This is a genomic window from Synechocystis sp. PCC 7509, from assembly GCF_000332075.2.
GTDB lineage: Bacteria > Cyanobacteriota > Cyanobacteriia > Cyanobacteriales > Chroococcidiopsidaceae > Aliterella.
Map to the genome: position 1 here is coordinate 144,608 of NZ_KI966369.1, position 57,671 is coordinate 202,278.

A 57,671-nucleotide genomic window follows, 5' to 3' on the forward strand; every position below is an offset into this window, starting at 1 on the left:
GCTTGCCCAACTCCACCATCCGACGAGTTAAACCAGCAGCCAGATGAGTCTTCCCTACTCCAGAGGGACCAAAAATTAGACAATTTCCAGCCCGCTCCAACCAAGCAGGATCTTCAGCCAACTGCATTAGCGGTGCAGGATTGAACTGAGGGCAATGCCTAAAATCAAAGTTGGAAAAACTTTTTGCGGTGGGAAGTTGAGCTTCGGCGAGGGTCCGTTGCAACCGGAGCGCGTTGCGGCGATGTGTTTCTTGTTCGCATAATGCTAGTAAGAATTTGGCATAAGACCATTGCTCCTGTATAGCCTGGTGTTCCAATGATTCCCAGTGAGCGAGCATATGAGTCAGTTTGAGTTGCTTGAGGTAAAGAATTAGCTGCTGGTGAGGACTGGGGGCTATTATTGGGGAAATCGGACTGGGGATTATGCCCGTGGGGTTTGGACTCAATGAGTTGGTCATAGCTAGAGAGATCGTGTTGTGTAACGGTCAATTGTGGAAAACTTTCAAGACAATGCTGCCGAAATTGCTGTTGGAGTCTTTTTAGAGTTAGGGTTTGAGCTTTTAATTCTCGTTCTAAATAGTCAGCGACAGCCGCTTCTTGGTTTTGGATGGCGGCAATATACAGGGCTTCGACCATCAACACGGCTGCCGTATCTAAATCAAATTGAGCAGTCAATTCTAACCATCGTTCTCGAAATGCTGGAGTGGGTAGTAAGTCTTGTTGCCAGGTGCAGTAAATAAAGGCTCTGGGCTTGCGGCGCAAACCTTCAATTATATGTCTGTAGTTAATGCACCGCCCCCGTCGTTTATCGGGATCAGTCACCCGCAGTCGTGGTAGCTCGACTACTAATTGCGTACCCAAATAGCCTAAAATTCGGTCGTGATAAAGGTGTAATTCTAATTGTCGTCCAATCAATCGGGATGGCACTGTATAAAGAATGCACCGAACTTCAACCGTGCTTCTGGTGCTGACGCAAGCGGTTAAAATTTCATAGTCAGGAATGCGATATTTTGGTAATGATTGGAGATGGGGTTTTTCCTGCTCATACTTCTGTTGACACCGCTGATTGAGTTTGGCAACCGCGCCTTCAATCAGTAATCGATATTTCTCCAGGCTTTGGAAATCATTACTACCACGCAAGTAAATTGCTTGTTTAATCCGATTTTTGAGATGCCCGTGGGGAGATTCAATTGCCCCATTTTCATGGGCAACGCTTGTATTGTTGCGGGTTGGCTGCATTCGGTAATGGTCGCACAGATCATCGTACAGACGGGTTAAGGATTTGTTTCCTCCTAGATTTCGATATGCTGCGCTTAGACTATCTGTCCGATGTTGTTTGGGTACTCCACCACATGCTGTGAGTGCATTTTGCAATCCTTCAGCGAGGGCGATGAAGCTTTCTCCGCCTTGAATAATTTGGGCATATTGCCAGCCGCTATAAGCCAGTCGATAGTGATAGAGCAAATGCTCAAACGGCTTGCCAGCAATGGTTATCTCCATCCCTTTGAGTTGGGTAAAGTCGGATAGTCCCATCATGCCTGGTTCATGGCGCAACTCAAACATTACTTCTGGACTTGGCCCATGTAGAGCTTTCCAAGTTTGAACTCGTCGTTGAATCGTTCGCAGGACTTGGGTATATTTGCCTGGATAAGTGTCTTGTAGATATTCAAACAGGGTCATCGGTTTGAGCCGAGGTTCCTTTTTGAGCATTGGCTCTAGTTCTTTGTCCCATACCTCCCCTAATGGATCTTGGGTGCTGCTATGACTTTTGACTTTACCACGATTGGGTTGATGTTGCCCGGCTTCAATGCGTTGACCCGTTCGCTCGGATATTTCAGCGATGCACGCTGCGTTGGCTTGTGTTAAGCCAATTTCTCTTGCGTTCATATACGCTCTTTTTTGGTATAAATGGATAGTTTTTCTTGACACTAGACTTTTTCTCTTTGCGGGGAGATTTTCTAGTGTCTTTCTTTTTGGTTGACTTTGATTCTACTTTTGGTTCATTCAGCGTCCATCTTACAAAATCGCTTCTTTGTCTCACCTACCCGCCAATACCCTGTCATAACCCGCCATTAACAGTGTCGTCTAATACCCGTTGCCCTACCAGAGCGAGATAAGATTATTGCTACAGTGTTCGGCGTGGTTCTGTTTACTCTGCTATTTCAGGGATTAACTATCAAACCTTTAGTACAAAAGCTAAGATTAACGGGCGATCAGCCCTTACGCCAGCAGTATATGGAATTTGTAGCGCGTCAAGTTGCCCTTGAGCGCGTTTTACAACATCTGAAAACAAACCATCGTCCAGGTGTAGAGCCAGAATTTTACCGTTATCAAGAAGCATTGCTTAAAGACGGTATCGAAGATATCCAATTAGAAATTAACCAGTTACAACAGGAATACCCTAATCTCCAAAGCTTTATAACAGACCAATTGCGGGAAGAACTACTGGCAATTGAAGCAAATACCTACGCTGAATTTGTCAAAGCAGGACGGTTGAGTAAAGAGCTATCTCCTTTGCTATCAGAATTACTACACACTGGCAATGAGAAAGTCAGTTAAGTAACTACAAACTACTCCATGAAATCAAGCAATCGTTCTAACGTCATTTTCTCATTACATTTATAGTAGTCGCCAGTTCAATCAAGATGTAAAATAGGGGGTAATTAAACAGTAGTGCGATCTCGCGCGAACCAAACCTTCTTGAGGAAGCAATTGTTTTGGTTCGCTGGCTCGATCTCGTTTCCTCATCTAAATAAATATCCTGCGAAAAAACTTTAAATATTTACGGTTCTAATTTCCGCTCGGATAGCGTCTGAATCTCATAACGTAAAGCTTTAATATCAGCGTGCAGTAGTTCTAGAGATTTAGCCCCGGCTATTTCCGCTTCTTCGTCATCCGCATCGCGACCGACAAAAAATGTAGTGATCGCTGCTGTTAAGTAACCAAATACGGCAAAAGCATACAACGATAGGCAAAAGCAAAGCACTTGCCCTTCTGGCAGCAATTCTCATTATGGAAAATCAACTGGAGTTGGGAGGGACTGCCAACTCTAGTCCTTCAATCATGAAGGTGAGCAAATGATCCCAATTCTCGAACAATAAATAGCGCGTCAAGGCACGCAGATCGTCAAAGAACGTCTTGCGGGTGGGCAAATGTTGACGCAACAAGCGGTACTTGTGATCGAGTAATTCCAGCAGCGTATGAAATAGGAGCGACAGGAGGTTGAAGGTTGCCAGCAGCGAAGCGAGGTGCTGTTTGCCATGTCCGAAATTGTGTTCCAGGTTGTAGCCCTTGGTTTTCAGCGTGTTGTTGTTTTCGTTTTCCACCTTCCACCGGGTGCGCCCCGATTGCACAATCGCTGCCACGGTTTGGTCGGTGATCCAGTGGTCTGTAGCAAAGGCATTTTTATAGAGTTGCTTGCCATCGGCACGGGTGACGGTGATTTCACACCAATTAACCAGCAGTGCATCGTCATCGTCGCGCAAGGCCACTTGATTGAGGTAGCGGTAAGTATAAATTTCCTCAGTTTTGCCCGTCCACCGTTTGCAGACGACTGTGGGTAAGACGATGCCGTCCAAATGCTCATACAGGGTTTGGTGCGAGTTAGGACGGCAGACCAAAATGAAGTGGAACGATTCGCGCCGCAAGGCTTCACAGAACGGCTCGTGACAATAGAGGTCATCGCCTAAGACCGTGATTCGCTGCGCCCGATACTTCTGGGCGTGAGTCGTCAACCAGCGTTTTGCCGCTGCGATCTCACAATCCTGCTTGTCGTGTCCATCTTGCGGCACGATGAACTCCGGCGCTAAGGGCAACACCGTCGAGCGTCCTGGACTAACGATGACCGGAGTAACGGCAGCATGAAAGTATCGCACTGTCCCATCTTTGGCAGTCTGCGTTGAACAATGGGGACACGCAATCGTGTGGGAACTGAAGTACTCCACCCCATCCATTGCCACTAGCAGCGTGTCATCAAACGCCCGCATCTCGCTCAAGCGTCCTGCTTCGTCCAACAAGAGCAAAATTTCCTCAAACACCGGAAACACGCACTGCGGTTCGACCCCATCAAGCAGATCCCGAATTTGGTTGTCGCACGGGATTTGATGCACCCCAAACAAGCTCTGGGCGTTGCTTCTTCCTTTCGTGTCTGTCATCGTCCGTTGATACGATAAGAACGAGGGACTTTGCGTAAAAAACACACCCAAAGCGCTCAATGCCGCATCTTCCATGCCATAGCGCCTGTTTTTCCCCGTGCGCTTGTCTGGTAACGTTTGCAGCACCTCGTGAAAGAACCTGATGATACCGTCGAACTTGCTCTTGGGGGTCAACGTCTTCGACTCGGTGAGCTTTTGACTCTCTTACCTTACCCCGTTCTCACCGCCCTGAATAGTCAAAAGTCATAATGAGAATTGCTGCCCTTCTGGAGTCCTAGGCCAGTATTCCGAACCCATTGTCGTCATCAGCATCGCCGTCCACCACAGTGCCGTGCCGTAGTTATTTAGACCACGCCCATCAGGAATATTGCTCTCAAACGCATACATCCCGGCGGCTCCAACTAGGGTAATGACTAAGGTTGTGGTTACAACGTAGCCGAAGCCGCGACGACCTAAACTAGCACTAATTGCCCGCATCCCCCGATTTGTGCGTGTAATTACTCGTAGTAACCTGATACCACGAACTGCCCGTGCCGTATTTAGCACCCGCAAAACGCGCCCAAACCTAAACAGGCGCAGCGCTGGTAGTGGTAAGGAAATAACTGTTAGCCAATTGCGTTGAAGATAAGTAAGCTTATGTGGAGCTAAGGTAAATTCGAGGATAAAGTCAAGAATAAAAATTATCCAAATAACCGTGCCACTTGCTTGGAGTAAAGGATTCAAGCCCCAGATTAACTCAACAACAAATAGCGCCAACCACACGAAACCTAGCACGAGCATTGGGGTTTCCAGCCAGTCTTCCAACTGTTGCAGGATTTCCTGCCGTTCTCGATTAAGTATCTGTTTTTCTGCGGTTTTCATTTAGTAATGGTTTTTTAGCAATCGTAGCTTCTGCGAGGTTATTTCTTCAAACGGCGTTACCCAATTGGTAATAGGTAATGGAAGAAAAATTCATCACACTTTCAGCAAAGTCCTTCAAACAAGTTCGATGGCACTACGATTAACGATCACTCATTTTGGAATATTATCGTCGTGAAGATGCATCGCGGGTTCGTATTCCAAATAAACCAATGCAGACCTCCAATCTAGGATAGCTGTAACAGTTCTAGAGAAGCTGATACCATACCTACCGCCGACAATATGAAGGATAGACGATAAATCTGAAGAATTTGGAAAGTGTGCCATCTCAATCTAACCATTCAAGTAAACCAAGCGAAGTAGTACCCCCTACCAAATGAGCGCCAATTAAATTTACATTTGCCAGCACTACAAAAATATCTAACGAACGAATCACATTTTCTGGTCTATAAACTGCTACCCCTTGAGGTATTGCTAATGAGCGTGCTAGTAATGCGATCACCGTTGTTTCAGATGCTAAAAACGCTAATAATAGCCCTACGGCGCTAATGATTAACCCAATTTGCAATACTCGAACTATGTCTTCTCTTTTCGGGTGGGTTTCTACATCTGGTGTTTGCAAGCGCCGGGCTAAACGTCTATAACGAAAAGCCAAATAAATTCTCACAGCAAGCAATAAAATTCCTACAATTCCTAAAAAGATGCCCAATCCAATCGCAGGATTAGTTGCTTGTGTGGCAGAGTTACGACTAAAAATAGCTAACAACAAAACTATTCCCGAAAAACCACCTAGCGCTAACTGCATCCAAAAACTAAATCGGCTGACTACACGAAAAATAGCAGCAAATTTTTGTTTAGTTGGAGCAGGTAAATAGGAATTTAATTTATTTGATGTATTCATAGCTGTTAAATGAGTGATGAGATGATTCTTACTACTTCAATTAGAGGTAGTAAAAGGTAATTGTTCTGGTCTAATTGTGAGAGTTTAAGTTGAACCGTCCCTCTGTACTTGGATAGGGATTGTATTACCTAAAGGTGTTACTTCTACTTGGTCTTGTACTTGCTCGGCATTTTGAATTATTACTCCTTTAATCTGAGTAATAATGTCACCTGGACGTAAGCCAGCCTTTGCTGCTGGAGAGTTACGCGCTACATCCACAATCAAAATTCCTTCATTTCAGTTAACTTTAAAACCAAGGTTACTTTGATTGATTTACTATCGTAAATCAGCAGTCAATTCAATCAGTCGAACCCCTAAATAAGGATGTTCAACACTCCGGTAATGGAGTTTGAGAACCGCTCTGCCGTTTATTAAGCTTTACAGCGCGCGAAGTCTGTCGGGATGATGAAATCATCCGACGAGCTTCGCATGAAAGTAGGCAAAGCTGATTTCTCTGACTACTTAATTGGTGCAATTGCTCATCAAGCTGGGTGTTCTACTACCTATTCTTTTGACCATAAGCTGATTGGTGAGAAAGGCTTCCAGTATCAACGCATTTCCGACAATACAATAGATAGCGACCGGGTAAAAAGTTGATTCCTTTATGACCAAGCTTCCCCCACGCAAACCTCCTAACGCATCTCGCCGCGAACGCGAATTCCTCTACCTTCATGAAGTCGATGCTCTGATTGCTGCCACAAGACAAACCCGCGCCCCCATCCGCAACCAAGCTCTAGTTATGCTCCTGTTATGTATTACACAATATACACAACGGTCGCACAGCCTAGCTTTTTATGTCGTATTTATTTTCTATAACGATTTCATTTCCTCTTGTGCATTTTTCCATGTCATTGTAGTATAAGGCGCACCAAAGGTATCAGGTCGGTCAATTTTTACCATTGGTTGATGATAGGAGTCTAGGCTTAAGTAGTTGGCAGGAATATCTAGAACAAAGCCGAATTCAACCGCTTGGGCATACCAGTGTTCAAAACCTTCTGGATAACGAGATTTTTCTTGTTGCTGAAGGCTCTGGCTGGTCGTCCATTCTTGTTCAATAGCACGGGCTAACCAACCACCAGGGTTTTTAATATCTGCTCGTTGCAGTTGGTCAATCAATGCTGCTATCGCGGCTAAAACTGTTTCCTCGTCGCGTTGCTTAATTTTCTTACTCAAAGTGGCATTAACAGAAATACCTAACTTATCTAATTGGGCCTGCTTGACTGACAAAACTAAGAAGCTGGAATGCGGCTGAGAACAACGAATTCACGCATAAACTCGTTCTCCTGTTGACGCTTAGAAGCAAAGGCAGGTTCGGGGTCAGGCAGACTGGAGAGGCATGGATAAATCTGAATTTCCCACTGACGAGTCAGGGCAAGACGAATCCAGTTCCAACCCAGCCTGAGATAACTCATGCCACGATTCCAGTGAGTATCGACGAATCGACGCTTTCCAGAGGTCACAACTTGCGTCCCTTGTAAAACTAAAAATAGCGTGGTCAGAGCAATGACCCCACACAGTTGCGTGAGGGCAAACTTGTCTCGCAACCGAGAGGCTTCGAGATTAAAGCCGTTCGATTTCAAATCCAAAAATGATTCTTCCACTTGAAACCTCAAGCGATATTGGGCAAAGGTCTGAAGAGTCGTCGGTTCATCGCTGACAATCACCCAATCTTCGCCACTTTGGCGGTCATGGGCAAAGGCTAAATAGACATCCCCGTAAGGTCTGGTCTTACCAATGGCAATAGCTGGCGTGAAATAGGCTTGACCGGGTGGAAGAGAAACGGATGCAACCTTGCGCCATTGACCGTCCAGTTGAAACTGAAAGGAACGTTTAATCCGAATCCGAAAGTGCCACTGCAAGGTTTCTCGGAGGTATTTCATGAACTTGCCATCGGCAAACCCTCTGTCTGCCAAGACAACGACCTCTACTTCTGCCGGAACGATCCGTGCAGCTTGTCGCAACACCCGTTGAATTGCCCACAATTTGACAGTGCTGCTGGCTTGCGGCACAATCCGCCAAGCGACGACGACCGTGCGTCCTCGATAGACCACCCCCACCCAGATCAAGCAGAAACAGTTCCACACCATTGTCGTATCCAAGCTTAAATACAGTCGTTTTTTGCCCCATGTGGATAAGGCTTGTGCCATCAGAACTTGGTGAGTGGCAGAAATATCGATGCGACGATTAGAGAGGCAGCGCCGAAATCGTCGCTGGTGAGATTGAGCGTATTGGGCGCGACTATTAATATAGACTCCAAAGCCGTTGAGATGAACGTTTTGGCTTTCAATCATGCCGACCATCATCCAGCAGAGCGTTTTTAAGTGCCGAATATCGCGCCACTGAATGTCACATTGACTCAGGAAGGCATTCATTGCATCATAAAGGCGGGAAGTGGGAGTCATAGTGTTCGCCGATTAGTGTGGTAACTGTTCAGCTTAAACTAGCTTCGACTTCCCGCCTAGTCTTTGTCCTAGCCTCTAATACTTTTGTCAGTCAAGCAGCTAATTGGGCTTTAATTTGGTCAGTAACAACAGAATTCCTGTTGCTAGAAATGGGTGTTACAAGTGCAAGATTTTTCTCAGAGCAGGCATCAATCAGTTTTTTCTGCAAGTCAACAATAGTCTGTTGCTGTCGTTCCACTTGTGCCTGTAAATGGTGAACTCGGTAAACCTGTCCTGCTAAGGCTTCATTCTTGCGTCGAAGTTCCTGATTCACCTTTTCCAATTGGTGAATACGGTCTTTGAGACGACTAATTACTTTGGACTGAGAAGAAGTGGGTTTGGCCACTGGACTTAGAGACATAGAAGACTGCTGGCTACGAAGCAGGGCGACTTGCTGCTTTAGTTCTGGATATTTGTAAAGATAGGAGACACTCAAATTAGCTTCTTTGGCAACAGTATGAAAGTTAATCTTTGCCCCTATTTTCTGTAAGCGTTCAATTGCTTTGTAGACCCTTTCTAGAGAATCCTGTTTCCGAAACTGTTGTGTTTTTTTTAGAGTTTCAATGCGAGTTTCCTTAGTATCTTCTTTCTTCATGCTGCCTCCTGCAAACCAGCAATAATTTTGTCTAATTGGTCGGCTTGCCGCCCAAATTGTTCAACTAATACCTCTTGTCCACAATCTAAAGCATTGGACTGTTTTGCTCTCAATTCGTCGCGGGTGAGAATGTATTGAGGTAATTTTTCGGGAACGGCAACGAAAGAACTACAGGTATAACAAGCCCTAAACTTATGGCAATCTTGCTCTAGTGGCAGTCCGCAAAAGCCATAGATAGGAGTGTTAATATGCGTTCCTGATAATTCCAATTTGTGAGGAGTTGGAGTTTTCCAAAAAGACTTGGGTAAAGACTCATAAGGTAGATGATGTCCATCGCTATTTACCAGTGCTTTCTGAATATGCCCTGCTTCTCGCTCTATCAGTTCGCAACTAACGAAAGTGTAGTAGGTACTGGTGGTGGCAAAATGTTTGTGACCCGCCCAAGCACTAACTACTGATAAGTCGTGTCCTTGCTCAAATAATTGCGTTAAGCGAGTTGGTCTAAGGATTTTGGCAGTAAACTCAGCCCTTTTACCGTTTTCATCACGAAGATCGAGAGTTTGAATTAAACAACGAATACCTGCTATGAGTGGGTGCTTTGATGCTGTAGGAATTATCCTTTTAACTGGCTCTAGTTTTAGCTGCGATAAGTCTGCCATAAATAAGCCATGATAATGACAAAAAAGATAATCCCAATTTTCTTCCCAAAGATTTTGAATATACTCTTGTTGTTCTTGAACTACTTTGGCAATGGTTCTACTAATTGGGACTTCGTGATAGTCATTGGTCTTTTTTCGATGCCAAACTAGTTTCCATTGCTGCCCTTCTTGTACCAAACAATCACGGCGAAGTAGAGCTAATTCTGAGACGCGCATTGCAGTGAAGTAGCAAATAATCCACATCCGCGCAAGTGGATCGGGGAGTTTAGACAGGTTTTGCTCAATTTGTTTGCGTACCGTATCTGATAAAGGGTCAGGATTCTTAATATGTTGTTTGGGATAATCTTCAGCGCGGATAATATCTGGATCAATATTAAACCAACCTCTGACTGTACCTGCTGTAAAAAAGCTGCGTAAAGTTCCTAATCTAGATTTAATTGCTGTTTTTTCTTGGATTAAATAATCAAGTATAAGACTACGATTAATTTGTTGAAAGCCACTTATTTTCTTTTGATTCAAATAAACAGAAAAACTTCGTAAACTAATTAGATACTGTGCAACTGTACCAAAGGCATTACCAGTCTTGCTTACGTGTTGAATGTATTTTTTAACTTCTTGCTTAAACCAATCTGGCTGAATTGCAGTAAAGTTAATGGTTGAATATTTTAGATCTAATGGATTAAACTCAGGATTAATTGACCTTAAATCCCACTGGTCTTCTGACCAATTAAAAGTTTTTACTGGCGTGTGCCTACCACTCCAGCGACGAATATTGTTAAGAGTTAAGTCAATTGAATCTTTGATTATAGATTTACAAGTTCTACACTGAAATAATTTTTTACCATTTTTTTCATAGTCCAATGTAACGAAATAAATATTTTCTGCTTGACATTTAGAACAAACAAAGTTTTTGATTTTATGGCTAGTGTGCCAAATAACTCCTTGGTTGATTGGGTCAGCTATAGCTCGGATATCTATGTGACAGGATACCGGATATGTCTTAGGACAAGCCTGACAATAAAACTTCCATTGGTTCTTCTTATGCTTTGTTTTTTTCTCAAGACTAACTCCTAAGCTTTTGCAACTGGGACAAATAAATTTTCCTTGATTATAATTTTTTTCCCAATCTATTGTTTCGTGTCTTGGCTTAGAAGCAAAATTTAAAAACTTAGAGCGTTGATTTAAAGTAATAGATACGATGGTTCCCTGCCGACATTTTATACAGCTAAACTGCTTTATACCATTCCTAAATCCAGCGTGCTTCATTTTGCTATGATTACAGCGAGGACAATTAAAGTCATCTTGATAATCTTTCTTCCAGTTAACTTCTATCATTGATTTTCTCCAAACCTTGAATCCGAATGGCTAAACTTTGCTGGTCGCTGGTTAATCCTTGTTGTTGCCTTAGCATCTCTAGTTTGGTTATTATTTCTAACTCTGCTTCTATGCGTTGAAGGTCATCAGTAAGAGCATTTAAATCGTCGGTAGATGTCTGCCAGTGTTCGCACCGCCAACAAGCATTAACTGTTTGACAGAGAGACTTTAATACTGGTCGATGGCATTCACCATACTGAGTTGTAATTTGATACATTTTGCGCCGTAGCAACTCAGTAATAGGATTTTTAGGTGTATGACTAGAAACTAATTTACCAGTGCTATCAACATACTTGATTTCTTTCATCAACTCTCGATATTCATCTCCCAAAACTTGTTTGAGTAAATGTTTGTAGTAGTTCTGCATATCTGGAGAACGATGTCTAAGATATTTTTGAATAATTAAATCTCTTACTCCCGCGTTGGTCATAACAGTAGCGAGAGTTTTCCTAAATTGATGGGACTTGAAATGCCAAAGTTGACTATCCCTAGTGCAAATATTGTATTTCTTTCCTAACCTATTCAGCCACGCGTTAAATGTGCTTGCGTGCGTCACTCTAGGAACTGGTTGATAGTAATTTCCTCCCCTATTACTCCCGAATAATTTATCGTAGGTATCTCCAAAATGGTGTCTAATATAATCCTGCTGTTCCTGTATCAATGCTACTAATTCAGGACAGATGGGTAGTTCATCTTCCGTTTGATACTTCTGTGTTAGAAGTCGCAACCGCCACTGTTTACCTCTCTGCCGCAGGCAATCCAGAGGTAGATTAAGTAATTCTCCAATTCGCAAACCAGTCCCTCTAATTACCAGTACCATTCGTTGAATCGGTTCGGGAAGATGGTGGAGATGTGTGTCTAATTGCTGCCATACTTCTTCGGGAATGTACTCAATCTCGTCATTTTTGGGACTAGCTCTTTTGCATTTACCCTTGAACCAATAAGTGTTAACTTCTAACCATCCTTCTTGACGGCATATGTTAAAGAAGTTAATTAGGGTCATGTAATGAAGTGATATTGAAGTCTGTGATAGCTTCAATGACCGTAAATAATAACCAAATTCTTCAAACAAATGATTGTTAATTTGTTCTGCACTTGAGATAGATTTGTTTTTAATCAATTGCGAAAATCTTTTTAGGTAGCGAACTTCACTGTATAAATAATCAGCAACTAAGTTGCGCTGGCTTCTAATTAAAATATACAATTTAGCCAGTAGCTTTAACCAATCCTGCTCTATTGACTCAAATCTGATAATTAGAACTTTATCATGCTCATTGACTTTGAGTTTTAAGTCTTCAATTGTCCGCCAAATATCTTTCTGTAAAAGCGGATTCTTAAGTAATTGCTTTGTCTCTATATTTTGAGCAGTCAGCCAATCATCTTCTTCTAAATTTAAGTTGAATAAATTACTCATACTCATTCTTCTTTCTCTTGTTCAATTACCGCCATCAAATCGGTTGTTGTAATGACGTGGGAATAAATATCTAGGGTGGTCTGGATACTGGTATGTCCGAGTAGATATTTCACTCGCTCTGGCGGATAATCCGCTTTCAAAAGACGAGTTGCGTAGGTGTGGCGAAACAGATGCGGATAAACCTCTATGCCTATCTTTTTGGCAAGCCGAGAAAACATAGTATTGAGAACTTTCGGCTTGATTGGCATACCAACATCACCTTTCCAGATGTTGATAAATACATAGTCTGATTCAACTGCTGGATACTCATAAATCAGGTAATCGTTATACATCTGGAGTAGTTCTGGCGTTACTGGTATAACTCGCTCTTGCCCCTTTGCTCTTGCGCCGTTGGGATTGAGTCGCTGCACTACCCTAATGCTATTATCATCAAAGTCACCTATGTCATCATGGCATAGTCCTAATAGCTCTCCCTTCCTCATTCCCGTACCGTTGAGCATGAGAATAATTAGTTTATCTCTGAGCTTCGGACAAGCATTAACCAGAGTTTCTATTTGCTCGTTGGTTAGGCAACCAACGAACTTCTTCGGCTCTTTGAGCTTGACTAGCTTCTGCCTAGTTGGTTTGCTTTTAGCAATGCCCGTTAGTAAGCCTTTCTTGGCTAACCCATAAGGCATATAGAACCTATCAAACTGCTTAAAATCAATTGTCTGGTTAGCAATGTGGTATTCGTAAAATCCAGTAATAGCGGTGATTGCTCGATTGATACTCCGCTCTGACTTTTTTGCTTCTACAGGTTGTATGGATACTACTCTAGAAGTATCTCCAACCCTCAGCCAATAGGCGAAGTCTTCTAAATCTAACACTTGCACGGTGCGCCAATCTAAGTGCCTGTGGTCAAGAAATTGCCACCAGGCTTTGAGGTCATAACCGTAACTTTCTACTGTATTCGGCGACTTAGAGCCACATAGATAAGTTAGATATCGTTGAATCGGCTCTACTATTTGGTATTCCTCATCTAGCACTAGCCAGATTGTCTCTTGCGAAAGCGGGTCAATACCTTTTTGCAGTGTCAGTCTCATGTATTAAACAATATATAATTTTAGATCGTTGTGAAAAGTAAATTTTGTAGCTACCTATCTTTACACTACGCAACTAAATATGTTTGTTGTTGTTGTTGTTTAGTATAAATGTTTAGTAGAGCATAACTGCTCTTTTGCCAAGCGCTACAACCATCAGAAATCTGCTGGCTGCGCTGGTGTGACCTTAATAAAGCTGCCAATAATTTGCTGGTTGTCCGCAATCGCTCCAAATCTCTCCGCATTCAACCGCAAATCGTAGTCAACCAACAGCCTTTGTGTCCTGCGGAAGTCGAGATTTTGCAGGAATTAGCCGAGCATTGCAAAACTGATTGGATTCTAGAAAGCGAAAGACAACAAAGATTAAGCGATCGCTCTTTGCACCATATCGTTTACCAAGCTGGCGTTGTTGCTAGTTTGCCAATTCCGGTTCACCCATATATGCTCCGCCGTTCTGGGCTGTATTACCGCGCTGCTTTGTTGCTACAAACTGCCAGTCTGTCTTTGCACGAGTGCTGCCTGCTGTGGAATTATTACGCCACATCCTCTGCCATGCCTGCTTCCTTTCAAATTGAGTATCAAGCGATTGAACGCAAGCGTGAGGAGACTTTTTTACTGACTTTTGAGCAAATCAAAGCTTTTTCTGGCATTAGCAGTGATGAAAATATCATCGACTATCTTTTGGGTGCTTATTTGTTGTCTCCCCGCTTGCCAGAAATTTCTGATAACTACTGGCTTGCGCCTTCTAACTGGCGTTTGAAAACTTTGCCGAAAACATATAAAACTGCCAGATAACATTTTTCTAGTTGTTACCAGCAAGTGCATAATAGGAAATAAACCTTTATACTTATTCAACTTAAGTTATTATTTGCGGTGCAAAACTCCTCCATTTCTTCTCCTTCATCTGACTCCATCGTTGCCAAACTTTTAGAAGTTGATGCTGACTTAGCAGTGGCGGAAGCCCAGTTAGCGGCTCAACTCCAATCGATTCAAGAACAACGTCACAGTCTCAAAAACGTCATCAGCCTATTTCCTTCTGTAGATACTGCCGTTTCTACACCTGTAGTCACACCAACCCCAGTTTTTGAAGAACAAGAAAAACCCCCTGTTTCAGAAGTGGCAACTCCAGAATTAGAGGATACAACGGTAGATACTACCGAAGCTGCGCCATCCACTCAAAAGCGACAAGGAAAGAAAAACCTATCTTCTACTAGCAAGTCAAATAAAAAATCTTTACCCACCAAAAACGTAAATAAGGAAGCAGATACTTGGCAGCAGTACCTAAAAGATGACTTTAGCAACGCTAGTCTAGCAGAGGCTGTCGCTGAAGTTATGCAACAGCAACAAGAGCAGGTATTAGAGATTACAACAATACTAGATGCCCTTTTTGTCGAGGAGATCCCAAAAGAGTTAAGAACTAAGGCGCGAGAACGTGTCTCCAATGTCCTATCAGTGGGTGCGAAGAGAGGAAAATGGTATCGAGGGCTTGCTGGTAAATATAGTATGTCAAGTGCCGCCGTTGAGGAAGACTCAGCAGTATAACAAACGGGAAATCCTATTGACTTAGATCGGCGTTACCGCAGCGTAATTGCTCCATGCTTGAATCATTCATCGTAAGGAATGTGCAATAATTCTACAGCTTGACGTTTGGCTGCCTCACCTCTACGGTCATACTTAGCTGTAGTCATAGGATTGGCATGACCTGCTAATTGAGAAACCGTTACTAAGTCGGCTCCCGCGTCTAGTAAAGACGAAATAAATGTGCGGCGGCAATCATGGGGAGAGAAGGAGTCTACCCCAGCCTGCTTTGCTCGTTTCTGGAGAATATACAACACTGATTGGTCAGTCAAGCGTCGCCTCATCACCCGATGACTTTTACTAACTGGATATAACAAAGGACCTGCTTTGACTCCTCTAACTTCTAGCCAAGCTGACACTGCCTTCATCCCGCTACTAGGCAAGTACACGGTCCGGTCTTTACCGCCTTTACCACCGCGCACCTTGATTGCACCACTACTAGGGTCAAAATCGCTTAAGTCTATAGACACTACCTCCTGCCTCCTCACCCCCGAACCCATGAGGATAATAAACAGCGCCGAGTCTCTCCTCCCAGCAGCAGTCAAATCAGTCTTGATAACTTGCATAATTGCAACAATCTCGGCAGGCTTCAGCGCTCTACCCCGTAATTCCTTAGTGAATCTAACATTTTCAATATCCACAGCGTCTGTATAATCGCTTGGCGACATTAACTTGAGTTTCTTGGCTTCCTTTAACACTCGGCGTAGAGCGCACAGCATTTGATTGACCGTTGAGGGAGCAAACTTCGTAACCAGTACCGCTCTTATTGCTGCTGTATGATGATAACGCAATTTGCTCCAGTCTAAGGTGAGGCGATCGCACTGTCCTTGGGTCAGGAGATTGGCAATCAGGTCTAAGTTCCGTCCCATCGTTTGCTGCGACTTAGGACGTAACTGGGAAAGATATACTGCGGCTGGATGTTGGACAAGACTTTGGGGCTGCAATAGGTGCAGGTCGTCGTGGGGGGAAAATTTTGTCTCCAGGGCATCATCAGCCTTACTCATCACAATCAAGGAAAACGCGCTCACCTGTTTCTACAATAGCTTGTAGCGGCATGAGCGCAGCATTACTTATTCAAACTATCATTATCAAAAGTAATTTTCAGCGCCGCGAAGATAGCTTGTGACCAACCTTCCGCAGCGAAGAAGATCGCGAGGGAGGGAAAGCTTAAGAGTACAATCAACTCTAATAAATGAGTATTCTCAAGGAGTACGCTTGCACTCTCTAGCACCTGCCCATAGAATAGCAACGGTGTTAGGAGTTACAAAGGTTATGAATAAAGCTGAATTAGTTGATGCGATCGCCCAAAAAACCAATGTTAGCAAGAAAGAAACTGATACCATCTTGACTGCCATAGTAGAGGAAATTATGCTAGCAGTTGCAAGTGGGAATAAAGTAACTTTTGTCGGTTTTGGCTCCTTTGAGCCGCGCGAACGCCAAGCCCGTGAAGGCCGTAACCCCAGCACAGGTAAATCAATTGCTATCCCAGCAACTCGCGTCCCTGCTTTTTCTGCGGGGAAGTCTTTTAAGGATAAGGTTGCTTCGACTGCGTAAGCGTTAATTTGCTTAAGTCATGAGGATGGACTAGACCTTAATAGCGTAATAAGTAATTAGTACACAAGAGGTGCGATCCCACTGTCAAATTTTCAATTAAGGTTAAGTCGTCCAACAAAATTTGATGAATTTTGTCAGGACTATAACCATCTTTAGCTGTTGCATAAGCCACGACGGAATCTGTTTTCATCCAATGAAGTGGGTCGGTGTTTTGGCTATAGTGCTGCCATAGCTTTACTCTCTTGTGGCAACGTATCGGTTGCAGCCTTTGTACTCGTGCAAACGTTCTCTCGCTTATGCTCTACTAGCTTCGGCTTCCCTAGGGAACCACGCACACAACATCCCTTCGCCAAAACCAATTTTGCTTTTTGCCGTTTTACTTCTAGTTCCCAAATTTGCCCTACAGCTTCCACAGGCAAACTCCCTACAATTTGTAAGACAAAGGGTTGATATTTCAAGCCATGCTTTTTACCTTTACGTCGCTGGTCGTTCCGCCGAATGACGATAGTAATCCTTCCATCTTCCACCGACTCGATTTGCCCTACTAGCTTAAACCCATTAACTTTTCTTTGATTGTCTTTCTTTAGCTTAGGAGAAGACAAGCCAGTTGATTCTAGCGTGTTAATGTTGACCAGTAAAAAATTTAGTGGCTCTGTGCTTGGGTAAACTGTCCATAAAGCATCCTTTGGGAACAAATCTAGCTTTGTGCTGTAATTGGGAAACTTCTTGTTCAGTTGATGATGCAAGCGCCCCTTTAATTGTGCAGGGATAGCAACACCGTCAGGAGTGACCAGCACTCCACAATCTGGATTGTCCGCACTCGGTTGATAATTGCCGATAACCCAGCCGATCGCCTGATAGGTAATTGCTTTGTTACTCCTTTTAGCTTGGTTTGTCTCAATTTTCAATTCCATAACGTTGCTCCATAAAAGTCAGTAATTCGGCTTCAAAATCCGTTAGATAGGTTTGCCTACCGAAAGATTCTAAGACTGTATATACGCAACGATCTAACAACCCACTTTCTCGCAACCGTCTAATCCGTTTGAGCGTCTCTGGTAACTGACGGCGTACATCTGGTAAATCAATGGAGTTAAGATTTTCAGGCTTCACAGCAAACTCTCCGTCATAAACGTCAACTACTACTGTAAATTCTCTTAGCTCCGATGCGATCGCCCAGCAGCCATTATATTTACGTTCATTGCCTTCTAATCTAGTTAGGATAAACACACCACCGATTTGGCAAAAATCACTGGCTTTAACCAAAGGCTTTTCTTTGAGGCGTTCAACAATGCCTTTGACAATGCGACCACTGGGAACTTTGCCGCCAGATTCATCTACAGCCTGTTGCCATACTTTGCATTGCTCTTTGGGGTTTAGCTCAATCAAGTCACGTATTTGACGTTCACTACTTGGCAAAATTTGTGTACCATTGGTACACAAATTTTCTATAACATTTGCAGCATCAATTAGCTGATAAGGACGACGGCGTGTAAATCCAAATCGGTCGCGGCAGTAAGCTTCAAAAGTTTTATGAGTAGAGCGATAAAGCCGCTCATCTCTTAATCGACGTAATGCTGTACCAGCTTCAACGAATGCTAGTTCTACCTTTCGTTCCAACCAATGCCGCTCTTTCTCCTCATCTTCGGTTAATACCTCAAGCTGGACAGTTACAGCGATCGTGAGTGTATTTTCTGGTGTTCGCTCTTCTAGTTCTTCTGTTGGCGGATTATCCATGAAAATTTCCTGGTTAAATACAGCACTGTGTTTTAGATCCTTCTCGCCTTCGCTTTGAAAAGATTTTTCAACTTTCTGCCACTCCTCGCGCTCAAAAACCATCTCCTCAGTAGTTTCTACCGCTCCAAGCGCCAACAGCCGAGCTACCGTAAAATTTTTGCCAGCTTCTTTGTGACCATCAACAATTTTTATGCGATCGCCCACCGCAATAATTTTTGCCAGCGCCGCACCATCAATTAGTAACAAGTTCGGCTGTTCGGGTATTTGAATTGTGTTATCCCAACTTACCCAAACCACACCCATACCCCCAGGTGTAACTTTTAATTCCTTAACGATTCCTAGTTGGCTTGAATTAAGACGATATACGGGCATTCCTACTTCAAAAACCGCCCATGCTTGCAAGTTCTGTCGTTTCTCTAAAACCCCTGTCAACTCTTTTTCTAGCTGTTTATGCTCTTTAACTTTGCTTTTTTGTCCGCGTAGGTTGTCTAGACTCGTATGCAATTGATTTTCTTGCTTCGTCAGCAAAGATATTTCTTCAGTAACACTAATCATAGTTTTGCCAAATATGTAGAGATTGAATTAACCAACTTCCAAACTTATCCAACAGTTTCTAGGCACTCTCTAGCTCATTGCTTGAACTAACTACCAGTGCCTCAATTTCTACCCAGTCAAGATGCCGCACTTCACTCCACAGCTTTTGAAGGCCGCCGACAAAGTACACCATGATATCCCCGTCATGGGATTGAGAAAACTGCATTAACTGCCGCTTCAATGCCTCGTTTGCCCAATCTCCCCATCCGCCCCCTGGCTTAGTTGGAACGGGTTTGAGTCCTTTTTTAACTGCGGAAATAAATAAACCTAACCCTGGTTTCTTTTTCCAAGTAGCCAACGCTTGCTTGAAATACTGCATTGCTGGCTCAATACTGTCAGGGTTTTGGTTCAACGCATTAGTTAGATTTGAATTAGACCCTAAACTCTCAGCACTTTCACCAACAATCCGCGCCAATTCTTCCACTAGCTGCGAATAGTCTTCCACCTTACTTAATTCTTGAGCTTTTACCGAATAGCTTGTTGAATCCGCCAAATCGATATCAGATGAAAGTACAGCTTTTTTACTTCGTTGCCTTGGTAGTGATTCAGTTTTGTCTTGACTATTAGCTAGAAATGACCGCTCCTTAATTTCTGACAAGACAGATTTGGTTTCCGCTACAAAAGAAGCAAATATGGGTTTCAGAGCATCAGTGAGCGATTGAGCTAGTTGCTGTGATAACTCCAATATTTGTCTACTTGACTTAACTTCTTCCCCCTCCCCTGTTTTTTCCCCTTGGGGAGTAAGGGGGGATTGGGGGATTACCTTAAGGGAAATACCTTCAGATGGAATACCTTCGTCTATCACTTCTGATAGGGGTAGGGGTATCGCATCTGATAGGGGGGTTCTATCACTTCTGGTAGGGCTATCATTTTTAGTACCCCTATTACTTCTGATAGGGGTGGGTGACTTTGCCCTTAAATTAATAAATGCACGAAGTTCTTGTAAGCGATCGCATTCCACCCATTTATGCTGAGGCGTTAAGCGATAAAGGGTGCTGTAGCCTGGGCGTTCGATACTTTCAACTAACTTAGCCAGCTTCAGCAAGGATACAGCTTTCCTTGCCCTACCTAAGCTCATACAGCAAGCACTCGCCATATTAGCAAGACTCTCCCACGCTTCCCCATTCCCAGCGCGGCGAGTTATCCGGGCATAGATGCGAAATTCATAAGGGTCTAACCCGTAGTCGTCTATTTCTCGTCTAACGAACAGGCTTAATTCACTTCCCTCTTTGACGGCGGCAGTCATTGCACTGCCCCCTTAATTTTTACGAGGTCTACACCGCTATCGAACTTTACAGTAAATATTCGTTGTTGGGTTAAAGAAAGTGTACGAAGACACTTCACTTTAGAAAAATACCTGCTAAAAAATTGCGAGAATTTAGCTAAAGAGTCCCCATTACTCTCTAGATTTGATATATTCATAATTAGTGTTGCGCTCTGTTTGTAAATGTTTGGCGTAACTGTAGAACCCCCTAACCTGTTCCACCAGGCGGGGACACATTTAACATCGGCATAGACAACTTTCTTAGCTAGTACAAAGAAAACTAGCTGACAAAATACCTTGGCGTGAACCAATATTTTATTGCCTGTGTTATGTTAGTTATTAGAATAACACAACTGTTAGTAAATACAATAACACAAGCCAAAATCGCTGTAAGCCATATGTATGTATGTGAGTCCGTAAGTAAAGAAAAGTTTTTGCAACTCTCGTACAGGGATCTGAGACAGCGCACGGGTATACAAATAAGTAATTGGTCTAAATGGTTCAATGGTGGAATATCACCTACACTTGATACTTTACGTAAAATTGCAAATGACTTAAATATGCCCTTTTTTGAATTGATAGAAGCTTTTGAGGAAAGGCGTTCTATTACCATGCAGCGATCAAAGGAAGCAACAATAGTTTGAGTTAACTCAGCACAAATAGAGTTGGTTAAGTTTTTAGCTCCATGTAATAACCGTAACTTTATAACCTCAATAGCAAACAGGTCAATTTGCTCACAACTTATGGTCAGCTTGACTGAATTTAGTGAAGTGCTGACCTGTTGGACTTGTTTTAAATTTGTATCTAAACTGTAAATTAGCTCATATACATCATCACCACACTTACTTTTTATTCTTAGACCTAGCCATGCTAACGAATAGATAGACGTTTCCATTCTAAAATAATCCTCAATGTTATTAAGACTTATTGCCTAGCAGCCTCAATTTTAGAAGTAGCTGCAATGGCTGTAATTCCTATGCTGCCATTATCTAATGCCCTTGAACCAAAAGAATTTGAAATTATTTTGGGAAATAACTTGCCAAAAGGCACACTAAAGTTGCACAATACTACTAAGAGCATTGACGTTCTGACCTCCATGTAAACGGTGTTTGGTCGGAGCCTTCGGTGGCGGAAGATAATAGTCTGCGCTAACAGACTTTCCCCTACCAACGAAGCTTATTCAATTGAATAGATCATACTAGAAATTGGCAGTTAAAGTTAAGTTTCCTTAGAACTTTTTTTAGAGTCTGGATTTTGATAGGTTGTTATCTAGAAAACTAGGAGCAACATTTCTAGTAAAAAACTAAGTTTCTAAAATACTAGCGTAATTTGCTTTACAGGATCTATATATCAACAACTTTTAATTTTATAATCATAACTAATTGTGTTTGTGATTATAAATTTTTTGTATTTCGTTTAAACAATTTTGGTAGCTTGATTAAACTCAACAGTCAAACAGACTATGTATAGCGTAGAAGCGCACTCGTCCGCTATCCTTCCCCTCCTTGTTCGCTCCGAATATGGCTCTTGCTATTTCTCCACTTTAAAATAAATTTATAATCATAAACACTAGCCGTTATGATTATAAATTATATATTTATCTGTAATGACTGAACTTATAACAAGCCTAGGGCAATTGCAAAATTAGCTTGAGAGCAAAAATCCATACCCCTGATGGTTCTAAGGCGTTGGCAGAGAACACTACAATTCTTAATATTTAATGTTCAATTTAGCTTGACAGGTAATCTAGATCCTATAAGATGAATCTGTAGCTAATAAATCGGAGCTACAACTGCTGCTTTTTTAAAAATCATAAATTCTTGATCGAGCAAGCACTAATTACTTAGTGCTGTGCTGATTGCAGTAGTTTTTGATTTCACAAACGATCTAAATTCAATTATTAACTTGGGTGATAAAACCCTTGCAGGAGAGGCATTAGTCTCTACTAACTTCTTGTTGCGGCACTAACAATTAGTGACTGCTTAATTGCCCTTTTATGGGGCAACGGTTTTTGATGTAATAGTAAGCAAATCATTTAAATCGATGAAAAATCCCCAAGCTAATCCAGGCTGTCCGCAGGCAGTTTCGGCAATTCTTAGCCTTAAGCAACACTACGCAATGGAGCTTTTACTAATAAAAAAAATTAACTTGCTAAACTCTCGGCAATGGAGAGTGCATATCTCCAGCAATACAGAGTTCTTAACTTAGTAAACAGCAGAGAAGAAATGTTTTCCCACCTCCGGCGATTTCAGTCTTTGAATCTCTGCACCGAATTATCTGTTTCAAAACACAAAAGTTTTGTACTGACCAAAAGCAATACTGAGACACAGCATGGCTAACTTAAATAGTACAATTACACTTCAAACCGAGCAAAATTTAATTGAAGTTTGTCAAAGAATGCTTTGCGCTCCAAACAAAGAAGCATTAACGCATAGTGAAAAGCGCTCAGGAGATCGCGCCTTTGCCGAACTTCTTAAGCGATATAACAGATGGATTTGGAAGCAAATCAACTCGATTCCTAGGTTAGACTCAGATGATGCTTACTCAGCAGCGCTTGAGGGCTTCCAAAAGGCGATCGCTACATTCAACTTGACCACTGGAAATGCGCTGGCATCATGGGCTTATCATTGTGTGCGAGGCGCATTGGGGACAGTGTTACGCGATCAGCTTGGTCAAGCAGCTAGAGTCGAAAAACTTGCAGCCACTACTTCGCTTGTCTACGAAGATGAGCTTAGAGATCCTTATGAAGAAGGGTTGTGTTGCAAAAAATGGTAGGCTGAAATAATTCCGCTAGAGAAAATCATTGTACCGGCCTCTAATGAATTCTAAATCCCCCTTCAAGTGGCGGCATTATCAGTCAGAAATCATCCTACGTTGTGTTCGGTGGTATCTAAGCTATCCGCTTTCCTATCGCCAAGTAACAGAGATGGTGAACGAGCGGGGATTAGATATACATCACAGCACCGTCTTCCGTTGGGTGCAAGAATATAGTCCAGAAATGGACAAACGAGTCAGACCGTATCTAAAGCTTACTAATGACTCATGGCGGGTAGATGAAACCTATATTTTGGTCAAAGGCAAGCAGAAGTATTTATACCGAGCAGTCGATTCGGCAGGGAACACCTTAGACTTCCTCCTCACAGCGAAGCGGGATGCGAAAGCGGCGAAACGGTTTTTGCGTAAGACATTGAAAGCAATTCACACTTCCGTACCAAGAGTCATCACTGTGGATAAGAACCCTGCTTATCCAAAAGCGATTAACGTACTCAAAGCTGCCAATAAGTTACCCGAAGTAGTGAAATTACGACAGATTAAATATCTCAATAATATTGTGGAGCAAGACCATCGGGGGATAAAACGATTAGTCAAACCAGGAATGGGATTTGGCTCCTTCAACACTGCAAGAAGAACCATTCGGGGATATGAAACTCTGAACATGGTTAGAAAAGGACAAGTTATTGGTGTTCCCAGGGGAGCCATCAAAGAGCGACTTGTCTTTATCTATCAAATCTTTGGGGTAGTTGCATAATTTCAACTCCTGCCACAGGGGTTTTCTGTCTTCACTAAGTTTTTGCAACACAACCAAAAATAGTATGTCAAATGACCGAGCTTCAATAGCTGAAGGCTACGATGACTTCCTCCGCGACCTCAAACAACGTATCCGCAGCGCTCAAGTACGGGCGGTACTTGCTGTTAACCGCGAGTTGGTATTACTTTACTGGCAGATTGGGCGGGACATCCTGACGAGACAACAGCAGCAAGGCTGGGGAGCTAAAGTAATTGAGCGCTTGTCTGCGGACTTACGCTCATCGTTTTCAGAAATGAAGGGTTTTTCAAGGACAAATCTTCTCTATATGAGAGCATTTGCTGAAGCTTACCCAGATAAGGTATTTGTCCAGCAAGCTGCTGGACAAATACCTTGGTTTCACAACTGCACTCTCCTAGACAAAGTAAAAAATCCTACCGAGCGGCTGTGGTACATCCAGCAGACAATCGAATACGGTTGGAGTCGCAACATTTTAGTTCATCAAATTGAAAGCGGACTGTACCGCCGCCAGGGAAAAGCAACTACTAACTTTGACCGAACTCTGCCTAAGCCCCAATCGGAACTAGCGCAGCAGTTGTTGAAAGACCCTTATAATTTTGACTTTCTAAGTTTAGGAAAGGATGCACTAGAACGCGACTTGGAACGGGCTTTGATAGACCACATCCGCGATTTCTTATTAGAGCTAGGGGTCGGGTTCGCCTTTGTAGGTAGCCAGTACCATCTTGAAGTAGGAGGACAAGACTTTTACATCGACCTGCTGTTCTATCATCTACGTTTGAGATGCTATGTGGTCGTCGATCTAAAAATGTCAGATTTTCAGCCAGAGTTTTCGGGCAAGATGAACTTTTATCTCTCAGCCACCGACGACTTGCTACGCCACCCGGACGACCAACCTAGTATTGGGATAATTTTGTGTAAAAGTAAAAATCAGGCGATCGCTGAGTATGCTTTGCGCGATCTCAATAAACCGATTGGCGTTTCTGCCTACCAACTTCAAAGTGCATTGCCAGAACAATTGAAAAGCAGTTTGCCAACAATCGAAGAATTGGAAGATGTTTTAGAGACGGTTTCAGTAGAAGCCACCAATGAAGAATGAATTGGACAACTAATTACCAATAGAGAAGCTGACTGCACGTCTTTGTTTTAGACTTTTAGAGTGCAAAAATATTGAATTAGTGAGTTTTTGAATTTTTGAGTACGCAAAAGTTTGTAAATATCCGGTTAGATTAATTCTCTTACATTAGTGCGGCTAAGGGCTGCAAGTTGGGGTTATTTGTATAAACCCTATTTCTGCTCATGCTAAGTGCAATTCTAAAGTAACTTAGATCCTTATTGAGGTTTTTGGGTTAGTGCGATGCCTGCGGCGGCGGAGCTATCGCCCTCCGTGAAAGGATTTCTAATAAATGCTAGTGCTAATGATGTCATGCTGTAGGCTTCAAGCTTAAAAATGGGAATAATAGATTAATTGAAAAGTGACTTTATAAATGCCAGCTAATTACACTGATGTTGGAAAGCGCTTATGGGAAGCCGCCGATGAGCTACGGGCTAATTTCAAGCTAAAATCGAGCGACACTTACTCACCACAATTTATTTAATAAAAGGACAACAACTTGGTTTCATCCGGCTTTGAATCCGACAAGCAAATGATGAATTTACCGCCAACATGGTTTGAATCGCGTATTACCCACGATCAAATTCGTTCTTGTTTCTCTGCGGGTAAAGAAGAAATTCGCATCGCCTCTGGATTTTTCACCATCAGGGGTTGGGGGTTAATTCGCAACACCACAGATGGGAAGCGCGTCTATCTTCTTGTCGGTATAGATGAACCAGGAGAAGAACGAGCTAGGGCTGTTTTAGTCAAAGAAATTCTACATGACTTAGCAACAGGGCGAGATCGAGATCGCCGACAAAGCGTGCAGGACTTAGTAGAAAAAATGGAGTCTGGTTTACTACGGATGGTAGATGCGCGCGCTACGTCTCATCACGGCAAACTCTACATTGTGGATCGCTCCATAGCCATTGTTGCTTCCGCTAATACAACAGGACGCGGTTTTCTTGAGCAAAAAGAAGCTGGTGGTCTTTATGGTCCTTCGCTAATTGAACGCTTTATTGAACAATATGGCAATCAAAACATTACTCCTGCTCTGATAGAGCAACTCCATCACTTTATGCAAATGATGGTAGCTAATTATGTATGTAAATTTGATGAGTATTTTGCTATTGCCAAAGATATCACTCAGGAGTTACTTGAAGCGTTAAAACGCTGGTTACAACTAGCTTCACCTTGGGATATTTATCTCAAAACTATTCTAGCTTTAGAAGAAGTCACTGATGTTAAGAGCAGCTATACCAAAACTCCAGTTTCGTATCAACAAGATATGATTGCTCAAACCCTAAGACAAATACGGCAGCATAGCGGGTCAATGCTAGTTGCATCGACTGGGCTAGGGAAAACCGTAGTAGGAGTTCATGTAGCCATACATCTTAAAGCTGAAGACTTAATTGATAAAGTAATTGTTATTTGTCCCAATGCTGTCCGAAGCATTTGGAAACGTGAAATGTGTGCGGCTAGTATCTACTCTGAATTCTTTAATCTTGAAATTTTAGATAAAAAAGATTCTAAAGAAGCTCATGCTCTTGAAGATTGGGCAGAGATCGAGCGAAATATTAAAAATAGTCGGTGGCTACTGATATTTGATGAGAGTCATAAACTGAGAAAACGGTATCCTAATAACTTTAAAAATAAAAGATATAGAGAAAAAGATAAAAAAGAGCGCAAAGCTTTTACTCGCATCAAGAAACTTGTTGAATCTGGCAATGTCAAAGTTCTGCTTTTAACAGGTTCTCCTTATGCTACAGAAATTGACAATATAAATACTCAGTTGTTACTTCTACCTCATACTAATTTGAGCCATGCTTTGTTGCCTGAATTTGTAGATGGATGCTCATGGCGTATTTCTGAAATTGATGAATTTATCAATGATTTTCCTGTGGGATCTCAATTAACTACTCCTCACGTAGCTAGGTATTATGGAAAGACTGATTCTGAAGGAGTACACATTGATTTTAATGGCACGAAAAAATATGTTCCCGAACTAATTCTTCATAGTATTTATGTTCCTTTACCTCTAGAAAATGAGATAGCTCAAGTCATCAATGAGGGCTATTTTCATCTAAGTACACCCCATCCTATATACCGAAAAAATATAGAAACTCAAGTCAAAACTAGCTGGAGCAGTTCTCTTTTAGCAATTCAAAATACACTGGAGCGTACTATTGATACTCCAGGCGGCGATAAACAATTTCCTTTTGCTAAAAGTCAAAAATCTAAATTTGCTCGTTCTAAGTCAGAGCGCCAGACAGCATTGCTACCGATAATTAACCAACTATCGCAGCTAAACTACGATCAAGACTGGAAACTCCAAACCCTTATTACTTTGTTGAAAAAACACATTGAGCAAGAAAAAGCAATTATCTTTTGTGAGCGTCTTATTACAGCATTTTACTTAGAACAAGCTCTCAACATTTTGATGCCGGATTTGAGAATATTCAGCACTGTAATTAAAAACCCTCAAGGGGCTGTAGATTATGACAATGAATATATCCAGAAAGATCATACGCTTATAGAGACAGCTATTGAGAAATTTGCGCCTATAGCTAATAATGCGGTAGGGCGACATCAAGAAACTTATAATATTTTTATTGCCACAGATGCTTATGGAATTGGCGTTAATATGCAAGACGCATCTGTTGTTTTCAATTATGATATTGCTTGGACTCCCATTGAGCCAATTCAGAGAGCCGGACGAATCTTACGTTTGTGGGATTCTCCGCGTCAGGTACAGGTATATACTTTTATTCCTACAGTAACAACGTCAATTGACCTTAAATATGAATTACTAAATATTAAGCAACGATGGCAAAATCTGGTAGAGCGGCATGGCGAATCCCAAAAAATTATTGATTTACCAGTGTTAACCAATAACACAGTTGAAGAAATTTATCTGCCAAATTTAGCTCCACAGAAAGTAGTGATTGAGTCAGGGAGTTTTAAACTTGATGTGGCTGATGATAAAGATGTCTCACCTTTCTTTAAGCACACAGCAAAGCTGCAACTCAATCGCCATTATGCTCAAGCAATTCACAACGATATTATTAGTGCCAAGCTCTATAACGGTCATAGTCCGCTAATCTACGTTTTACTTAAGCACAACGACAAATATTATTGGTCTGTGTATGAACCTACAACTAAAAGACTGCGTGAGCCAACGGCTATCAAACTCCTTGATTTAATCCAATGCACTCAAGATACTGAAGTAGCTTGGGTTGAATCAGAGTTGATAGAAGAGTTAAGCGATGATTGCATTAGCGCCTGGTGTAATCAACATGACGTTGATGAGAAAGAAATAGTAAGGGAGTGTGCTTTGTACTTAAAACCCCAACAGGAAGGAGATGTGGCAAAAGATTGGCTAAATTCCCTATAAATCAGACAATTGGGGTTTGTTGAACTAAGCGCTCCTCTCAAGAGCTATATAAATAAACTATGCCAAACCTGCCCCAAGACTCAAACTATTTGCCACCCATTGGAATCGATATTACCGAGCAAATCAACGGGCGCATGGCACAGCAGCACACCCAGCAAAATATCCCGCTCTTAGAACTATTTGCGCCTAGCGTACTGAAGGAAGCGATCGCTCAGTACAAATCAGGGTCGCTTCGGGGCATGGTTCTTCTTCACGAAACCAGCAAGGGGCGGAAGTTTCTATATGTTACTGCTACAGATAGTTCCACAGCGCTGTGGATGACTGCTTTAAGTACAAAACGAGTGATAGCCGACTTGCTTTTAACCTACGACCCAAGCAAAGCAGCCGTACTTGTGATGGTCAATCAGACCACCGTTCAACCATTTTTGGTTTCCCTTGATGCCACGATGAAATCCCTTGGCGTATTTCAAGTAGACCAGACTCCTATTACCTTACCTCCTGAAGTAAGCTTTCAAAGGCAGCAGCAAGGAGGGTTTTATTGCTATGCTTTTACCCACAGCACCCTCGGCAGTTTAGGACGGATTCTGCTTATCCCACACGGAACGCAGCAGATGGAATTTAGGTGCGAAGTAACTGGCGATCCATCGGAGCCACTTACCCAAAAACGGCTGGCAATATTCCAGCCCATCGCACACGAGTTGACCCAGCGCTTAGAGCAAGGCTTGCAAAAATGAGTTAATTCTAAGCCACGAGCAAATCTTTCTCCAGTGTAATTCCGCTCTCTCCTAAGAACGTGAAAACTTATTAAAGGAGAGTCGTGTTGGTGTAGCGTGGACTAAGATTGAAGCAAAGTCCAAAATTTTGATTGCCGGGGCGATCGCGTCTGATTCAATAAAACTAGGATTAACTGATATGCTTTGCGAATTCACTGTTTACGACGACGATAACTTCGAGGAAGCTGATGATGAATCTGTTGGCTCTGACGATGAGGACTTTGATGAAGACTATCTGGAAAACTATGTTTTAAAGCCTGACCAAGAGTTTATATCTCGATGCAATGGCGCGATCGCATCTCTAAGAAACTCCTTAACATCTGAAGGAATTGCTGTATCGGAACTTGATAGTTGGTTCGTAGAGGGATTAAAACTTTTGTATGCTGCCTGCTTTGTGGATCAGTTTCTTAACTTGAATACGGCAACAAATTTTGTGCGAACCTTGGCTATCCTGGAATCTGAGATCCGCGAACGAGACGCACATATTCAAGTCGTCCTTAAACGATTCCAGACTTTTCCCCCTGTTACCGAAAAAAAATAGTTTGGTATTGACAAAGCGCCATGCTAACCAACCTCACCAATCTAACTCTCGAACAATTCTGGACATTGCCAGAAGGAGAGACTGCTTACGAATTAATAGACGGACAAGCCATACCCAAAGTGTCACCTAAATATTTTCATTCCTCGCTGCAAAGAGCATTGCTGAGGCTATTTGATGCTTGGTGTCCTGGTAATGGACGAATTAGACCAGAGTGGTCAGTTATCCTAAAACGCAATGGTTCGCCTTGGGTTCCTACTCCTGATTTAACTTACATTTCCTATGCTCGTTTACCTAAAAGTTGGAAACGCAATGAAGCTTGTCCTATACCCTGCGATTTAGCAATTGAGATTATTTCCCCAGACCAAACATTTAAGCAGTTAGCAGACAAAGCCCTTGACTACATCAAGGCGGGGGTATTGAGGGTATGGGTTATAGATCCTGAAACTTTTAGCATTACAGTTTTCTTAAGAGATGGTTCGCGCTCCTCATTCTCCGGCGATGCCAAAATTATTGATGCGCTGCTGCCTGGTTTAGAAATAACACCAAAAGTTATTTTTGAGGAAGCCGAACTACTTTGACGCAACTAAGATGCGATCGCACGGGCAGGCGCGAAAATGTCCACAATTTATGAAGGAAGTTTTCTTTACACCGCGAACTCCCTCTGAGCCTATCAAGGGTATGGGGTGGATAGAAATAAATGATGATGCCGTAAAGCGGCTAGGTATTCATCATTTATATAAATGTATGTTTCGTGGTGGCAATTTTGAGATTATTGGACCAGATGGGTTGAAGTTCAATGCCTACCTGGATAATCCTTACGGTTTTGGAGGTCGTCATAAGAAACGCTTTATTGTACATAGTCATGGAGAGGCAGTTTTGCTTCTTGTGCAGAAGAAATTAACTATCGATGCAGTGCTACATTTTGTCCGCAGTTGGGCAAAGCCTGATGCTAGACTTATCACCCCTGGGAAACGAGTAATAAATCTCAGCAGTGAGTATGCTGATTTACCTAGTTATGTCTACTTCATCTTCAACTCTGAATGCAATGCAATCAAAATTGGCTTTGCTAAGGATGTGCTTAAGCGTTTAGCAGCGCTCCAAACCAGCAGCCCTGGTCAACTTGAACTACTTGGAGTAATTAAAACCCACAGCGCTAGAACTGCTAAACAATTGGAGGGGACGTTACACCAGCAATTTGCCCAATTGCATATAAGTGACGAGTGGTTTAAAGCAGAGAAAACACTACTCAACTATCTGAAAGAGGTGACTCAGATGAATGTGGGTAGTAATGGATTGGATTAATTGTCTATTTGCAGGCGGAAACAAAACCCTTGATGGCGATCGCCACGACTAATTTAGTCGTGGCTTTCTTTTGAGAGGTTTTATCAATTCTTTGAACTACTCGGCAACCAATACAGGCAATCCAGATAGCTTACGAAGGTCATTGAGTGCTGTTTGTTCATCAGACGTGGATCGAACAGCAAACGAAACTTTATTAGCGAAACGAGCTTGAAAACCTACTAAAAACTTGGCGCTCTTGTCTTGATCTTCAAACGACTCAATGAGAGCGCGTCCAAAGGTATGACGACTGTTCTGCACAATTAACGTATAAATTAACTGATTGCTTCGAGACGCTGGGTGAATAATTGCGCCAAGCCCCCGACTCTCCAAATCAGAGGTTGTTACAGTAAATTTTGATTTATCTGAATGGATATAGCTAGAACGAACCTGTTGCATACCCCAAGTAAGAGCAGTGTCACCAAGCACAATCGCGCTTTCTGCTGGCTTAATATCTACGGCTGTAGCAACAGACGTAATTACAGTATCAACCGCAACTACGATATAGTTAGCTCCGAAATGCAGGCAAGAGCCTTTACGGATGTAAACTTCGCCCTCCGCAGGAGTAGTCACAGTCAGGCTAACAACTTTATCACCAACCGCGATCACTGTGCTTGAGGTGATGGTATAGACTACAGGCTCGTCACTGCAACCATTTAGACCGCCAATATAAATAAACGTATTAACAGACATAGAATAAACCTTGAAAGTACGAGTCTAGGTTAAGCGCGAAAAAAAGCCGAGTAATTGACACCTTTCGCTTTACAGCTATTTCTGTTTTGGTTTTGATGCAATCGCGCTTTTACAGCAAAATGTGCGCCAATGGGGGACAAACCAGACCAGCGCAAATATGTACTGGCAGTACACACTCTCACGCAGCATAATCGCCCGTTACTATAAATCATGTAACCATCATTGCGGTGGAGACAAAACCTTTGGTGGATGATCGCCCTCAAGCTTATTAGCTGCTTGAGGGTTTTTTGTGTACCAATGGCGCACAAAATAGACGAGCCAAAAATGTCCACAATTTGTGGAACTTAAAAGCACAGAAAGTCGCACTCATCTAAAACGAGCTTTTTAAAAGTTCACAAAAATGTTTGTACGCTTCTGGCGGCAAAGCCCAAAGTAATTTTTCAACGCTATCAATTCTAAGATTATCCCCTTTACGAAATCTGCTAATTTGGGATGTACTTACTCCGCTAGCGTTGGCAAGTTCAACAGCCGATAGTTTATATTGAAACATTACTTCTTTAAATGCCCGTGCGAATATTTGAAGTCTCGGATCGCTTGTTTCGACCACTACGGTTATCGGTGCATTAAAAGGCGGATTAAACCAGTCAATTAGGGCAACCTCAATTTGCGCTCTTATTTCTGGGCTGGAGTTTACTTCTAACCAAGCAATAGTTCCAGAATCAATATTTTTTAATTCAGACCATCTGTGATGACCTACCCAACGCTGGCGAATATTAATCGAGCGCCCAATATATTGCACTTGACCCAAATTATTAAGCACAAAATAGATTCCAGGTTTTGTTGGAAGCTGTGATCGCCTTTCTAAAGGTAGAGAAGGGAGTCCAAGGGGGTTGATACTACTTAGATTCATTATTATTACTAGCTATCACACTGTATTAGTCTTTATCACTGTTTAATAGCCTTTGTTATCAGTTGTTATCAAGTATTGCTATAAGAGCTATTAATTGATAAAAGGTGATAGCAATGAGCGAACGAGTACAGGTAATATTTCGCTGGGACAGGTCGAAACTAGAGCAACTTAAAGCATGGGCGGCTAGTGAAAGACTCACCCTTCAGGAGGTCTTAGAATCCCTAGCTGCAAAGTTTTTAGCTGACCCTGATAGCAGGAAGATAACTGAAGATAACATCTGTATATCAAGCTTGATAACAAGGCTAGAGGAGGTAAAGAAAACCGTTGCCGTCCTACCAGAACGAGTAGCAGCCCTGGAGTTAAAAGTGGGGGAGTTAAGCGCCTGAGAGACGAGGCGAAATCTCTTAAGCAGAAACCGCGCCAAACAATTGCACGGGGCGAAATTACAGATGTGACCGCCGCGCCCGACTTCGATCGGGAAACGCGATCGCGCAAAGAACTAGGCAAGCTATTCAATGTCAGCCATGAAGCGATTCGGATTTGGGAAGAAAACGGAAAACTTATTGAGTTGGGATGGGAGCGAATACCCCACATCAAAAGTCCAGTGAAGTACAGCCGTACTACCCCGCTAATCGACCCAGCTTCTGTTCTAAATTAATTACTCGCAGTAAGGAGCAAGACCCCGATGGACTAGCTTGGGAGTTTCAGGAGGGCAAATATTACCCAGTGCAAGTTTAAAACAGAGTGGCAATCACTATACAAAACGAGTTATTAGGGAATACGATGATCTCTGTGTTCGTTGAAGCGCTAAGAGCAATTTCGCCAACAATAGCTACCTTTAACTTTTGTTGAAAATTTAAAGAAAAGTATTCGTATATGAAAATCATAAGAAATACAATACCAATTTCAGATTTGTTTAACTTGATGGTCGATAACGAACTTACCATTAATAGAAGCTACCAAAGAAGTTCAGGTCTTTGGCCACACAATGCAAGAGCATACTTTATAGATACTGTGTTAAACGAATTTCCTTTTCCAAAGGTAGTCGTAAGACAAATAGTAGACTTGAAAACGAAAAAAACAAAAAGAGAAATAATTGATGGTCAACAGAGGCTAACAACAATTAGAGATTACATACAAGACAAATTTAGATTATCAAATGTAAGTAGAAATTACCAAGGTTTATCTTTTAGCGAATTGCCTGATGATATAAAGGCTAAACTTCTTGCATATGAAGTATCCACTGATACTGTAGTTTCAGCAACAGAAGATGAAGTATTAGAAATATTTAGAAGAATAAATTCTTATACCTTGCCACTAAAAGAGCCAGAAAAAAGGCATGCCTCCTATCAAGGAGATTTTAAATGGTTTATTAAAAACATTATTGATTCGTATTCGCCTATGCTTGAAAAATACAAAATTCTTAGTGTGAAAGATATTTCAAGAATGATGGATGCGGAGTTAGTAACGGAATTATGCCAAGTAATTACAGATGGAATAAAAACTAGAAGAAGTACAGTTTTGGAAAAGCTTTACAAAGATAATGATGGTTGTTTTGCTAATAGAAAGGAAGTGGAACTCAAACTCACTGAAACACTAGATTTTATTAAAGTAGAACTAAATCAGGTGTTAGAGAGTGAAGTTTTGAGTAGCTATTCGTTTTACTCTTTGTTTACAGCACTACTATATAATCGTTATGGAATACCTAATATATCTCTCAGTGATATGAGTGGTATAGATTCAATCGGAGTGTATACTTTCGATGTCAATCAGTCTATTCAAAATATTCTAGAACTATTCAATGCAACTGAACAGAAGAATGGCAACAGCAAATATTTTAGTTTTGTGAAAGCCTCAGCAGGTGCAACTACGAGTGATGTTAACAGGCGAATAAGATTAAATTGGCTTGTTAGAGCATTACAAAATAAATTAGATTAAATGTACTTTCTTAGAAAGAAAAAAACCAGATTTGCTCAAATTTCAAATTTAGCACTCGCCCATTATAATTTTGCCGATAGCAATCAAGCTAGGAAATTTATTGTAGCTACTGGGCTACTTAATCACATATGGCAAAATTGGAATCAATTCTGGAGAGCTTACTGGCTTGCTCATATGATTGGTGGAAGAGATTTGAAGAATAACCAAATAATCCCCTTGTTTTCTAATTTAAGTGAACCTCAAGCACTTTATCATCTACTCACCCTTATAGGTAAAAAGACGAGAGGTTCAACAGGGTCGGTTATGGCATCTTATCAAGAAGCAACTTGGGGAGATATTAAAATAATTCAAGATTTAGCTTTAGCGTTGTCATCAACGAGAAATAGTGTAAGCAATGTTCTTAATGCAGCTTCTCTTTTTAGTTTAACAATAGAGCATATTCAAATAATTAGAAATGCACAAATTCATATTTCAAAAAGCAATATGAATAAGTTAACATCGGTAGTTCCATACTATCTAATATCAAAACCAAAGTATCCCTATGACATAATTGAGGCAAAAGAATTAAGTTCAGGCAAGACCGCAATTAATGCATGGGTTGAAAACATGAACGATTTTTTAAATTATCTCTAAAGAAGAAAAGCCAATTCAAGAACTGTAAGAGCGTGTTGATAAAGTTTTCCTAAACTTGCTAAGTCATTGTTGCAAATCATTCCCACATAAATAAAATTGTGCTTCAGCAAAGCGTTGGATAAACAGCAACATCTAGCCATGTCCAAGGTTCTGCCGTTAGGTCTGCTCTTTGAGCGGCAGCAATACCATTACGGGAATGTCTCTAATTTTCTACACAGATTAGGTACTGGGGTTTTTTGTATAAACCCTCGAAAAGGGGGATTAAGGAATTTACTGACGAATGGTACTTCACCTTTCAACTAGCGCATAATCGATAAAAGCTATATGTGGTTTAGAGTACCACTATTCCTAGATGATCTGAGAATTGCATTTTGAGGCATTAAAAGAGACATAATTCAGGCGTGTCTTAGAAAGTATAGTTTCTGAGACACATTGGTGGGAAAAGCTCTGCTGATAAGCATTTGAAGGTAATAATGCCAAATATCGTTTTTGCTATTCCCCTTTTTCGAGGGGACATACAAAAAACCCCAGGAACAATTATCAAAAGCAATCGCCCTGGCTGAAGCTATGATTGCTCAACCTAATGAATACATCGTTCAACTTAACCACAACAGCTTGCATTGGCGAGGGAAGCTAGTTTCTTTAACCTCAGCGCGAGCAGACAACAATTTCACCCTCCCCTAACTACGCCCGTAATAGTTGCATCCAATAAATCTACATCCTTTGCTGGATAAACAGAGGCTTGAGTTCCCCTATACAACTGCTTCGGGGGGATTTGTCCGTATCGCTCTTTGTATGACTCATTTGCCCACATCTCAATTTTCATCCTTTGATTGGCACTAATTTCCAAACCTAAATGTTTGGCTCTTTGCTGGATAAACCAAAACTCAGGCTCTTTTTTGGCGATCGCTGTCTTCTTATTGCTGCGAGGTAATTGATTAGCGGCTTCTGTCCCTTCTAAAAATGCCACCTTCTCAGATAAAGCAGCCATTTTTGTTTGCAAAGGATCGAGGCGAGTTGCTAGATACTCATCCACGCGGGTGTGGTCAAAAGTAGTTGGTTAGAAATCTAACCGACAAGAGCGCAGGTGGCGGCTTGTTGAGTCCAAAAATCCTGCCACCAGTCGTTAGCCCGAATAATTCTCAAAGCCAGCATAGGATTTATTGTATCGGGATGCCATGTTGCTCCGGGAATTTTCAAACGCTTTTGGGGAATATAACGATGAGCGCTCTCAACTTCTCCTGAACCAATCGGGAAACCAAGAGAAATAAATTTTTCATAACTTACAGCATCAGAGAACCGTTGAAGATACTGTGATAAATTAACAATCCGCTTTATGCCTTGCCCCTGGTAGTTCCCTAGTTGCCAAAGGGCTAGATTAACTAAACCTAAATCGATTAGTTGTAGCTTGTCACTTACCCAAGAATGCCGCGCGCTTTCAGTTAGCCCTATAGCTTCTGCACCTGCATAGAGATGTTGTTTGAGGTGTGGACGATCTAAGATAAATGTCATGCGTGGAAATTGCTGTTGCAGTGCCTCACGTAATCCATTACCGCCATCAGCTACGGCAATTACTTGTGTTCGGACGGACATTCCTTGAACAATTGCTGCACTTACCAAATGTCTGACTACCTCTGGATATTTGCCCATTTGCGCTACATAAGTCCTGTTTTTCAACTCCTGAAGTGGGCGAGCTAGTCCTACTTTCACCTCACGCCAATCTATTTGTCGTTGGCACTTTGGCAATCGTCGCTTTGGCGTAAATTCAACTTTTTCAAGCACTACTTTTTTTCCTGTACGAACATGACTTCCATCTAGTTCCACTAATATTTGTGCTATCCCTGGTCTAGTTACGAGTGGCTGCAAATAGTCACACCCCGTCGCATCCAGTCGTTTTTCTACATATTCCTGTGCCAATAGCGCAGTTTTTTCCGCTTCTCGGCGCACCTTAGCTCTGTCCATAGTCCAGCCGTAGTGTTCTTGAAAACGTTTAGCAGCTTGCCCAAAAGATTCTTCTGCGCCAAAATCGGACATGGCTCGTTGGACTGCAATAGAAATGTCGCCATGCTCAATCCCCAGTTGCTCTTTGACTGGTCGTGAGCCACTACTCGTATTTTTATTCCGTAAGTAGGGAGATAGTATTTCGACCACTCCAAACAAAGATGAGTATTTAATTCGTTTAGCTCGGTGTATAGCTAAACCTTTCTTCTTAGCCTCAAGCGTTACTTGCTCACTTAATTGGGCTAACATTAACGATACCGTAAAAAATCCTAACCGCCGCAGTATCTTATTTACTTCACCATCGAGTTCATGGACTCTTTGTGCTAATTCTGGTTCTCGTTCCAACACTGCTTGGCATAAGGTATTGCTCATTTCAAAGATAAGGTCTGTATATCCAGATTTCATGGCGGTGTCGGTTGTCGTTTTCTAGTTCTTTTAATGACACTGCCATAAAAATAAGCGCTTTCACCTTGCTAACTGTCCACAATCCAGCTTTTGATTATTCCTACCAACTACTTTTGACCACACCCGAACCTCGCCATGCTCTAACGCCTCAGATAAAGCTTCTATAGCAAACAAAGCCATTTCCTCTGATGCACAAGATTTAATTGTTTTAGTCAGAGTTGTGTTGAGTTTAATTCCTATTTTTTCTAGCTTGGCTTTAATTTTGTCGCTAATTTCGTTGTGCTTTGACCTTTTCCTATCTAGGGATGTTACTTTTGAATCATTTGATGCTGAAATAGTGTCAACAACTTTGAAGTTGTGGCACTCCTGTAATTCCTGTGTTATTTTTTCCAGTTGCCGCTGTAACCTAGTATTTTCCTCTGCAACCATAGATAGCTCATATAACCTACCTTGAACTACTTCAATATGTTTCCTTAGCCCTTCAATTTCTAATCTCAGTCTTTTGTTTTCTTCTCTAAGATTATAAATTAATACAGCTTTTGACTTATCAGAAGCTGGTTGGTATTGCTGAGGTCGAGGAGATTTTTTTCTGACTTCTCGTTTTTGCTGTTCTCTTAAATGTTTAATTCTATCTTTTAGTTCCTCATACTTATACAAATAACTAACAGATACGCCAGCCTTGGCAGCAATACTTCTGAATGTTATCTCTTCCCCAGCCTTGGAGAGTGAAGATATTGCTTTCTCTGTCTTATTGATAGCTTCCTTTTTCTTTATTTCAGCGGCAGCCACTAATAGATCTGGATTTCCACCTGGATTACCTTTAGGCACTTTGCTCACCTCCTTGATCTAGTTGTTGCTCTGGGAATTTTTCGTTACCGTAAATCACACCTTTTTGCTCTAAACCTCTAATTATTTTTTTCAAGTTTTCAGCAATCGGTAGATTTTTTTCTACTTGTCGCTCCCAACCATTTTTTCTAGCATTTTCTATTAATTTTTCCGTTGCTTCTAATCGTTTTCTATGAGTTTCTATATCCTGCCTAGTAGTACGGAAAAATGAACAGTTTGAACAAGGATCATCCTGTGCTGGGCAACTTTTAGTAACAGGTAAGCCACAAAAACCATCGGCTAGCGTTTGAGCCTTCATATTCTTCTTAATCCACTGCATTTCCGCCGTATCTAAGTCTGGGTTTTCGGGGACAACTATTTCTCCTTTGTTATTAACGACTTTACCATCCCAAAATTTCTCCATTTCTGCTTTCATTGTCTGGTCATGGATATGAGCATATACAGAAGTCATTCCAGGTGATTCATGACCGAGACGTTTTTGTACAATGTATTGTGGGACTCCATTATTGATCAACTCTGTACCGTGAGTGTGACGAAATTGATGAAGTTGTCCCAAAGGAAATATTTCGCCAGCTTCATCCCTAATATTCATTTCATCAGCAAAACGATGAAGATAAGCTCTAACTGTACGGTCTTGTAATTTCTTTTCCCAAGCTTCAAAATGATTTAGCGGTAAGAGAGGCTGCTGACTATATTTGTGCTTGTTTTTATAATCTATAAAATCATTTCTATTTCTAGTATCACAAAATAAATATCGCCGCCCAATCCCCAAATTTTCAGTAATAAATTTTTGCTGCTTGTGTATTAATTCAGCTAATTCTTTAGAGATTATCAATGATATTTCTTTCTTCATTTTCCTTTGATAAACTCTTATCCAATAAGCTCCAGTAGTATCTTGACTTAAACAGTCATACCTTAAATGGTTGTGTTGCAAAAACTTAGTGAAGACAGAAAACCCCTGTGGCAGGAGTTGAAATTATGCAACTACCCCAAAGATTTGATAGATAAAGACAAGTCGCTCTTTGATGGCTCCCCTGGGAACACCAATAACTTGTCCTTTTCTAACCATGTTCAGAGTTTCATATCCCCGAATGGTTCTTCTTGCAGTGTTGAAGGAGCCAAATCCCATTCCTGGTTTGACTAATCGTTTTATCCCCCGATGGTCTTGCTCCACAATATTATTGAGATATTTAATCTGTCGTAATTTCACTACTTCGGGTAACTTATTGGCAGCTTTGAGTACGTTAATCGCTTTTGGATAAGCAGGGTTCTTATCCACAGTGATGACTCTTGGTACGGAAGTGTGAATTGCTTTCAATGTCTTACGCAAAAACCGTTTCGCCGCTTTCGCATCCCGCTTCGCTGTGAGGAGGAAGTCTAAGGTGTTCCCTGCCGAATCGACTGCTCGGTATAAATACTTCTGCTTGCCTTTGACCAAAATATAGGTTTCATCTACCCGCCATGAGTCATTAGTAAGCTTTAGATACGGTCTGACTCGTTTGTCCATTTCTGGACTATATTCTTGCACCCAACGGAAGACGGTGCTGTGATGTATATCTAATCCCCGCTCGTTCACCATCTCTGTTACTTGGCGATAGGAAAGCGGATAGCTTAGATACCACCGAACACAACGTAGGATGATTTCTGACTGATAATGCCGCCACTTGAAGGGGGATTTAGAATTCATTAGAGGCCGGTACAATGATTTTCTCTAGCGGAATTATTTCAGCCTACCATTTTTTGCAACACAACCGGCAATCGTGTATTTGAAGGAACAGTATGCAGTTGGGAATATAGAGGTTAAGATTTGGCAGTCATGAATATTCAGTTTTTGAGCATTTAAGATGGTCTATTATAAGTCTTATCAACAAGTTCGCAACACCAAAGAGCGAGAATAGGAGTTTCAAATATGGCTTTAGGTCAACTCGAAGCATTTTTGAGGAAAATGCAGTCTGAAACTGCACTTAAAAATGAGGTGCTTGCTTCATCAACAGCAGATGAAGTTGCACAAATAGCACTCAAGCTTGGTTTTGAATTTTCCGGTGATGAATTATTGAGAATCTCAGGTAAGAAAGTTGGCAGGGTTACTGTTCAAAAAAAGGATCTTCCTGGAGAGTATTGGGGAAATTGAGCGATCGCACAAAATATCAGCAGTATTGCGATAGCGCCAGCGCGCGAGCCGTGCTTCGCATCCTCAACAGAGGCAAGCATCACGGGCGGCAACGGTCAAGCTCTAGAGCAATTGCCGCCAGATGATGCAGTTCAAATATCTGCTAGTGGCTCAAACATCTTATTCCAAAAAGATTTGCTACCTTCGACCTTGTGGATTGAGCCAACAGACGGCGGGGCGTTATTCGTCGGCAATAGTTGGTACAGAGGCAAGTTGCTATTAATAGCTCAGGGTGACAAGCTACTTGCTATTAATTACGTGGATTTGGAAGAATATCTATTATCTGTAGTAAGCAGCGAAATGAGCGCCGCCGCGCCAATGGAGGCACTGAAAGCTCAAGCTGTAGCAGCCCGTTCTTATGCTTTGGTGCATACCTTTCGTCCAGCTAATGAACAATTTGACGTGACTTCCGGGGAAAGACACCAGGCATACAAAGGTATTGCTACCGAATACAACACGACTCACCAGGCAGTCAGAGAGACAGCCGGGGAAATCCTTAGTTCTCAGGGTGGGGTAGTCGAATCGCTTTGTGCGGCAACGCAGGAGATTGTTGATAGGGCGCACAAAGGAGCGGGTATGAGCCAGACTGGGGCTTATGCTTATGCAAACCAGGGGTATGATTATCGGCAGATTTTGGAGGTGTATTATTCTGGGGTGGCGATCGCAAGGCTGGAGGCAAAGTGAGAGTAAGTCTGTAGAGCCTATTTTTAAGTAGCTGCTAGAAAAAAGCTGTTCTCCTGCTGCTAACTGCGATTGCCTCTGCTGTTGCACTTATTACTTATCTCTAATCAAGTTAGAGATAGCTGCAAGTAGTTGGCTTGGCTCTACTGGTTTAGGTACGTGCAATTGAAAACCAGCCGCCTCAGCTTGCTGCCGATCCATCTCTCCAGCATAAGCAGTAAGTGCAATGGCTTGAATTTGGTTGCTTTGAAGCCTAGTTCTAATCTGACGCATGAGCATATAGCCGTCCATCTCTGGCATTCCGATATCGCTAATGATTAAATTGGGAATGAAGCACTCCATAACTTGTAGTGCCTCAATTCCCGAGGAAGCAACTGTAACAAGCGCGTTCTCTTGCTCTAGGATAAAGGAGAGTAATACCCGTGAGTCCGGTTCATCATCCACAACTAGGATCTTCATCCCACTCAAATCGAAGGCAGGTTCTAATGATTGTTTTAATGGCAGCATTGCAGAGGACTGGGGAGCCAAGGGAATAAGCACAGTAAAAGTAGCTCCTTGTCCCACACCTGCGCTCTCCACGGCAATTGTCCCGCCGTGCAGTTCAACAATTTGCCGGGCGATTGCAAGTCCTAGTCCTAACCCGCCAAACCTGCGAGTAATTGCGCCATCGGCTTGACGGAAATAGTTAAACACATAAGGTAAAAAGTCTGGCTCAATGCCTATTCCAGTATCTTTAATTTGAATTCGAGCAGCAACATCAATCGCATCAAGTAGAACTTCAATACGTCCTCCGGTAGGAGTGAATTTTACTGCATTAGTAAGCAAGTTCCATACTACCTGTTGCAGCCGATTGCAGTCACCTAAAATCTGACCTACATTGAGAGTCAACACAGTTTGAATCTCAATTGTTTTGGCTGCTGCCGCTAAACGGACTGTTTCTTGAGCAGCGACAATTGTAGCAGCGAGATCAATCGCACAAATGTTGAGAGTCAATTTACCTTGGAGAATACGGGAAACATCGAGCAAATCCTCAATTAATTGAGCTTGAAGTTTAGCATTACGCTCAATAGTTTCTAAAGCATACGCAATTTTTTCAGGCTTGAGCCTGCCCGTTCGCAGAAGTCCTATCCAGCCCAAAATGGGATTGAGCGGTGTTCGTAGCTCGTGGGAAAGTACAGCTAAAAACTCATCCTTGATCCGGTTTGCTGTTTCAGCATGACTGCGAGCGGTTTGTTCGGCTTTGTAAAGGTGAGTGCGGTAGATTGCTTGGGCGCACTGCTGCGCCAGGGATAAAAGGAAAGCCCGCTCCTCCTCTGCAAATAGTTGAGGTTCCGTGAAACCAAAGGATATGCCTCCCAATGCCCGACCTTCTACGATCAGGGGTAGAGAAATCCAGCAACCAAAGTTTTGTTGCTCGTACTTCTCAGCTAGGTGAGGATAACGAGCGGCTCGTTCTTCTGAAGACTCCGCCCACAATGGTTGCCCAGTTCGCACCACTTCTGCTAACGGCACTGGGGCATTGAGAGAAAATTTTTGCCAGCCATTAAGTTGGTTGATTTCACAACCAATAGCCTGGACGATTTCTAGTTCATTACTGGTTTCATTGAGCAACGCAACGAGCGCAAAGCTAGCATCCAAAGCTGCAATGCCTTGCTCAACAATAACTTGGGAAACTTGAGTTGGAGTCAGCGATCCAGACAGAGCCGCAGTTACAGATTGAAGACGGGCAACCCTTGCGGATGCCTGCTCTGCGGCTTGTTGCGCTTGCTGGGCTTGTTGATAGAGACGGGCATTATCGATAGCAATTGCAGCACGATGGGCAACAGCCTCTGCCAAGGCTAAATCAACTCTGCTGTAATGACGATTTGATTCAGCCGTCACCAACGTAATTGCCCCCAAAATCTGTCCACGAGCAATCAAAGGCGAGATAATATAAGATTGCAAACCTAGTTCGCGCAGAATTTGCAGATGTTCAGCATCCTGAGCAAATGCCGTGAGTGCTACATCTGAAATTTCTGTCACAATTTCTGTTTGTCCTGTGCGTAGAACTTTCGATAGTCCCTCAGCGTCATCAAGTTGTTGGGGATAGCGTTTGTGGAGTTCCCAACCTAACTTCACCTTTTCAGGATCTCGGTGAGTTACGGCAACTCGATGGATGAGTTGGTTTGCCTCTAAAAGATCGACTGCACACCAGTCGGCAAGGAACGGCACTACCAAGTTAGCCACACTTGCTAAGGTGCGTTCGTATTCCAGTGAAGATGCTAGCACCGTCGTAACTTCCACTAAAAACGTAGCACGCTGCTGGTCAACTTCTGCTTCTAAACGAGCGGCTTGCTCTCGAATCAACTTAACACGTTCGGCTTCGGCCTGTTTACGTTCAGTAATGTCATGCATGACGACCACTGCGCCTTGCTTTTTGCCCTGGATATTGATAATTGCCTGTCCGCTAGCTAATAGCGTCCGCGCCGTTCCCTGCTTGGGTACAATCACCATCTCAACATCGTCAACTACCTGCTCCTGTAACGCGCGAAACAATGGAATCTGCGCTTTAGGCATTGGTGTTTTTCCATCTGGCAGATACAGATTATAGTGTTCAGCCCATTGCTCTGGCGGCAACAGTTGCTCTGGTAAGCCATGAAATTTGCGTGCTGCTGGATTAAATAACGTCAAAAATCCTTCGGCATTACAGGCGACAATGCCTGCTTGCACGTTATCTAGCAATACTTTGAGAAATTCCTGTTCTTGGTCAAGGGCTACCTCGGCTTGCTGCCGCTCTGTAATTTCTAGATGGAGTAACTCATTAGCCTCAGATAATTCAACCGTCCGTTGCTTTACCAACTGCTCTAAATCACTCTGTACCTGTTGCCTCAGTAACTCCATTTGCTGCCGCTCCAATTCAGTAGCGATCCTCTGGGCAAACAGCGTGAGCAGAGATTCTGCAAGCTGTATGTTCTCTAGAGGAGCTTGACCCATTACGCCCAGCAATCCTAATGCAGTTCCTCTAGAGTCGAAAAAGGGAATTGCTACATAGCTCTCTACGTTCAAAGGTAGTAATAGTGGCGCACCGGGGAACAGAGCTTGAACCCCACTAGGATAGCAACACATTTTCCGTTGCCTAATTACTTCTTGGCAGGGAGTATCTTGCAGCAAATATTCAAAGTTGTCAATGATTTGACCTTGAGCGCAAGCAGCAAGGGTTTTTAAAGCTTCCGGGTTATCTCCCTTTAATAAAGCAATGTACGTATAGTCTATGCCCAAAGTTTTTGCCAAATGTTGCACTAGCATCAAAAAAAATGCTTCGCCAGTAGTTGCTGAAACACCTTGGCTGACCGTTAACAATGCCGCATCAATCTGAGCAATTTTTCGCGCCGCTAATCTTAGCTCTAGTTCATCGATAACCATCGCCGCTAGGTCTGCTAGGGTTGCTTGCTGTTGGTCACTCAAGGAATCGCGCGGCTTGCTATCTAGCAAACACAATGTCCCTAAATTAAATCCATCTGAGGTTAGTAACGGCGCACCTGCATAGAAGCGTACTCCTGGTTCGCCTTGCACAAATTGATTGCCAGCGAAGCGAACATCTTGCCGAGTATCAGGAACTACCAGTACCTCATCAGATAATACAGCAAAGCTGCAAATACTCGCCTTCCTCGGCACTTCGTCCTGGTCGAATCCATAGCAAGATTTGAACCAGGCTCTAGATTTGTCTAACAGCGAAACTAAGACAATTGGCATCTCAAACAGCCGTGCTGCCAATGAAGTAATCCGATCAAAAGCTGCTTCAGGAGGAGTATCGAGAATATTGTATCGACGTAGAGCCGCCAAACGTTCAATTTCGTTGCTAGGTACTGGGGCTGGGTTTGTCATCGCTTCAAGCGGGTTAGTCATGAGGTTTGGTCAAACACATTCTATTGCTCTGTTACTAACACCAAGGTCTTGCAAACTTGTCTTTAACTACCCTTAATCACTTTGTACTGACGCTTGTGGCTCTTTTGCCGAGAAGTATTTTGCTTGTATTGCCTTACTGCGTTCGCTCAATATTTTATCTGGTGATTCTCCTAGCTGCTTGAGTAAGGTATCGATTTACTTAAGTGCTAAGGGAGAAGGTGTAGCGCGTCCTTTCTCCCAACGATTAATCGTCGGAAACGTGACTCCCAGTTGAGCGGCAAACTTCTCCTGCGTCAGTTTTAGTGTTTGCCGTAGTTCTCGGATTAACTGACTAACTACTGGCTGTTCGATACCCACATATTCTTGGTGAAAGGGCATACTAATCAGAGTTTATAAAGTGCTTTAGATTCTATCACTTCTGCTCAGTTTAATCCAGAGTCCATTCACCTCTAGCTGGATATGTAGTATACAAACACAAAGCTTTTCAACTGTCATCAATTGCCAATGACATCGTACTTCAAATTGTATTAAGCTACCTACTATTTAGACGTGTTTTGATTATTGGCTCCGGCTGACTCAATTTACTTTCTTGGCGTTGCTGATTCCATAATGAAATTTGATAGATGTGAAACTTGAACCCCCAGTTCTTGCGTAAACACCTATCTGAAAATCATCATAGTTTCAGCAACGCCACGTTGAGTTGTTTTTGGTCAACTTCAGGTAGCTCTCGGTCTGTTTGTCTTAGTAACCACTGTGCGTCTAATTTTTGGGGAAACAGACGCATTGACTTAACTTAAGATCGCAACTCTGTAGTAGAGGTAGCAATGACTAAAGTACAACCAAGCCCAGAACGAAAGATGGCAAAATGTTTTACTAAACCAAAAATACTTGCTGTTCTAGATTGTTGTGGGCGATCAACATTAACTTGAATTGACTTGACAATTGACTGTTCCAGTGCAGATAAACCTTCAATCTCGGCTAAAATATCTTGATTAAAAATAGATTCGGGAGTGCGCCCAGAGACAAATACGCCGGAACAAAATTGTTTAGCTTGATAAGCCGTGCCAATATTTAAGACTCGCCATAAAGTATAACCAAAATAGCCCGCAACACCCAGGCTAATTAATCCCAAACTCAATAATATATACTTGAAGTTTACTTTCATCTTCTGGAATAATTGGTGGGAATCTTTTTACTTCACGCTGATAATCCAGCCTGCCGCGCACTGGATGTTTGGCTACGCGCAAGTTCCTGTCGTTCTACTTTGGCAATGCTAGTCAGCCGCTCTTGCAACTGCGGCGACTTCAAGCCTTGGGCAAGACTCCGCATCTCCATAGTTTGGGGAGATTTATCCCATAAAGAGTAAGCCATTTCTTGCTTATTCCACTGACCTAGTTGATGGTCTTTTTGCTGTTTGTGCGCGATCGCATTATCTAACTTATTTGCCGTCTGTTCAACCTGGGCGACAGCTAAATCGTACTTACCATTCCAACTACGGAAAGGACTTTTTTGCATAGCTTCAACAGTTGCTAACTGTTCGGCTTGCTGATGACCCAAAGCGTTGATATGCTCGGTAATTTTCTTGACCTCAGACTCAACTTTTTGTCGGTCAGCTAGGGCTGGAGGGGTAGGCGGCGGAGAATTTAAGTATTTGGTAATGTTTTGGTTAAGAGCAAGCAAATCTCTATCCCCCAAATTACCTAGTTGCTCCACTACCATTAATTGCTTGTAGTAAGCCTGAAAATCTGCTTGCATGACTGTTACGGCTTTATCCGTCAGAGGTGTTCCTTGCTTAAACTCGCTGCCAATTTCCGAAATGCGGTCAAGATGTTTTTGGGACTTGTTTAACTCTCTGGCGGCTTTATACCAATCTCGCAGCGTGTTTAGCGACGGGCTAGTTGATTGGATAGTAGCCAGCATTTCGTCAGTGCGCTTATCAACGCGCTCAACTACTTGCTGGAAAAGCTGCATTGGGTCTACTGTCTCTGTCTTATTCGTAGCCGTCTCCGTAGAAGGAACGGTAGAGGTTAAGCCGTCGTTTGAAGATTCTTTGTTTATCGGCGGCGCTTCTACCTGCGGAGCGACAACAGTTTCTTTAACGCTTTGTACGGGTTCACTTACTGGACTTACAGTCAAAGTCGGTTCTCTTTCTGCTTTAGCTGGACTTTGAGGTACAGGTTTAGATTCGGCGGCAGTAGAGCGACCCAACCCAAGATCAAACAAGTTCAACTGAACCCCTTGAGGTGCTTCAGTTTGAACTTGAGACTTGGCAGAAGACTTACCCAAAGATGGTCTAGTTTTAGCCGATTCTTTAGCTGCTACTTGTGGAAGCTGTAAAGATGGCTCTGCAACTTTTTGTACTGAAGGATTACTGACTTCGGTGGCGACGGCAGGTGCTTTCTCTAAGGGCTGCTCGTTAGATTTAACGGTAACGGCGGGTAATTGCTCTATCTGCTGGGGAGCTTCTGTTTGCTTTGGAGTCTCCACCTCTATTAAGGGTTGTTCTTGCCCTGGTGCTATTTGCTCTGGATTTTTTACCTCTACTGAGGCTTGCTCCTGTGCCAGTGCTGACTGCTGTTTGGCTTGAAAAGCTGATAGCGCAGCTTTGCCAAATCCTTGCTCTAGAAGGTTGTGAGAGAATATTTGACCAAAAGAGCGATCGCTTCTTGTGCGGTACTCTCCACCCGTTAACGGATTTTGACTAGCAGTTTGTGTAAGAGTTAATTGTCCTTGGCTAGAAACATTAAAAACCATTTCCGCATCGAGAAATAAATCCCCATAATTATCCGTAAGGTAATGGGTTAAGTACAGTTCTTTTCCATGTCGTTCAATTGATAGAGGGGTATAAGGAGCGTTTTCAACTTTGAGGTAAAAGTCTTCACCCTTGAGAATTTCTGCGGCTAACCCTGATTGATAAAGTAGCTTGGCAATGTTTTTTTCAGCAGCCCCGTTTTGCTGATTAGCTTCAAGTACCTGCTTGGTTAGTCCAACAGGCTCTAACGTTTGGGACGCGATAGCTGTTGGTGTAGGTGCTGCCAAAGTTTTGCTAGCATTGGCGATCGCCTTTGTAGTAGATAAAGTGCGATGGCTGCGCCCGCCGTACTCGGCATCGCTATTAAGCATACCGTTATTGCTCAAAGATTCTTCGCCAAGTTTTGTAGAAGCTTCTACAAAACTTGGCGAACTATCAATTTGAGGGGTGCTAGCAGTTACCGAAGTTTGTTGCAGATCGCTCACAGCTACACGCGGAACAGTACGAGTAACAGGTATGCGTAGGGCATCAGGATTAATTTCGCTGCAAGGTTCCCAGCCTGGTAGTACCTGCCCCATCATTACTCTAGCAACATCTTTGTGACTGGCTGCCCCTAAACCCCATTTACCGCAAAGGTAGTCCAATGCTACATCAACTCTATCGGCACTGACACTAGCGACCATGAAACTCCGTGACTTGGTATTGTTGCCTTCACGCACCGATTCGGTTTTCGAGACAAAATCGCCAACCAGTTCGCGTAAGCCTTCATCTTTGAAATAGATACCGCCTTGGGCTGTCGCTTTAGCAGTTTTGATGACTATGCCCTTGGGATTTGTGCGCCTGATATCGGCAATAACTGTCAAATTTTCATCTGGGGTCTGTGCTATTCCTAAACGCTCAGTCGAATCAAACAGAAATTGCTTGACTTGCTTTGCGTTCTCCAGCATCACAGGTGCAAGATTCATGTCTACAGCAGGGTCGAACCCACGTCGCAGCAGATAAACAGGGTGAACTTGCCCTTTTTCGTCCGTAACTTGAGCAAACTTGCCTGTGAGTTCGCTGGCTAAAACTTGACCGCTAACTAAATACCGCTTTTCCTTAGTTTCAGTTTGCCGTTGGTCAAATAGTTCGTAGACTGAGCTTTCTTGCTTGATATTTAGAAAGCTCGGAGCAGTTTCTACTCTTTCGAGAGCTTGCTTTCCCCCTTTTACTAAGCTATCGAGCCTAACTGATAGATTTCTCGTCCCATCAACAACCAACAACTTCAGCTTCCAATTACCAGGGGCAGAGGGATTATTTGCTCGATTTTTCTGTTCTACTGCTGCTACCACTCCATACAGATAGTTTTTAGTTTCCTTGTCCATCAATCGTACAGGTTGCCCTACAGGAAATTGCCCGACTAATACACTAACTTCTTCTAGTATCCCTTTGAGGTTTCGCTGCTCTTTGGCTAGCTGAAACTCCTTACCATTTAGATCGAGCTTGGCTTTGCTCAATTGCGTTTTGAGCTTATCGATTTTCGGTTGCTGCTGTGCTAACTGAGCGGTCAGCTTTTCCAGTAGCTCGGTGTTGCCGAACTTGGCAGCAGCTTCTTGTTGCTGTTGCAAGCCAGTATAGTTTTCTGTTGCAACGTCAAGCTTTTGTTGGTATTTATCTATTCTCCCTGAAGAAGCCGCAACTTCTGCTTCTTTGACTGCTTTGGCAACCTGCATATATTGCTCAGTTGCGGCGCGTAATTCTCTCACCGTATCTTGAGCTACCTGTTGCCCAGTCTCTCTTACCTGGGACAAGGCGTAGTCGTCAGGCAAAGAAACAGGTTCAAACCCCAATTCCTGCCTTACAGCATTAACAACTTGCTCTGTAGTGTTGGGTTTAGCGCCAGTTTTCGCCAAAACCTCTACTAAATAAGCGGGCTTGGTAAAGGGACTGTCTATTTCAGAATCGCCAGGACTGAGAACAAGCCGCGCTTTTGGCTCTGCCTGTAAGTCGAGCTTTTGCGCCTCTAGCTCGTTTTCGCCCAGAGCAATTTTTTGTGCCAAAAACTCCTTATATTCTGACGATAAAGTGTCATACAACCATGCCTGTCTAGCTAGCGATGGATAGGGTTGTTCCTCTGTTGGTGGTTCGTTACTGGTTAGCAATATTGCGCGACCAGTAACTTTTTGAATTGCTTGAGGATCTTTGAGTTCTTCGCCAGTACCGAGCGGATAATCTAGAGCAGCGTGTAAATTTTCGTCCTGCTCCATCAACTTCTGAGCCACTTCATTACCGTAGTTATTGATGAAATCCGGCACTTCAATTAATCCAAAATTAGAAGAGCGGTTGCCTGTAGTGTTCGCCTTCAAGTGGGACATCTTTTTCATCAAGATTGCTACTGCTCTTTCCTCAGTAGGCAAGTCCTGTCCAACTACAAGTTTGAATGCTGGCAGCCCAAAAGTACCAGGATATTGCCCCCACTGAGGTAAACCATGCTCGTCCAAGCTGTCGGGCGCGTGGCGACTGGGGTCAACCTGTCCGCTACGGTGACTCCGCCCGATGGATTGCTCCACTTGGTTAACATCCAGGTGCGGTTGTACAAGATACATCACCCGTTGTCTTTGGTCGGCGACTGTCCGCGACGCATGGAGAGAATACCCTGTGGTGGAGTTGGTAATAATTGCATCCAATCTACCGTTTTGAAAGTCGTCCATCACCTGTTTCTTTTGGGCAGTACCGTGTTCCCGCGTCTGGTAGGTAACAATTCCAGATGCTAGTGCCTCGGCTGATTCGTACTTGAGGATGTTACTACGCCCTGTAATCTCGCCTATCGAATGCCCTGCATCAACAAGTTTCTGCTTGATGTAGTCAATAGGCGAAATGGGCAACTGTGTCCAATCCGCCTCGGCGATCGCAGCTTCGGCGCGGTTAAAAGCGGCAACTCCTGCCGATCCCAACTCTGCGTCAGTGAAGCGGTGAGAGCGCGTTTTATTTTTTCCAGTCAGTTCATCTAAATAAGCCTCAGTAATTTTGACTGTACGTGCCTTCTCCAAGTAACGGGTAAATAGCTGTCCCGCATTAATATTAATATCATCCCCTACTTGAATCAGCCGCATTGGGCGATCTGGAAACTCGGCATTATGCACCTGGGCTAGTTCATTGTGGCTATCCACAAAATCTTTAACCGTCGATTCCATTGTTTTGAACAGCATCAAAATTGGCTTTCGTCCCTGTTCAATGTCCAAAATCGCTGCATTTGCCGTTTCTTCTGCTTTTAAGCCCAAAGAAGTCACTGCTGCTAAGTTATGCAAGACGCTAGTAAAAATTGTGCTACTAGCACCAGCCTCTCCTAGTGCTGGATTTGTGGCTTTCGTCGCTTCCCCTGCATCGGCATAATCAGCCCTAATACCTGCAACTACTTTTTCTTTGAGCGAGTCGAACTGCCAAATTAGATTAAGAATCTTGGAGTTGTTCTCAGCAGTCTCTAGGCTGACAGGAACTTTGGTAATGCCGAATTCTACTCCCTCATACGACTTCTCGCAACGGATACAGCCACCGCTCTCTGCCCACATTGCAAATACCTGTTGCTGCAACGGTACGCCACCAGATTTGAGGTGGTCTGTAAAACTATCTTGGCTTGGGGCGGCAAGTCTTAGGTCGGTGGTTTCGTAGAACAAACGCGATGCAACAATTGGATCTTTAATTGCTGTAGCACTAGAGGCTACAAAACCTGGAGTTTGAGTAACTAATTCCTGAAAAAAGTCGCTACACGAAGGAACTACTCGATCTGTATTCCGCTCTGGGCGCTTTTCGGCTGCGGCTCCTCCGGCTTTGTGACTTTCATCCAAGATCAAAAAACTGCGCTGTGCGATCGCGCTTAGTAGTTGTCGTCGCCCTACGCTAGTTGGACCTGTTAACTGCCCGTAAGTAGTGAAAATGCAATCATGCTCCCCAATATTACCAGATTGGGCGTACTGCCTTATTCTTTCTCCCTGGCTTTGAGGAGTGTTAATTTCTCCTATTTTCCTGCCATCATTAGAACGCAGTGTTAAGTGAAAGTCATTATTAGTAATTAAGGGGTTAAAGCTATTGCCAGTATCTACAGCGTCTCGCGCTAAAATATCAGCGTACAGAACTGAATCAGCCGTGACGATTACCGGAGTCATCCCTTGCTGCTGTGCGTACCTTGCCAAACCACAAGCAATCCTAGTTTTGCCAATTCCCGTATCATGACCAATCAGGGTAGCTTTGTTTTCAAACTCATGGTTGTAGATTGACAAAGCCAAGGAATCTATCTGTTCGGCAGCATAATGACTATACAAAGACTCTAAAGATGGCTCGTTCAGTCGAGTTCTTACATACTCGTCAATACTGGTTCCCGTAAATGCCTCAATTTTGTTAAAGGCTTTCTCTAATCCTTTAAGTGAGGCAGCCGGAGCTAGTGTTGAAAGAGAAACTGCTTTACTTCTCGGTCTATAAGCAACTCGCTCTTCAATACTTTCATCAACTACTCCAGCATCCGCAACAAGTGCTTGCACAGGTTCAGCCATAGTTTCTAATCCTGAAAATAATGTGGGTTCGCGTCCATATTCATAAACATCAGCCAGTCGATTAGGTTCATGTCCTCTAGGTAATTGGTTCCTGTTTCTAGCATCGGATAGGGGCTGACGGGAAACTGTTGCGTCAGGCTCCCTCGTTGCAACTCCTGGTAATTCATCACCAGGTATGAAGCCATCTGATGAGGACTCTGCTGGCGATTGATACTGTTCATGTACATCGGTAAATACTGGTTGATTTCCTGCGCTACCCAGTCCTTGGCTTCCAATTCCTCGTATGCTTCGTAAGTCATCTTCCATTCGACCATTTGCTCGATTAACCACTCTACTCTGCGCGTCAGGAGAAGCAAGTATTCTTCTGGGGACTCTATCTGCTCTAACTGTTGTGGCACTAATACTGTTGTCCAAACAAGTGGTGGCGCTTTCCCTGTATTCGTAGGGAATGTTGGTGTCCAACGACGACCTGGCATAAACTGTTGGTAAGGTAATCTCAGTATCTCTACTCGACTTAACTGACTGCTGTTGGCGGGTTGTTGCATAAATCAATACCTCTTTTAGCTCGTTATAGCTGGAATAAACACGGGGCGGCTCAACGCCAGGTAACTTAAGCTCAGTTTCCCCTCTCCCCTCAATCACAATCACATCAATGGGAAAAGTTGTACCCTGTTTGCGGTACAAGTCCCCAGCTAAAGAAAAATGATCTGTAACCTTGTAACCCGCATCCTTGTACAGCCAGCGATAAAATCCCCTGGTTAGTTGGGTATTATATCGCTCAGTGCGCGACTCATCATTACCCATCTTCCCACCTAAGATGAGAACGGCTCTACCATCGGCTTTCATCAAATCCAAAGCTGAAAGTGCGATCGCATGATCTAACTGGCTGGTTATTAGCCGTCCGCGCTGAAATATTCGAGTTTGCCCTTGAGCATCCTTCAGAGAGCCGAAAGGTGGATTAGTGACAATCCTGTCTACAGCCTCAGTAGCGGGGACAAAACTACTGGCATCTTTCTGGGTTACTGTAAATCCTTGCGCCCTCAATGCCGCCGCGCGATCTCTGTTTAATTCATTAACTATTGCTTTATTGGGATCGGCAAGCAGTAGCAGCGCCCCATTGCCTGCGGTGGGTTCGTAAACTGTTGTCTCCTCGTTAATCTGGGCTAACTTCCCCGCGAGGAAAGCAATGGGAACGGGTGTACTGTAGGCTTGCTGGAGAATACTTGTGCTGGTACGAGTGTTTAATGCTGGTTGGCGATCATATAAATCTAGGCATTGCTCCCAAGTTTGGACGGAATCACTAGAGCGCTGCACTAATTGTCGCGCCGCTAGGATTAATCCTTGCTCTACCGATTCATCTACGATTTTTGCTGCCGGAGTTCCTGGCTCAATCTTTCGGTTTAACACCGATTGAGCCAGCTTTCGGGCGGAAGTAATTGAGGCAAAGTTATCGCCATTGGTAAATCCGTTGGCAAAAGCTGTTACTAATTGCTGGTGCAAAAATACCACCTCAAATCAATTAAGTTGGCAATGGATTCGACTATGTGGGCAGACGGTTGACTAAAACCTTGGAAGTGGCGTTAGAAATGGCATAAACTAATTCTCCATCCCATTTCATCTCCATCAAATCCGGTTGATGACCAGGGGGAAATAATATTTCATGACATTTGTCACCGTCTTCTATCCGTAGCACTTCAACGCCGTCAAAAAACATTTGGACGGTTCTCGGTTGGCTATTCACAAGTGATATTAGTAGTTGAGCGAACGCAAGCAGTAACTTGCGGTTAGCTGGATCTTTGCACTCTGCAAAAGAGTAAGTCAACCTGAGTTTACTTTTTGCAACAATCGTTTCTTACTCAATTATGTTGAAAAGGAATATTACAGTTGGAAGCACAAACAAGATTAGAACTATTGATTATCAACTATTCTCCAAAAGTCTTCAATAGTCACAATAGGACAAAAGAAATCATTTTTCAGACATAATAAATCCCGATCACCTGTAACTAGATAATCAGCATGACCTACAAGCGCCAGTATTAAAAAAGGCTCGTCAAACCGATCTCGACACTCAGGAATTACAGGTAAATTATCAGGCAACGGCACAGTATCACAAAATGGTAAATAATCTGATAGTAAATCCTCTTGCTCGGTTTTCGTAAGTTTAAACTTTGGATAGGCAAGAACTCGAATCAACTCCGTAATAGTCACCTTAGAAACCAAAGGAGTCAAACGATTTTCCTGCCATGAAAACCGTAATTTTCCTACGTTGCCACCAAATACTAAAGCTGACACTACCAAATTGGTATCTATTACAACTCGCACTTGAGCGGTCATGGCTGACGCGCCCAAGCTACCGCATCGGCAATATCCTGTTCGCTTAGGTCTAAAGCTGCAAGTTTAGCCCTAACTCCATCTGCACGTTGAATCTTTACAGGCGTAAGAATAATTTGTCCGTCTTCTACTCTCACCTCAAAGTATTCAGCATTGCCAATCTCGCGGGTAATACTCTTAGGTAAGGTAAGCTGGTTTTTTGCAGTCAACTTAGCAAGCATTGCTAATCTCCTATTGTTGAAAATGCGAATGTAAGATTTCCTTACTTCAGTATATCCTTACTATGATGCTAAACGAAAGCACATGACTATCCCTATTCTTATCTGCTAAACAACTAAGAAGGAATATTGGATTAGGTTTCAATTCCCCCAAGCAACCCACTCTAACCCTGCCTTCAGCGCAGTATTAGGGGTGTGGTAGATTTTGCGCTCTCCAAAGACCGCCCCGCCAGTGCTAATCAACCGGAACTGCCAGCAGTGGGCTTGGGTGTAGAAGACTATTAAGGTTGTACCGTCAATTCCGATCACCTGATGGATTGTGGTTTTGCTCATGGCGATCGCCCTATCCACATAATTATCTTGGTAATAATTGTATCTCCAAGTAACGTAGCTGTTGACGAGACAATGCAATTGCATTACCTTAGAAGGAGAATTTAATTTATAGGCTTAAAGGTCGCTATGGCTGAAACACTAGCCTCATGCTCAGAGTCTACTCTTACTGACCGGTATCAGACTACTATCCCTGACCCCGTTCGCAAGGTGTTGGGTTTAAACAAGCGCGATAAAATTCAATATACTATCCAGCCTAATGGACAAGTAGTAATATCTCGCGCTGATAATACAGAGAGTGACCCAATCCTGGGGCAGTTTCTCAGTTTTCTGGCACAGGATATAGAAAGAAATCCTCAGCACATCAGAGCGATCAGCGAGGATTTAGTGAATCGAGTTCAGTCTTTAGTTGCCGGAATCGAAATTGACCTGGATGCGCCACTTGTAGATGAGGATGAATAAAGTTGTCTGACACTCAACCGTTAGTAATCAACGGATGGAACATATTTGCTCATTCTTTATTTCTCAACCAATTTGAAGAACTTTTGAACAGAGTGACACAATTACGTCAGCAGTATCCTGAAAATTACCAACAGAAAAACGCTACAAAACGTCTAGCTGCCATAGCCAAACTAGCATTTGAGGTTATCCCTACTGACCCAACCCGCAGTGATTATCGTCAAGGTTCTACGCTGGGTGATGAATATAAGCACTGGTTTAGGGCTAAGTTTTTTCAACAATACCGACTATTTTTTCGATATCATCTGGAAAGCAAAATAATTGTTTTTGCCTGGGTTAACGATGAGGACTCTAAACAAGCTTACGACAGTAAGACAGACGCTTATCAAGTATTCAGGAAAATGCTTGATAATGGCAATCCTTCAGATAACTGGGATGACTTACTCAAAGAGGCAGAAGGTGAAATTACTCGCTTAGAGAAAGCAGTTAACGCAGAAGTTTAAGTAGCCCAAATACGAGCATTGATACAGATTCAAACTTATCATTTCTATCAGCTACCTTCTGGGGAAGCAGAAATTGTTACCTCAACAATCCTCGACCGCCGCCATAACATAAAATCAATCAGTTCCTAAGCATCGAGCAAAGTTATTTAATACTTTTGTAGTAATTGCGAACATAACCCTTCGCCTCTGTGTGTAAATAGATATCTCTCTGACAAGCTGAGGCTAATGCCGAGAATTTAACCAAAATACTTCTCCAAAGCCAGATGTGTTGATAAATTAGAATTTATGGTCTAGAGGCATTGTCATAAAGTAGTTGTGCTGTTTGCTCAATCACCATTCGGTTTTGCCAGTAACCTGTGTGTGCATCTCCTGGGTTGTCACCTGTGTCTACTTGGTACTCTTTAATTGCATTCGCAGCATTGTAAAGTCTGCGCGTACCGAAACCGAGCAGATCGTCAATATCATAAAAGAGTTGCCATTGTATTTGGTTAGAGTTATCAATCCCAATATCTTTGGCATCAATTAACTCCCCCTTAGCTAACCGATCGACAAGCTTCTGTGTCCGCATCATAAACAAGGGAAGCTGAGAAGCTGTACTGGTAAGCGAACCAAGCTTAAGCTGTCCATTTTGACGTTTCTGCCGCCAAGTTTTAAATCGTTCTTTGTCTTCCTCGCTTGCCTGTTTGTAGAAACCAGGCTCATGATTAGGTGCAAACAGCCCGTAGAGAAAATCGTGGGTAAGCGTAACTCCTAAACTTTGTCCAATCAAGTGAATGCGAACGTCTTGTTCTTGTTCATATTGAGCTAGTTTTTTCAGCACTTGATGATAGACAGTTTGACGGACATAGCACTCTCCTTGCTCTGAGGTGTAGTAAATTACGTCACCTAAGCCACGAGTAACAATTGACTCTCGTAAGCCAACGACTAATGCCCGAACCATTGGAGTTAACAGTGGTATATCAGCACCACGCCCACTGAACAGAGATAGCGTCACATTATTATCATTAGGAGCTTTAACTAAGTTATCGTATGCAATCCTTTGATTAACAAAGTTTTGAGCGCGGGTCAAGCGCTGATCTTCTCTTAGTTGCTCTACGGATGGTAAAGAAGGTTGAGGTAGTTCATGTCCCCATTCAACGCCAATAAAGCTTTGAGGAAACAAGTTTGGCAGATCAGGTTGCTCTTGACAGAGATTTGCCCAGAACTCGTTGTAACCCCAAAATTTACCTTGACTGTCAAAGGGAGAATGTGGTTCTGGTTCAGGAGACATTCCGTGAATCATTACGAGAACATTGATGGGAGGCATTATCTCTCCTTCAGTGTAGACTTTAATTTGTTAGCACAAGTTATCTCAGTTTCACTAGCATACACAAGTTTCTTCTAGTGTTTTATAAGTAGTAACAAATCAATACTGAAGAACTAAATTATTGGTAACAAATCAAAACACAGAGACTAAGTTAACGCTCTCAA

General features: G+C 42.8%; 58 protein-coding genes and 1 pseudogene (1 of these 59 cut by a window edge). 23 read left to right on the plus strand and 36 right to left on the minus strand.

The window, feature by feature from the left end:
- A protein-coding gene (gene istB, locus SYN7509_RS0223600; RefSeq protein ID WP_227501584.1) for an IS21-like element helper ATPase IstB crosses the window boundary here: on the minus strand, positions 1-370 show its 5' portion. Its footprint begins 374 nt before the window's first position; only the first 370 of its 744 coding nucleotides appear in the window; its start codon is at positions 368-370; the stop codon falls past the left edge of the window.
- A gap of 466 nt (positions 371-836) precedes the next feature.
- Positions 837-1,886: pseudogene (gene istA, locus SYN7509_RS31860) on the minus strand (IS21 family transposase); the annotation flags it as partial.
- Between the two features lie 252 nt (positions 1,887-2,138).
- Here istA and SYN7509_RS0223610 point away from each other — a divergent pair.
- Complete coding sequence (locus SYN7509_RS0223610; RefSeq protein ID WP_009629849.1) at positions 2,139-2,558, plus strand: cation:proton antiporter; 420 nt, start codon at positions 2,139-2,141, stop codon at positions 2,556-2,558.
- Positions 2,559-2,781: 223 nt separating this feature from the next.
- On the opposite strand, the gene SYN7509_RS0223615 is transcribed toward SYN7509_RS0223610, so the two are convergent.
- The 5 genes from SYN7509_RS0223615 to SYN7509_RS30540 all read right to left on the minus strand — a co-directional run bounded on the left by SYN7509_RS0223615 (position 2,782) and on the right by SYN7509_RS30540 (position 6,176).
- Positions 2,782-2,985 carry a hypothetical protein gene (locus tag SYN7509_RS0223615; protein ID WP_009629850.1) on the minus strand — a complete coding sequence of 68 codons (204 nt, stop codon included), beginning with the start codon at positions 2,983-2,985 and terminating at the stop codon, positions 2,782-2,784.
- Between the two features lie 34 nt (positions 2,986-3,019).
- Positions 3,020-4,300, minus strand: a complete 1,281-nt coding sequence (locus SYN7509_RS0223620; RefSeq protein ID WP_028954569.1) for a hypothetical protein — start codon at positions 4,298-4,300, stop codon at positions 3,020-3,022.
- 96 nt (positions 4,301-4,396) lie between these two features.
- Positions 4,397-5,014, minus strand: coding sequence for an ion transporter (locus tag SYN7509_RS0223625; RefSeq protein ID WP_009629914.1), 618 nt, complete (start codon positions 5,012-5,014; stop codon positions 4,397-4,399).
- A 325-nt stretch (positions 5,015-5,339) separates the two neighbouring features.
- Complete coding sequence (locus SYN7509_RS0223630) at positions 5,340-5,912, minus strand: DUF3611 family protein (protein ID WP_009629913.1); 573 nt, start codon at positions 5,910-5,912, stop codon at positions 5,340-5,342.
- 84 nt (positions 5,913-5,996) lie between these two features.
- Positions 5,997-6,176: a PDZ domain-containing protein gene (locus SYN7509_RS30540; protein ID WP_071994220.1), complete on the minus strand. Its 180-nt coding sequence runs from the start codon at positions 6,174-6,176 to the stop codon at positions 5,997-5,999.
- Positions 6,177-6,353: 177 nt separating this feature from the next.
- Between SYN7509_RS30540 and SYN7509_RS30545 the strand changes: the two genes are divergently transcribed.
- The gene (locus tag SYN7509_RS30545) at positions 6,354-6,548 is read left to right on the plus strand and encodes a PIN domain-containing protein (protein ID WP_202807379.1); all 195 of its coding nucleotides are present in this window, start codon (positions 6,354-6,356) and stop codon (positions 6,546-6,548) included.
- Between the two features lie 213 nt (positions 6,549-6,761).
- On the opposite strand, the gene SYN7509_RS0223645 is transcribed toward SYN7509_RS30545, so the two are convergent.
- From SYN7509_RS0223645 to SYN7509_RS0223670, 6 genes are all read right to left on the minus strand, one after another.
- Positions 6,762-7,178, minus strand: coding sequence for a hypothetical protein (locus SYN7509_RS0223645; RefSeq protein WP_009629909.1), 417 nt, complete (start codon positions 7,176-7,178; stop codon positions 6,762-6,764).
- A gap of 2 nt (positions 7,179-7,180) precedes the next feature.
- Positions 7,181-8,353 (minus strand): transposase, encoded by a 1,173-nt coding sequence (locus SYN7509_RS0223650; protein ID WP_028954128.1) that lies wholly within the window; start codon positions 8,351-8,353, stop codon positions 7,181-7,183.
- 91 nt (positions 8,354-8,444) lie between these two features.
- Entirely contained in the window at positions 8,445-8,987 is a 543-nt protein-coding gene (locus tag SYN7509_RS27180; protein ID WP_009630531.1) for a DUF6262 family protein, read from the minus strand.
- On the minus strand, positions 8,984-10,981 hold the full coding sequence (locus tag SYN7509_RS0223660) for a tyrosine-type recombinase/integrase (protein ID WP_009630530.1): 1,998 nt from the start codon (positions 10,979-10,981) through the stop codon (positions 8,984-8,986). The genes SYN7509_RS27180 and SYN7509_RS0223660 overlap by 4 nt, the downstream gene beginning before the upstream one ends.
- A complete protein-coding gene (locus SYN7509_RS0223665) occupies positions 10,968-12,434 on the minus strand; it encodes a tyrosine-type recombinase/integrase (RefSeq protein WP_051482704.1) in 1,467 nt (488 codons plus the stop codon). The genes SYN7509_RS0223660 and SYN7509_RS0223665 overlap by 14 nt, the downstream gene beginning before the upstream one ends.
- A 2-nt stretch (positions 12,435-12,436) precedes the next feature.
- Entirely contained in the window at positions 12,437-13,516 is a 1,080-nt protein-coding gene (locus tag SYN7509_RS0223670) for a tyrosine-type recombinase/integrase (protein WP_009630528.1), read from the minus strand.
- 126 nt (positions 13,517-13,642) lie between these two features.
- Between SYN7509_RS0223670 and SYN7509_RS27185 the strand changes: the two genes are divergently transcribed.
- Positions 13,643-14,308: a tyrosine-type recombinase/integrase gene (locus SYN7509_RS27185; RefSeq protein ID WP_084610810.1), complete on the plus strand. Its 666-nt coding sequence runs from the start codon at positions 13,643-13,645 to the stop codon at positions 14,306-14,308.
- Between the two features lie 78 nt (positions 14,309-14,386).
- A complete protein-coding gene (locus tag SYN7509_RS0223680; RefSeq protein ID WP_009630526.1) occupies positions 14,387-15,055 on the plus strand; it encodes a hypothetical protein in 669 nt (222 codons plus the stop codon).
- A gap of 62 nt (positions 15,056-15,117) precedes the next feature.
- Here the strand turns inward: SYN7509_RS0223680 and SYN7509_RS0223685 are convergent, their stop codons facing one another.
- Positions 15,118-16,119, minus strand: coding sequence for a tyrosine-type recombinase/integrase (locus SYN7509_RS0223685; protein ID WP_202807380.1), 1,002 nt, complete (start codon positions 16,117-16,119; stop codon positions 15,118-15,120).
- Between the two features lie 244 nt (positions 16,120-16,363).
- On the opposite strand from SYN7509_RS0223685, the gene SYN7509_RS0223690 reads away from it, so the two are divergent.
- Positions 16,364-16,645 carry an HU family DNA-binding protein gene (locus SYN7509_RS0223690; protein ID WP_028954571.1) on the plus strand — a complete coding sequence of 94 codons (282 nt, stop codon included), beginning with the start codon at positions 16,364-16,366 and terminating at the stop codon, positions 16,643-16,645.
- Positions 16,646-16,682: 37 nt separating this feature from the next.
- On the opposite strand, the gene SYN7509_RS30360 is transcribed toward SYN7509_RS0223690, so the two are convergent.
- The 5 genes from SYN7509_RS30360 to SYN7509_RS31960 all read right to left on the minus strand — a co-directional run bounded on the left by SYN7509_RS30360 (position 16,683) and on the right by SYN7509_RS31960 (position 21,132).
- Entirely contained in the window at positions 16,683-16,835 is a 153-nt protein-coding gene (locus SYN7509_RS30360; protein ID WP_009630523.1) for a hypothetical protein, read from the minus strand.
- Positions 16,836-16,860: 25 nt separating this feature from the next.
- Positions 16,861-17,559, minus strand: coding sequence for a hypothetical protein (locus SYN7509_RS0223700; protein WP_009630522.1), 699 nt, complete (start codon positions 17,557-17,559; stop codon positions 16,861-16,863).
- On the minus strand, positions 17,543-18,934 hold the full coding sequence (locus SYN7509_RS0223705) for a hypothetical protein (protein ID WP_009630521.1): 1,392 nt from the start codon (positions 18,932-18,934) through the stop codon (positions 17,543-17,545). Before SYN7509_RS0223705 ends, SYN7509_RS0223700 begins: the two co-directional genes overlap by 17 nt.
- Before the next feature lie 58 nt (positions 18,935-18,992).
- Entirely contained in the window at positions 18,993-20,219 is a 1,227-nt protein-coding gene (locus SYN7509_RS27955; protein WP_051482690.1) for a hypothetical protein, read from the minus strand.
- Between the two features lie 298 nt (positions 20,220-20,517).
- The gene (locus SYN7509_RS31960; protein WP_009630535.1) at positions 20,518-21,132 is read right to left on the minus strand and encodes a hypothetical protein; all 615 of its coding nucleotides are present in this window, start codon (positions 21,130-21,132) and stop codon (positions 20,518-20,520) included.
- 66 nt (positions 21,133-21,198) lie between these two features.
- Here SYN7509_RS31960 and SYN7509_RS30365 point away from each other — a divergent pair, with 66 nt between their 5' ends.
- The 9 genes from SYN7509_RS30365 to SYN7509_RS27960 all read left to right on the plus strand — a co-directional run bounded on the left by SYN7509_RS30365 (position 21,199) and on the right by SYN7509_RS27960 (position 30,884).
- On the plus strand, positions 21,199-21,339 hold the full coding sequence (locus tag SYN7509_RS30365; RefSeq protein ID WP_158506201.1) for a hypothetical protein: 141 nt from the start codon (positions 21,199-21,201) through the stop codon (positions 21,337-21,339).
- A gap of 1,229 nt (positions 21,340-22,568) precedes the next feature.
- Positions 22,569-23,012: a sigma factor gene (locus SYN7509_RS0223735; RefSeq protein WP_028954575.1), complete on the plus strand. Its 444-nt coding sequence runs from the start codon at positions 22,569-22,571 to the stop codon at positions 23,010-23,012.
- Between the two features lie 43 nt (positions 23,013-23,055).
- Entirely contained in the window at positions 23,056-23,766 is a 711-nt protein-coding gene (locus SYN7509_RS0223740) for an IS6 family transposase (RefSeq protein ID WP_028954484.1), read from the plus strand.
- Positions 23,767-23,830: 64 nt separating this feature from the next.
- The gene (locus SYN7509_RS0223745; RefSeq protein ID WP_009630538.1) at positions 23,831-24,880 is read left to right on the plus strand and encodes a PDDEXK nuclease domain-containing protein; all 1,050 of its coding nucleotides are present in this window, start codon (positions 23,831-23,833) and stop codon (positions 24,878-24,880) included.
- A gap of 514 nt (positions 24,881-25,394) precedes the next feature.
- Positions 25,395-28,268: a helicase-related protein gene (locus tag SYN7509_RS0223755; RefSeq protein ID WP_009630539.1), complete on the plus strand. Its 2,874-nt coding sequence runs from the start codon at positions 25,395-25,397 to the stop codon at positions 28,266-28,268.
- A 59-nt stretch (positions 28,269-28,327) separates the two neighbouring features.
- Positions 28,328-29,002, plus strand: a complete 675-nt coding sequence (locus tag SYN7509_RS0223760) for a hypothetical protein (RefSeq protein ID WP_009630540.1) — start codon at positions 28,328-28,330, stop codon at positions 29,000-29,002.
- Between the two features lie 178 nt (positions 29,003-29,180).
- Complete coding sequence (locus tag SYN7509_RS0223765) at positions 29,181-29,582, plus strand: hypothetical protein (protein ID WP_009630541.1); 402 nt, start codon at positions 29,181-29,183, stop codon at positions 29,580-29,582.
- 20 nt (positions 29,583-29,602) lie between these two features.
- The gene (locus SYN7509_RS0223770; protein ID WP_009630542.1) at positions 29,603-30,160 is read left to right on the plus strand and encodes a Uma2 family endonuclease; all 558 of its coding nucleotides are present in this window, start codon (positions 29,603-29,605) and stop codon (positions 30,158-30,160) included.
- Positions 30,138-30,884, plus strand: coding sequence for a GIY-YIG nuclease family protein (locus tag SYN7509_RS27960; protein WP_148298182.1), 747 nt, complete (start codon positions 30,138-30,140; stop codon positions 30,882-30,884). The genes SYN7509_RS0223770 and SYN7509_RS27960 overlap by 23 nt, the downstream gene beginning before the upstream one ends.
- Before the next feature lie 96 nt (positions 30,885-30,980).
- On the opposite strand, the gene SYN7509_RS0223780 is transcribed toward SYN7509_RS27960, so the two are convergent.
- The 3 genes from SYN7509_RS0223780 to SYN7509_RS27965 are packed head-to-tail and all read right to left on the minus strand — an operon-like array spanning position 30,981 to position 32,523.
- A complete protein-coding gene (locus SYN7509_RS0223780; RefSeq protein ID WP_009630544.1) occupies positions 30,981-31,613 on the minus strand; it encodes a hypothetical protein in 633 nt (210 codons plus the stop codon).
- A 29-nt stretch (positions 31,614-31,642) separates the two neighbouring features.
- Positions 31,643-31,945: a hypothetical protein gene (locus tag SYN7509_RS29985; RefSeq protein ID WP_148298183.1), complete on the minus strand. Its 303-nt coding sequence runs from the start codon at positions 31,943-31,945 to the stop codon at positions 31,643-31,645.
- A gap of 38 nt (positions 31,946-31,983) precedes the next feature.
- Complete coding sequence (locus SYN7509_RS27965; RefSeq protein WP_009630545.1) at positions 31,984-32,523, minus strand: GIY-YIG nuclease family protein; 540 nt, start codon at positions 32,521-32,523, stop codon at positions 31,984-31,986.
- Between the two features lie 113 nt (positions 32,524-32,636).
- Here SYN7509_RS27965 and SYN7509_RS0223790 point away from each other — a divergent pair, with 113 nt between their 5' ends.
- From SYN7509_RS0223790 to SYN7509_RS0223810, 4 genes are all read left to right on the plus strand, one after another.
- Positions 32,637-32,909, plus strand: a complete 273-nt coding sequence (locus SYN7509_RS0223790; protein ID WP_009630546.1) for a hypothetical protein — start codon at positions 32,637-32,639, stop codon at positions 32,907-32,909.
- 65 nt (positions 32,910-32,974) lie between these two features.
- The gene (locus SYN7509_RS29990; RefSeq protein ID WP_148298184.1) at positions 32,975-33,181 is read left to right on the plus strand and encodes a hypothetical protein; all 207 of its coding nucleotides are present in this window, start codon (positions 32,975-32,977) and stop codon (positions 33,179-33,181) included.
- A 218-nt stretch (positions 33,182-33,399) separates the two neighbouring features.
- On the plus strand, positions 33,400-34,461 hold the full coding sequence (locus tag SYN7509_RS0223805) for a DUF262 domain-containing protein (protein ID WP_009630547.1): 1,062 nt from the start codon (positions 33,400-33,402) through the stop codon (positions 34,459-34,461).
- Positions 34,462-35,094 (plus strand): hypothetical protein, encoded by a 633-nt coding sequence (locus SYN7509_RS0223810; RefSeq protein ID WP_009630548.1) that lies wholly within the window; start codon positions 34,462-34,464, stop codon positions 35,092-35,094.
- A gap of 670 nt (positions 35,095-35,764) precedes the next feature.
- On the opposite strand, the gene SYN7509_RS27205 is transcribed toward SYN7509_RS0223810, so the two are convergent.
- Genes SYN7509_RS27205 through SYN7509_RS0223835 form a run of 5 tightly spaced genes read right to left on the minus strand, consistent with a single transcriptional unit; the run spans position 35,765 to position 40,033 of the window.
- Positions 35,765-36,130, minus strand: a complete 366-nt coding sequence (locus tag SYN7509_RS27205) for a hypothetical protein (protein ID WP_009630549.1) — start codon at positions 36,128-36,130, stop codon at positions 35,765-35,767.
- A 32-nt stretch (positions 36,131-36,162) separates the two neighbouring features.
- A complete protein-coding gene (locus SYN7509_RS27210; RefSeq protein ID WP_009630550.1) occupies positions 36,163-37,500 on the minus strand; it encodes a hypothetical protein in 1,338 nt (445 codons plus the stop codon).
- Between the two features lie 60 nt (positions 37,501-37,560).
- A complete protein-coding gene (locus SYN7509_RS27970; RefSeq protein ID WP_009630551.1) occupies positions 37,561-38,328 on the minus strand; it encodes a DUF6262 family protein in 768 nt (255 codons plus the stop codon).
- On the minus strand, positions 38,321-39,280 hold the full coding sequence (locus tag SYN7509_RS27220) for a tyrosine-type recombinase/integrase (RefSeq protein WP_071994221.1): 960 nt from the start codon (positions 39,278-39,280) through the stop codon (positions 38,321-38,323). The genes SYN7509_RS27970 and SYN7509_RS27220 overlap by 8 nt, the downstream gene beginning before the upstream one ends.
- Positions 39,281-39,322: 42 nt before the next feature.
- Positions 39,323-40,033 (minus strand): IS6 family transposase, encoded by a 711-nt coding sequence (locus tag SYN7509_RS0223835; protein WP_028954484.1) that lies wholly within the window; start codon positions 40,031-40,033, stop codon positions 39,323-39,325.
- A gap of 222 nt (positions 40,034-40,255) precedes the next feature.
- Between SYN7509_RS0223835 and SYN7509_RS0223840 the strand changes: the two genes are divergently transcribed.
- The 3 genes from SYN7509_RS0223840 to SYN7509_RS27225 are packed head-to-tail and all read left to right on the plus strand — an operon-like array spanning position 40,256 to position 41,200.
- Positions 40,256-40,477 (plus strand): Nif11-like leader peptide family natural product precursor, encoded by a 222-nt coding sequence (locus tag SYN7509_RS0223840; protein WP_009630872.1) that lies wholly within the window; start codon positions 40,256-40,258, stop codon positions 40,475-40,477.
- Entirely contained in the window at positions 40,474-40,602 is a 129-nt protein-coding gene (locus tag SYN7509_RS31520; protein ID WP_255327344.1) for a hypothetical protein, read from the plus strand. The genes SYN7509_RS0223840 and SYN7509_RS31520 overlap by 4 nt, the downstream gene beginning before the upstream one ends.
- Positions 40,589-41,200: a SpoIID/LytB domain-containing protein gene (locus SYN7509_RS27225; RefSeq protein WP_009630873.1), complete on the plus strand. Its 612-nt coding sequence runs from the start codon at positions 40,589-40,591 to the stop codon at positions 41,198-41,200. The genes SYN7509_RS31520 and SYN7509_RS27225 overlap by 14 nt, the downstream gene beginning before the upstream one ends.
- 90 nt (positions 41,201-41,290) lie before the next feature.
- Here SYN7509_RS27225 and SYN7509_RS27230 read toward each other — a convergent pair whose 3' ends face one another.
- The 8 genes from SYN7509_RS27230 to SYN7509_RS0223890 form a co-directional block, all read right to left on the minus strand.
- Entirely contained in the window at positions 41,291-45,082 is a 3,792-nt protein-coding gene (locus SYN7509_RS27230) for a GAF domain-containing protein (RefSeq protein ID WP_009630874.1), read from the minus strand.
- Positions 45,083-45,277: 195 nt separating this feature from the next.
- Complete coding sequence (locus SYN7509_RS29460; RefSeq protein ID WP_009630875.1) at positions 45,278-45,460, minus strand: helix-turn-helix domain-containing protein; 183 nt, start codon at positions 45,458-45,460, stop codon at positions 45,278-45,280.
- Positions 45,461-45,875: 415 nt separating this feature from the next.
- Entirely contained in the window at positions 45,876-46,247 is a 372-nt protein-coding gene (locus SYN7509_RS0223865; RefSeq protein WP_009630877.1) for a hypothetical protein, read from the minus strand.
- A gap of 32 nt (positions 46,248-46,279) precedes the next feature.
- On the minus strand, positions 46,280-53,860 hold the full coding sequence (locus SYN7509_RS0223870) for a DUF6908 domain-containing protein (RefSeq protein WP_148298185.1): 7,581 nt from the start codon (positions 53,858-53,860) through the stop codon (positions 46,280-46,282).
- A 40-nt stretch (positions 53,861-53,900) separates the two neighbouring features.
- Entirely contained in the window at positions 53,901-54,101 is a 201-nt protein-coding gene (locus SYN7509_RS0223875) for a hypothetical protein (protein WP_148298186.1), read from the minus strand.
- 167 nt (positions 54,102-54,268) lie between these two features.
- Positions 54,269-54,694, minus strand: a complete 426-nt coding sequence (locus SYN7509_RS0223880) for a putative toxin-antitoxin system toxin component, PIN family (RefSeq protein WP_009630880.1) — start codon at positions 54,692-54,694, stop codon at positions 54,269-54,271.
- Entirely contained in the window at positions 54,691-54,912 is a 222-nt protein-coding gene (locus tag SYN7509_RS0223885) for an AbrB/MazE/SpoVT family DNA-binding domain-containing protein (protein WP_009630881.1), read from the minus strand. Before SYN7509_RS0223885 ends, SYN7509_RS0223880 begins: the two co-directional genes overlap by 4 nt.
- 138 nt (positions 54,913-55,050) lie before the next feature.
- The gene (locus tag SYN7509_RS0223890) at positions 55,051-55,326 is read right to left on the minus strand and encodes a hypothetical protein (protein ID WP_009630882.1); all 276 of its coding nucleotides are present in this window, start codon (positions 55,324-55,326) and stop codon (positions 55,051-55,053) included.
- A 42-nt stretch (positions 55,327-55,368) separates the two neighbouring features.
- Between SYN7509_RS0223890 and SYN7509_RS0223895 the strand changes: the two genes are divergently transcribed.
- Together SYN7509_RS0223895 and SYN7509_RS0223900 are read left to right on the plus strand one after the other, a co-directional pair.
- Positions 55,369-55,701, plus strand: a complete 333-nt coding sequence (locus SYN7509_RS0223895; protein ID WP_009630883.1) for a type II toxin-antitoxin system PrlF family antitoxin — start codon at positions 55,369-55,371, stop codon at positions 55,699-55,701.
- A 2-nt stretch (positions 55,702-55,703) separates the two neighbouring features.
- Complete coding sequence (locus SYN7509_RS0223900; protein ID WP_009630884.1) at positions 55,704-56,201, plus strand: type II toxin-antitoxin system YhaV family toxin; 498 nt, start codon at positions 55,704-55,706, stop codon at positions 56,199-56,201.
- Positions 56,202-56,484: 283 nt separating this feature from the next.
- On the opposite strand, the gene SYN7509_RS0223905 is transcribed toward SYN7509_RS0223900, so the two are convergent.
- Positions 56,485-57,507 carry a hypothetical protein gene (locus tag SYN7509_RS0223905; protein ID WP_009630885.1) on the minus strand — a complete coding sequence of 341 codons (1,023 nt, stop codon included), beginning with the start codon at positions 57,505-57,507 and terminating at the stop codon, positions 56,485-56,487.
- Positions 57,508-57,671 lie beyond the last annotated feature (164 nt).

Excerpts from the sequence above, each read along its gene's own strand:
- SYN7509_RS0223625 (WP_009629914.1), bottom strand. The coding sequence starts at position 5,014 with ATGAAAACCGCAGAAAAACAGATACTTAATCGAGAACGGCAGGAAATC.
- SYN7509_RS0223630 (WP_009629913.1), bottom strand. The coding sequence starts at position 5,912 with ATGAATACATCAAATAAATTAAATTCCTATTTACCTGCTCCAACTAAA.
- SYN7509_RS30545 (WP_202807379.1), top strand. The coding sequence starts at position 6,354 with ATGATGAAATCATCCGACGAGCTTCGCATGAAAGTAGGCAAAGCTGAT.
- SYN7509_RS0223650 (WP_028954128.1), bottom strand. The coding sequence starts at position 8,353 with ATGACTCCCACTTCCCGCCTTTATGATGCAATGAATGCCTTCCTGAGT.
- SYN7509_RS27180 (WP_009630531.1), bottom strand. The coding sequence starts at position 8,987 with ATGAAGAAAGAAGATACTAAGGAAACTCGCATTGAAACTCTAAAAAAA.
- SYN7509_RS0223660 (WP_009630530.1), bottom strand. The coding sequence starts at position 10,981 with ATGATAGAAGTTAACTGGAAGAAAGATTATCAAGATGACTTTAATTGT.
- SYN7509_RS0223665 (WP_051482704.1), bottom strand. The coding sequence starts at position 12,434 with ATGAGTAATTTATTCAACTTAAATTTAGAAGAAGATGATTGGCTGACT.
- SYN7509_RS0223670 (WP_009630528.1), bottom strand. The coding sequence starts at position 13,516 with ATGAGACTGACACTGCAAAAAGGTATTGACCCGCTTTCGCAAGAGACA.
- SYN7509_RS0223690 (WP_028954571.1), top strand. The coding sequence starts at position 16,364 with ATGAATAAAGCTGAATTAGTTGATGCGATCGCCCAAAAAACCAATGTT.
- SYN7509_RS30360 (WP_009630523.1), bottom strand. The coding sequence starts at position 16,835 with ATGAAAACAGATTCCGTCGTGGCTTATGCAACAGCTAAAGATGGTTAT.
- SYN7509_RS0223700 (WP_009630522.1), bottom strand. The coding sequence starts at position 17,559 with ATGGAATTGAAAATTGAGACAAACCAAGCTAAAAGGAGTAACAAAGCA.
- SYN7509_RS0223705 (WP_009630521.1), bottom strand. The coding sequence starts at position 18,934 with ATGATTAGTGTTACTGAAGAAATATCTTTGCTGACGAAGCAAGAAAAT.
- SYN7509_RS27955 (WP_051482690.1), bottom strand. The coding sequence starts at position 20,219 with ATGACTGCCGCCGTCAAAGAGGGAAGTGAATTAAGCCTGTTCGTTAGA.
- SYN7509_RS31960 (WP_009630535.1), bottom strand. The coding sequence starts at position 21,132 with ATGGAAACGTCTATCTATTCGTTAGCATGGCTAGGTCTAAGAATAAAA.
- SYN7509_RS30365 (WP_158506201.1), top strand. The coding sequence starts at position 21,199 with ATGGCTGTAATTCCTATGCTGCCATTATCTAATGCCCTTGAACCAAAA.
- SYN7509_RS0223735 (WP_028954575.1), top strand. The coding sequence starts at position 22,569 with ATGGCTAACTTAAATAGTACAATTACACTTCAAACCGAGCAAAATTTA.
- SYN7509_RS0223740 (WP_028954484.1), top strand. The coding sequence starts at position 23,056 with ATGAATTCTAAATCCCCCTTCAAGTGGCGGCATTATCAGTCAGAAATC.
- SYN7509_RS0223745 (WP_009630538.1), top strand. The coding sequence starts at position 23,831 with ATGTCAAATGACCGAGCTTCAATAGCTGAAGGCTACGATGACTTCCTC.
- SYN7509_RS0223760 (WP_009630540.1), top strand. The coding sequence starts at position 28,328 with ATGCCAAACCTGCCCCAAGACTCAAACTATTTGCCACCCATTGGAATC.
- SYN7509_RS0223765 (WP_009630541.1), top strand. The coding sequence starts at position 29,181 with ATGCTTTGCGAATTCACTGTTTACGACGACGATAACTTCGAGGAAGCT.
- SYN7509_RS0223770 (WP_009630542.1), top strand. The coding sequence starts at position 29,603 with ATGCTAACCAACCTCACCAATCTAACTCTCGAACAATTCTGGACATTG.
- SYN7509_RS0223780 (WP_009630544.1), bottom strand. The coding sequence starts at position 31,613 with ATGTCTGTTAATACGTTTATTTATATTGGCGGTCTAAATGGTTGCAGT.
- SYN7509_RS27965 (WP_009630545.1), bottom strand. The coding sequence starts at position 32,523 with ATGAATCTAAGTAGTATCAACCCCCTTGGACTCCCTTCTCTACCTTTA.
- SYN7509_RS0223790 (WP_009630546.1), top strand. The coding sequence starts at position 32,637 with ATGAGCGAACGAGTACAGGTAATATTTCGCTGGGACAGGTCGAAACTA.
- SYN7509_RS0223805 (WP_009630547.1), top strand. The coding sequence starts at position 33,400 with ATGAAAATCATAAGAAATACAATACCAATTTCAGATTTGTTTAACTTG.
- SYN7509_RS0223810 (WP_009630548.1), top strand. The coding sequence starts at position 34,462 with ATGTACTTTCTTAGAAAGAAAAAAACCAGATTTGCTCAAATTTCAAAT.
- SYN7509_RS27210 (WP_009630550.1), bottom strand. The coding sequence starts at position 37,500 with ATGAAATCTGGATATACAGACCTTATCTTTGAAATGAGCAATACCTTA.
- SYN7509_RS0223835 (WP_028954484.1), bottom strand. The coding sequence starts at position 40,033 with ATGAATTCTAAATCCCCCTTCAAGTGGCGGCATTATCAGTCAGAAATC.
- SYN7509_RS0223840 (WP_009630872.1), top strand. The coding sequence starts at position 40,256 with ATGGCTTTAGGTCAACTCGAAGCATTTTTGAGGAAAATGCAGTCTGAA.
- SYN7509_RS27230 (WP_009630874.1), bottom strand. The coding sequence starts at position 45,082 with ATGACTAACCCGCTTGAAGCGATGACAAACCCAGCCCCAGTACCTAGC.
- SYN7509_RS29460 (WP_009630875.1), bottom strand. The coding sequence starts at position 45,460 with ATGCCCTTTCACCAAGAATATGTGGGTATCGAACAGCCAGTAGTTAGT.
- SYN7509_RS0223865 (WP_009630877.1), bottom strand. The coding sequence starts at position 46,247 with ATGAAAGTAAACTTCAAGTATATATTATTGAGTTTGGGATTAATTAGC.
- SYN7509_RS0223880 (WP_009630880.1), bottom strand. The coding sequence starts at position 54,694 with ATGACCGCTCAAGTGCGAGTTGTAATAGATACCAATTTGGTAGTGTCA.
- SYN7509_RS0223885 (WP_009630881.1), bottom strand. The coding sequence starts at position 54,912 with ATGCTTGCTAAGTTGACTGCAAAAAACCAGCTTACCTTACCTAAGAGT.
- SYN7509_RS0223890 (WP_009630882.1), bottom strand. The coding sequence starts at position 55,326 with ATGCAATTGCATTGTCTCGTCAACAGCTACGTTACTTGGAGATACAAT.
- SYN7509_RS0223895 (WP_009630883.1), top strand. The coding sequence starts at position 55,369 with ATGGCTGAAACACTAGCCTCATGCTCAGAGTCTACTCTTACTGACCGG.
- SYN7509_RS0223905 (WP_009630885.1), bottom strand. The coding sequence starts at position 57,507 with ATGCCTCCCATCAATGTTCTCGTAATGATTCACGGAATGTCTCCTGAA.